General features: G+C 42.7%; 31 protein-coding genes and 1 pseudogene. 17 read left to right on the top strand and 15 right to left on the bottom strand.

Annotation, left to right across the window (positions count from 1 at the left end; genetic code table 11):
* The 5 genes from Q4533_RS17020 to hemC all read right to left on the bottom strand — a co-directional run.
* Positions 1-3397: retention module-containing protein (locus Q4533_RS17020; RefSeq protein ID WP_303503473.1), on the bottom strand; the 3397-nt coding region annotated here is incomplete at its 3' end.
* Between the two features lie 430 nt (positions 3398-3827).
* Positions 3828-5000: a heme biosynthesis HemY N-terminal domain-containing protein gene (locus tag Q4533_RS17025; protein WP_102440239.1), complete on the bottom strand. Its 1173-nt coding sequence runs from the start codon at positions 4998-5000 to the stop codon at positions 3828-3830.
* On the bottom strand, positions 4997-6202 hold the full coding sequence (locus tag Q4533_RS17030; RefSeq protein ID WP_157936125.1) for a uroporphyrinogen-III C-methyltransferase: 1206 nt from the start codon (positions 6200-6202) through the stop codon (positions 4997-4999). Before Q4533_RS17030 ends, Q4533_RS17025 begins: the two co-directional genes overlap by 4 nt.
* 133 nt (positions 6203-6335) lie before the next feature.
* Entirely contained in the window at positions 6336-7052 is a 717-nt protein-coding gene (locus Q4533_RS17035) for a uroporphyrinogen-III synthase (RefSeq protein ID WP_102440237.1), read from the bottom strand.
* A 5-nt stretch (positions 7053-7057) separates the two neighbouring features.
* The gene (gene hemC, locus Q4533_RS17040; protein WP_102440236.1) at positions 7058-7987 is read right to left on the bottom strand and encodes a hydroxymethylbilane synthase; all 930 of its coding nucleotides are present in this window, start codon (positions 7985-7987) and stop codon (positions 7058-7060) included.
* Positions 7988-8244: 257 nt separating this feature from the next.
* Here hemC and Q4533_RS17045 point away from each other — a divergent pair, with 257 nt between their 5' ends.
* Positions 8245-10674 carry a class I adenylate cyclase gene (locus Q4533_RS17045; RefSeq protein ID WP_303503475.1) on the top strand — a complete coding sequence of 810 codons (2430 nt, stop codon included), beginning with the start codon at positions 8245-8247 and terminating at the stop codon, positions 10672-10674.
* Positions 10675-10741: 67 nt separating this feature from the next.
* On the opposite strand, the gene cyaY is transcribed toward Q4533_RS17045, so the two are convergent.
* Positions 10742-11071, bottom strand: coding sequence for an iron donor protein CyaY (cyaY, locus tag Q4533_RS17050; RefSeq protein ID WP_076539407.1), 330 nt, complete (start codon positions 11069-11071; stop codon positions 10742-10744).
* Between the two features lie 81 nt (positions 11072-11152).
* On the opposite strand from cyaY, the gene Q4533_RS17055 reads away from it, so the two are divergent.
* The 6 genes from Q4533_RS17055 to Q4533_RS17080 all read left to right on the top strand — a co-directional run bounded on the left by Q4533_RS17055 (position 11153) and on the right by Q4533_RS17080 (position 15922).
* Complete coding sequence (locus Q4533_RS17055) at positions 11153-11341, top strand: lipoprotein (RefSeq protein WP_241901024.1); 189 nt, start codon at positions 11153-11155, stop codon at positions 11339-11341.
* Positions 11342-11394: 53 nt separating this feature from the next.
* Positions 11395-12639 (top strand): diaminopimelate decarboxylase, encoded by a 1245-nt coding sequence (gene lysA / locus Q4533_RS17060; protein WP_102476048.1) that lies wholly within the window; start codon positions 11395-11397, stop codon positions 12637-12639.
* A gap of 45 nt (positions 12640-12684) precedes the next feature.
* A complete protein-coding gene (gene dapF / locus Q4533_RS17065) occupies positions 12685-13512 on the top strand; it encodes a diaminopimelate epimerase (RefSeq protein WP_102440233.1) in 828 nt (275 codons plus the stop codon).
* Between the two features lie 74 nt (positions 13513-13586).
* A complete protein-coding gene (locus Q4533_RS17070) occupies positions 13587-14219 on the top strand; it encodes a DUF484 family protein (protein WP_102440240.1) in 633 nt (210 codons plus the stop codon).
* 69 nt (positions 14220-14288) lie between these two features.
* Complete coding sequence (gene xerC, locus Q4533_RS17075) at positions 14289-15209, top strand: tyrosine recombinase XerC (protein WP_102476047.1); 921 nt, start codon at positions 14289-14291, stop codon at positions 15207-15209.
* Positions 15209-15922: an HAD-IA family hydrolase gene (locus Q4533_RS17080; protein WP_102440231.1), complete on the top strand. Its 714-nt coding sequence runs from the start codon at positions 15209-15211 to the stop codon at positions 15920-15922. Before xerC ends, Q4533_RS17080 begins: the two co-directional genes overlap by 1 nt.
* Positions 15923-16146: 224 nt before the next feature.
* Here Q4533_RS17080 and Q4533_RS17085 read toward each other — a convergent pair.
* Positions 16147-16638, bottom strand: a pseudogene (locus Q4533_RS17085) (hemerythrin domain-containing protein); the annotation flags it as partial.
* Between the two features lie 148 nt (positions 16639-16786).
* Positions 16787-17947, bottom strand: a complete 1161-nt coding sequence (locus Q4533_RS17090; RefSeq protein ID WP_102531501.1) for a kelch repeat-containing protein — start codon at positions 17945-17947, stop codon at positions 16787-16789.
* Between the two features lie 322 nt (positions 17948-18269).
* On the opposite strand from Q4533_RS17090, the gene Q4533_RS17095 reads away from it, so the two are divergent.
* Both Q4533_RS17095 and Q4533_RS17100 read left to right on the top strand, forming a co-directional pair.
* On the top strand, positions 18270-18923 hold the full coding sequence (locus Q4533_RS17095) for a peptidase (RefSeq protein WP_102440228.1): 654 nt from the start codon (positions 18270-18272) through the stop codon (positions 18921-18923).
* On the top strand, positions 18920-19717 hold the full coding sequence (locus Q4533_RS17100; RefSeq protein WP_102440227.1) for a PepSY domain-containing protein: 798 nt from the start codon (positions 18920-18922) through the stop codon (positions 19715-19717). The genes Q4533_RS17095 and Q4533_RS17100 overlap by 4 nt, the downstream gene beginning before the upstream one ends.
* 121 nt (positions 19718-19838) lie before the next feature.
* Here the strand turns inward: Q4533_RS17100 and Q4533_RS17105 are convergent, their stop codons facing one another.
* A complete protein-coding gene (locus Q4533_RS17105; RefSeq protein ID WP_303503478.1) occupies positions 19839-24815 on the bottom strand; it encodes a S8 family serine peptidase in 4977 nt (1658 codons plus the stop codon).
* A gap of 537 nt (positions 24816-25352) precedes the next feature.
* On the opposite strand from Q4533_RS17105, the gene Q4533_RS17110 reads away from it, so the two are divergent.
* The 4 genes from Q4533_RS17110 (at position 25353) to Q4533_RS17125 (ending at position 33343) form a co-directional block, all read left to right on the top strand.
* Positions 25353-26306: a LysR family transcriptional regulator gene (locus Q4533_RS17110; protein WP_102437025.1), complete on the top strand. Its 954-nt coding sequence runs from the start codon at positions 25353-25355 to the stop codon at positions 26304-26306.
* Positions 26307-26470: 164 nt separating this feature from the next.
* On the top strand, positions 26471-27673 hold the full coding sequence (locus tag Q4533_RS17115; protein ID WP_303503481.1) for an ABC transporter substrate-binding protein: 1203 nt from the start codon (positions 26471-26473) through the stop codon (positions 27671-27673).
* A gap of 21 nt (positions 27674-27694) precedes the next feature.
* Positions 27695-30094: an ATP-binding protein gene (locus Q4533_RS17120; RefSeq protein ID WP_102437021.1), complete on the top strand. Its 2400-nt coding sequence runs from the start codon at positions 27695-27697 to the stop codon at positions 30092-30094.
* A gap of 198 nt (positions 30095-30292) precedes the next feature.
* Positions 30293-33343 carry a UvrD-helicase domain-containing protein gene (locus tag Q4533_RS17125; RefSeq protein WP_303503483.1) on the top strand — a complete coding sequence of 1017 codons (3051 nt, stop codon included), beginning with the start codon at positions 30293-30295 and terminating at the stop codon, positions 33341-33343.
* Positions 33344-33392: 49 nt separating this feature from the next.
* On the opposite strand, the gene ftsZ is transcribed toward Q4533_RS17125, so the two are convergent.
* The 5 genes from ftsZ to prmA all read right to left on the bottom strand — a co-directional run bounded on the left by ftsZ (position 33393) and on the right by prmA (position 38225).
* Entirely contained in the window at positions 33393-34550 is a 1158-nt protein-coding gene (gene ftsZ, locus Q4533_RS17130; RefSeq protein WP_102476033.1) for a cell division protein FtsZ, read from the bottom strand.
* 53 nt (positions 34551-34603) lie between these two features.
* Positions 34604-35611 (bottom strand): YafY family protein, encoded by a 1008-nt coding sequence (locus Q4533_RS17135; protein ID WP_102437015.1) that lies wholly within the window; start codon positions 35609-35611, stop codon positions 34604-34606.
* A 266-nt stretch (positions 35612-35877) separates the two neighbouring features.
* The gene (gene fis, locus Q4533_RS17140; RefSeq protein ID WP_011494902.1) at positions 35878-36183 is read right to left on the bottom strand and encodes a DNA-binding transcriptional regulator Fis; all 306 of its coding nucleotides are present in this window, start codon (positions 36181-36183) and stop codon (positions 35878-35880) included.
* 18 nt (positions 36184-36201) lie between these two features.
* Positions 36202-37170, bottom strand: a complete 969-nt coding sequence (gene dusB, locus Q4533_RS17145; protein ID WP_102437013.1) for a tRNA dihydrouridine synthase DusB — start codon at positions 37168-37170, stop codon at positions 36202-36204.
* 173 nt (positions 37171-37343) lie between these two features.
* The gene (prmA, locus tag Q4533_RS17150; protein WP_303503486.1) at positions 37344-38225 is read right to left on the bottom strand and encodes a 50S ribosomal protein L11 methyltransferase; all 882 of its coding nucleotides are present in this window, start codon (positions 38223-38225) and stop codon (positions 37344-37346) included.
* Between the two features lie 317 nt (positions 38226-38542).
* Between prmA and Q4533_RS17155 the strand changes: the two genes are divergently transcribed.
* From Q4533_RS17155 to Q4533_RS17170, 4 genes are all read left to right on the top strand, one after another.
* Positions 38543-39448, top strand: coding sequence for a LysR family transcriptional regulator (locus Q4533_RS17155; RefSeq protein WP_102437009.1), 906 nt, complete (start codon positions 38543-38545; stop codon positions 39446-39448).
* A 212-nt stretch (positions 39449-39660) separates the two neighbouring features.
* Positions 39661-40401 carry a fumarate reductase cytochrome b subunit gene (locus Q4533_RS17160; protein ID WP_102437007.1) on the top strand — a complete coding sequence of 247 codons (741 nt, stop codon included), beginning with the start codon at positions 39661-39663 and terminating at the stop codon, positions 40399-40401.
* An 84-nt stretch (positions 40402-40485) separates the two neighbouring features.
* The gene (locus Q4533_RS17165; RefSeq protein WP_303503488.1) at positions 40486-42477 is read left to right on the top strand and encodes a fumarate reductase flavoprotein subunit; all 1992 of its coding nucleotides are present in this window, start codon (positions 40486-40488) and stop codon (positions 42475-42477) included.
* Positions 42477-43214 (top strand): fumarate reductase iron-sulfur subunit, encoded by a 738-nt coding sequence (locus Q4533_RS17170; RefSeq protein WP_102437003.1) that lies wholly within the window; start codon positions 42477-42479, stop codon positions 43212-43214. Before Q4533_RS17165 ends, Q4533_RS17170 begins: the two co-directional genes overlap by 1 nt.
* 1029 nt (positions 43215-44243) lie before the next feature.
* On the opposite strand, the gene Q4533_RS17175 is transcribed toward Q4533_RS17170, so the two are convergent.
* Complete coding sequence (locus Q4533_RS17175; protein WP_303503490.1) at positions 44244-45203, bottom strand: integron integrase; 960 nt, start codon at positions 45201-45203, stop codon at positions 44244-44246.
* Positions 45204-45602: the final 399 nt, after the last annotated feature.

Consider the following 45602-nt stretch of genomic DNA (forward strand, 5'->3'; position numbering starts at 1 on the left):
CAATATCACCATTATCTTCAGCAGTGGCAGTATTACCAGACGGATCAGTCACTTCTGCGACAGCGGTATAATCGCCTTCTGCTAGAGGATCGATAACATCGACTTCGTAACTACCATCAGGATTTACCGTTGTTTCCAGTGTTTGTTCATTGCCAGCACTGTCGGTAACAATAATGGTGATCACTGAGCCAGGCTCTGCATCAGTAGTACCAGTAATTGTGGGGGTGTCATCGTTGCTGCTGTCTGGGGCAATGACTGAAATTACAGGTAGTGTTGTATCTATAACTGCGCTATCAGAGCCTTCAGGGCTAATATTACCAGCACTATCAACGATGGTGGCGACTACTTCAATAGAGTCACCTTCTTCTGGAGCAGGTAGTGTTATATCAACAGATCCATTATCAATATCTACTTGTGTAAGAATGATTTCTTGACCATTAACGACTAATGTGTCACCGGGTTGAGCCCCGGTATCAGTTAGGTCGATGGTGACAGATACTTCAGTATTATTAGCTAATTCCTCTTCACTGATGATGCCATCATTATTAGCGTCGGTGTTGATGATTACGCCAGGAGCACCATCAGTAACAGGAGTCACTTCAATCGTCAATGTAGCTGTATTGTTGGTACTAGTGGTGTATGAAATAACGGGAAGAATACCGTTCCAATTAGTATTGGGGGTGAAAGAATATGATCCATCAGTATTTAATAACAGTTCACCTTCATCAAGTGTCACAGTTGTTCCAGCTGTGTATGTCACGCCATTAATTTCAAAGCTAACTACAGTGAGAACGTCATCGGTATCGGTATCATTATCTAGAACATTACCTGCAGCGATAGTGTCTTCTGCAACAATAATGCTGTCATTTTCTGCCACAGTAGGGATATCATAATCTTCGTTAGCTGTTGCTGTTCCCTTTGCCCCATCAGCTCCGTATCCATAAACAATACCATCAATTACTGTGTCTTCATCGTTTACAAGATCAGTAGCATTGACGTCAACGGAGAATGTACCGTCAGATTGCATAATTGCTTGGTATTCCTGACCATTAATAGTCAGCATGATAATACCTGTTGTGATGGATGCATCTGCAGTAACGGTACCTGTAATGGTAACCATACCAGTGCTTTCATCTGGAGTAAGTAAGTTATCGCCAGTGACGGGATCAATATCTAAAGTAATGGTTGTATTATCAGGAAGATCATTATCATAAATACGTAACGTCGCCTGAGTATCACCTAGTACAGCATTGGTTGGATTAGATAAGTTTATTAGCGCAAATTCAGGGCTACCTTCTACGATTAAATCATCTGTAATAGGGACGCTAATATAAGCTGTAGTTTCACCAGGGAGGAAAGTCACAGTGCCACTTACATTAGTGAAATCTTCACCGAATAAAGCGGTTAGCTCTTCTGAGCTATAATCAAGGGTAATGGTTTCTGTGCTTGGTTCACTTAACGTCAGCGTGAATAATGCAAACTCCATTCCTTCTACAACAACGGCGTAGTCAATATCGACAACAGGTAAGTCTGAACCGTTACCGTCGTTATCAAAAATGGCAAATTCTAGTTCTTCATCATAAACATTTTCACCAGTAACTATGGCATTGAAATATTCAGTTGGTTCAATAATGGCATCATCAAAAATAGGCACGCGAATTAGGATGCTATTGTTACCTGCTTCAAGGTTGAAGCTAAATATAGGTCTAGCAAGAACATCACTTGAATCAATCCCTCCTACAGTCATGGTCTGCCACGTTAGGCCACCATCATTCGAGTATTCAAGAGGAACTAAATAATCATCAGCATATTCGGCAATTGGGTAACCGAGTTGCTCACTGAGTAATTCACTGGTGAAAGTGATGAACAGTTCTTGATCGGTTTCAAATGTGAGTTCACTATTTAAAGTGAATTGATTAAAACCAACATCTTCAAAAACATCTGGAATATTAGCAGATAGATGTGATTTATATTGATCTTGGGTCGCTGAAGTGACGTCTCTGAAGACGGTCCAATCTTCTACACGGTAATCAATACTTAGGCCTTCAAGATCGTATTGGGTAATACCTTCATTTAAGATAATGACAAAATTGCCATCACCTAAATCTTGTAAAGTCCCAATGTCCTCAAAAGCTGCGCTGAGTCTAACATTGCTAACCAATAAGTTTTGGTCGATAACCTGTTGGCCTACAGCACCTTCTAGTAAATCGTTGGCTGAGAAAGTAATTTGACCATCTAATTCATTATAGTTGTAGGTAATTAACCCACCGGGTACGTCAAGGATATCTACGGTACGTTCGTCATGTTCATCAGGGGTTCTATCGCCTGCAATGTCATCAATGGTATCTGCAACATGCTCCATCGCAATGGTTTCAAATACATTTTGGCCATCTTCTTGTCTTTCGGTATCACGGGTAAAAATAATACCTAATTCAGCAAGTACTTGAGAGATCATCTCTTTACCTGCTGTTGCTATATTTAATGGTTGGCCCGTGGTGGGATCAATATAATTGGCTAATGCTTCGTGAACGGATAATAAGATATTGATATTAGTGCTGTAGCTGTCATCAATATTAACCAGACTATTGGTATTTAAAATACCGTCATCAATACCGTCGGATAAATCGTTATCCAAGGCTTGAAGGAAAATAGCCATGTTCTCAACATAATCCATGTTGGTATCAGACAGCAAAGTGCCAGCAATATCCTGTAGGAATAAAATATCCCCTTGAATAACATCGGCGCTAAAAGTAGCAATAGTGACGCCACCGACCATGAAAGTAATAGTGTCGCCAGGAAGGTAAGCAAATGATCCCGGTGAACCCAAATCACCGGTAAAACCTGATAATCCAGAAGAGGTGGTAAAGGATACGCCATTGACAAAATTATCGGTAAACTGAGCTACATTAAAGTTGTTATTTAGCGCATCAACGCCATCATCACCTAATGAAAGACTCGCGGTTAAAATATCTGGTGCATCAAAAGAGGTATCAAAGCCTGCTGTAGCAATAGTTTCCGAGCCTTCACGAGCTAATGAAGCGAAATCACTACCACCTTGATTTGTTGCTGTCTCACCTGCTGCGGTTTCAGGTAGTTCAGCGGTTGGATCTTCACCGGATTCAATTAATGCCTGTAGGGCTTCAATCTCAGTGAGCTCATCTGTGGTCATATCTATGATAGTTTCGGCCGATAAGTTTTCAGCTATGTTGTCACCATTGAGAATAGTGCCATCGTCAAAGGTCACCACAAACGCAATGCCATCGGCTACTTGGAGTTCTGCCCCTGCAGGAATAGTATCTCCTGGAAGAATGTTTTTTGTTTCATTGTTCAATGTGAGAGTAATCTCTCCATTAGTTGAATTTAAAACACCATTTTTTGTCGTTACAACAGAACTCATGACCTTAGCTCCAATAACCCGCATTTAACCTGATATTCATAGTGTTAGCATAACTATGCATATCGAGGCATTTGCTGTTATAAGTTTGAAAGTTAAATTAACCGCAAGTTAACAATTTTAGCAGTAGCCTTACTATAGGTCAATTTTTTGACCATCTAGTTCTTCGTAATAAACTAATGAATTTAAGAGGGAAATAGAAAAGTCTTGTAAATCAGTACAACTAAGTGATTACAGGCAAATGTTAAATTTTTAATACATTAGCATTAGGTGATGTTGGTAGGCTATTCATGAGATATTTGTTGCTAGATTAGCTTGTTTCACGTAGAAAAAAGCGATAAAAAAACCTGCCAAATGGCAGGCTTTAGTGTCTAACTGATTATAGGAAGCGATTAATTCATTATGAAATTATTGCTTAACATTTGCATAAGTTTTACTCGCTAGCATTAGCCGCTTTTCGATAACTTTGTAGTGCAGCGGTATTTTCACCGAGTTGCTCTTGCACTTGTGCTAATGCCAACCAATGCTGTCGTAATGGTGATACGTCACATACTTTTGTCCAGTGCTCTTTTGCGACTTTAGTATCACGTTTTTGCATGGCTAACTTGGCTAAACACACTTGATATCCAGCATCATGCTCATGGGTTTGCTGGTAACGTTGCAGTAGTTTTCTTATTTCATCATCGTCAGCATCTAGTATGTGGGGCAAGGCCGATAAAATGCTGTTACTGGGTTCGACTTTCAAACTCTTAGAAAGCAGCTTTAAGGCATCTTTTTTACGTTCATACTGGCATAAGCCGCGAGCATAAATGGCGATGAGAGTCGGTTGACTGCGCTCTGTTTTACTAAGCCAGTGCCAACACTTCTCAAGATCTTGTTCGTTAGATTCAGTTGCAGCAGTCAATAGGGCAATATTAGTTTGTTGCTCTATATTATTAAATATCTCATCAGTAACGATTTGACGTTTTTTAATAGCAGGTAAAAGTAACTTTAATGCTTGCCAGTCACCCTGTAACTGATATAAATCCAAGGCTAATTTTAGCACTGGGGTTTTACTTTTACTGGTTGGATTGAGTAATTGTAGCTCTATTCTCGCCTCAGCTAATTGACCCTGTTGGATAAGGTAGCGAGTTTTTGAGGTTCTGGCTGCGGTTTGTGCTAGCGGATCTTCTGCCGCTTGAGCTAAATATTGATCACGGGCTTGGCTATTGTGTTGATGATGAGCAGCGCGGGCGGCGGCAAATAAATTCAAAGCCGGCAGTTCGCCTTTTGCTGCGCCTTTAGACATGGCTTTTTCAGCACTAGGCCAGTCTTCTTCTGCCAGTGCTAAGGCCCCTTGTAAGGTATGTTTTTTAGCGGCTTGTTTGCGCCAGCGATCAGGTAAATAGCGGCTATGAATAATGATATTCAGTAGGAAAATAATCAGCCATTCAACTATCTGTAGCGCTGCATAAAATAAAATTAACCCCAGTAAACCAAAGACTAAACTGGTTTCTATTTGATAATCGCCCGCCGCAATATAAATATAGCCTGTGTTGCCGATGATAAATGGGCTGATACAAAAACCGATTAAAATGATAATCACATATGCAAGAGTTTTAATCATGACTGTGGTTCCTCTGCTGGAACCAACTCACCGTAAGTAATGAGCTGCTGAAGTAATCGGGTAGACTCAAATTTTTGCTGGTTTATTTCTTCAATGGTGACCGTCATTAGTGCATCTAAAGCCCGCAGCGCTTCTTGGGTTTTATCTTCGTCTAAATCAAAGTATTGCTGGATCCACGTTCGCGCAAAGCCAACCGATTGGCGATAATTAACTTGATCATGTTGATACAGGGCTAACTGAGCTTGGAGTAATTTATTGCGGATATTTTCAACCAGATACCATTGCTGATCTGGGGCTAGTAGCGGCTCAAGATCTGTAGTGCGCTTACGAATAGTGATAAAACCATCCGTTACTGAATGCCAAGTCTTGGCTAAATTACTTTGCCAGTCATCTACTGAATCTGAGATGGCATTTTGCTCCGCCAAGTCTTCTGCTGCTTGGGCTTTGGCGCGATTTAACGGCAAAGTATCTAACTGGTTAAGTATGCCATCAATAGCGTAAATGGTGCCTGCCACATCAGTGGTTTTGATGGAATTAGTTCGGGCGAGATCATTGGCAAGTGCGCGGCGTATCGGCAATAAGGTGGGATCTTTCATTGCTTCAATACGCTCATCAGCAGATGTTAATAAACTTGCTGCTGTTTTAGGGTCGTTTTCAAGAGCCAGTTTTCTAGCTGCCATACGGACTAAGTATTCAGCTTCAGATGCCATCCAGTTATTTGGATTACGCTGAGCCAGTGTAGCGACCCGTTGCTGTAATTGCTGTTGTGATTTAGCTAACTGCGCTTGTTGCTGATAAGCCTGTGAATTTTGCTGTTGCTGGGCTTCTAATACTGCAATGCGTTTATTGGGTTCTACCAGCGCTTGCGTGACTTGACTACCTATTACGCTGGTTTGTTGGTTTTGAGTTTGCAGCTGCTGTTTTTGCTCTTGCAGTTCCATCCATAGCAGATAGCTTAGGCCTATTCCGCCAATGGCAATGATCAGGCAAATAAGAATACTGAAACGCACCCACCATGAACTTTTACTACGGTGTTTTTTTTCTGGGCTAGCCTCAGAGTTTGTGGCTTGCTTTTGTGTGGTTGATGAGGGATTTTCTGACTCAGGTTCGCTCACTTTATCTGCTTCGATAACAGGAGTTGATTCAATCACATCATTGTCTGAATGAGCTTGTTGATTAGGATCTTGTTTGTTGTGTTCCATGAGCTGTCCTTGAGTACCTAGTTTGATCATCCACAGTGCGACCAAATCATTAATGCGAGCAAAAACACGATAAGGCAAAGTTACAGTTTGGCAGGATTAAACATTATCGCAAATACAAATGACTAGCTAATGATTAAACAGATAATGCAGCTAAAACAGCTTGAGTATTCGCGCCACTTGCATTGGTGACGTGAGTTAACCCGACTATTTTTGCTCTTTGCTCCACTCGATTACTGGGGACTATGATATGACATGATTGCAACCATGCAAATAACTCTTTTGGAACAAGTTTAATTAGATTCTCTAGCACATCGCCACTGGTGACGATTATGGTATCAATGCCGAATTGCTGCCACTGACTGCAAACCAAGGCTGAATCTAGCTTTGGCAGACTGCGTTGGTAGACTTCCCAGTAGCAAACATTGGCCTGTCTGAGAGTCAGTTGCTCAGCGATAGTTTCGCGGCCGCCAATACCTCTTACGATAACAATGTGTTGATTTTTAATATCGCTTAATGATGTCAGTGATAATAAGCCTTCACTGTCCTGGCTGTCTTCAGGGGCAATTTCAGGAGTGATGTTATATTGCGACAGGGCATCAGCGGTGGCTTGGCCAACGGCGTAATAGCGACAATCTGGAAATTTATCATTAAGGCTAATGGCTGCAAACTTTACCGCATTAGTGCTAATAAAAATTAAGCTGTCAGCTTGGGTGAGGGTGTTGGGGTTAATCCGGTTGTGAGTAGGTACCACAGCTAATAAAGGAGTGACCATGAAGTCGACTCCTTTCGCTTTAAGCTTATCTGCCATAGCTTGATTGCGCCCCTCAGGGCGCGACAGTAAGACTTTCATCTCGATTACTGGTTGTAAACAGCGTCTAGAATGGTTTTAGCACCGCGGCTAAGTAAATCTTCAGCCAGTTGCTCACCTAATGCAACCGCATCAGTTTTTAAACCAGTCACATTACCTTCAATGATTTGGCTGCCATCAGGGTTACCCACTAGGCCACGAAGATGTAAGCTATCGCCATCAATTTCAGCATAAGCACCGATTGGTACCTGACAGCCACCTTCTAAGCGCATATTCATCGCTCTTTCGGCAAAAACACGGTAACGAGTTTCTAAATGCTCAAGTGGCGCAAGCAATGCTTTAACGCGTTCGTCATTCATGCGGCACTCAATGCCGACAGCGCCTTGGCCATTTGCAGGTAGTGAGTCTTCAGCTGAAATAAAGCTGGCAATACGCTCATCAAGTTTTAGGCGGATAAGACCTGCAGCAGCAAGGATAATCGCATCGTAATCGCCGCTATCTAATTTAGCTAAGCGAGTACCGACATTGCCACGTAAGTCTTTAATGACGAGATCTGGGCGAGCCGCACGGATTTGACATTGACGACGAAGACTTGAAGTACCCACAACAGCGCCTTGTGGTAATTCTTCAATGGTTTTGTAAGTGTTTGATACGAATGCATCACGTGGATCTTCACGCTCACAAATCACTTGTAAACCTAGACCTTCAGGGAAGTCTACCGGTACATCTTTCATTGAATGCACCGCGATATCAGCGCGATTTTCAAGCATGGCAACTTCAAGTTCTTTAACAAAAAGACCTTTACCGCCAACTTTAGCCAGAGGCGTATCTAAAATAACGTCTCCTTTTGTGCTCATTGGTAATAGCTCTACGGTTAAATCTGAATGAATACGTTCAAGTTCTGCTTTTACGAATTCTGCTTGCCACATTGCAAGTGGGCTTTTACGTGTAGCGATACGAATAACATTTTGAGACATGCCAAAGAGTTCCATCAATAGACTTAATTGCAATAATGCTAACATTGCCAGAAAGCAGATGTAACAAATCGATAGCGATTGTTTGAACTATGCACGTAGTTTTTTTGTGATGCAGATCTCATTTGCTGGTGTATTTAAATAAAAGTGCTAACATGATCACGTTTCTACTAATTTATTTAACGCTAATCAACATGGTTTTTAACTGCGCTGCAGTATGTTGATAATTAGTAACTTAGTGCTAGTAACAGGATGATACTTTGAATCAAAAGGTTTATCGCTCCATCGAGATAGCTAATCAACTCAATCTTGTTCGATATGAACGGGTTAAATCCTTATTGTCGCCAATTCAGCAACAGCTTTTCGATATCATTCCTTATTTGATCCATCATCATAATGTGCAACTGCCCGGCAGTAACTCCGCTTTAACGCCTTTTGGGATCAGCCAATTTGACATGACACCTGCTATGGAACAGGCGCGTCACAGTCTGCATTTACCCAGTTTAGATCTGCAAGCAGCCCAGCCCAGTGCGTTCGAAGGAGTGTATTCCATGGGCAGCACCGCAAGTTTTGGCCAAAACCCTAAAAGTGATGTTGATGTGTGGTTGGTTTACAAATCAAGCTTAAGTCATGCTGATTTAGCATTAGTTACTGAAAAAACAGACCAATTGACTCAGTGGTTTGCAAGTTTTGATTTTGAAGTGAATTTTTATCTGGTACACCCATTACAGTTTAGAGAATGCAGCGCATTTGATAATTGTTACAGCTCCCTTGGCGAAGAGCACAGTGGCAGCACCCAGCATTGGTTATTATTAGAAGAATTTTATCGCTCCCATATTCGTTTGTCTGGTAAAGCGGCGGGGTGGTGGCCGGGTGCTGACGCTGATAACGAAGTGTTGTTTTTAGGCGATGTGCAATCCATGCCGGCAACTGAATATTTTGGCGCCTCATTATGGCAACTCTATAAGGGGCTCAATAAACCCCATAAAGCCTTGCTTAAGGTATTGCTGCTGGAAACCTATGCCGCAGAGTACCCGCAAGCAAATTTTATTACCCAGCAGATTTGGCAACAGTGCCTGCAAGGGGATTTTACTGAATCCAATGATGCCTATTTAATTTTATATCAGCGTATTGAAGCATATCTACTCGGGCGACGGGACACGCGCCGCCTCGAAATTGTCCGCCGTTGTTTTTATCTTAAGTGTGGGGTCAATTTAACAAATCGCTGCGTGGCCAGAGATTGGCGCAGAGATAAAATGCAGCAATTGGTTGAGGACTGGGGTTGGCCCCATAGTTTGTTAGAAACACTGGATAACAGCCAGCACTGGCATTCAGGGCAACTGAAATGGTTTAACAAGCAGCTTAATGAATTGCTACTAATCAGTTATCGCACCTTATTGGACTTTGCCTCAAAACAAGCATTAAGCGATCGCTTTAGAGTGGAAGAGTTAGGGATCCTTGCCCGTAAACTTCATACTTATTTCAGTGACGATGAGCATCAATTATTACCTTTAAACAAGCTGTGGAGCAGCTCAATAATCGAGCCTCATTTAACCATTATCCATAGCCTTAAAGAGTCACGATTTTATTTATATCGCCAGCCGCATAATTCTGGGCAGCTATTGGGTGAGTCAGCCATTATTAAAGCCGACACACCCACAGCATTGATTGCGTGGGCGGTGATGAATGATATTTCTACTGCGGACACTCAGTGGCAAGAGTATGGCCGCAGTAAACACCGTAAAGCCCGCTTGACTCAATTGGCATTAAGCCTTAATCCGTTGATGACGGCGACAAGCAAAGTCTCCAAAGCTGAATTGTGTCAGCCATTTTTTTATAAAAAAATTATTGTTGTGGCCAATCTTGATAAAGACCCAACCATCAAGTGGCAAGGGCAAGAGATCATGATTGATTACATGAACTCCAATGTTTTTTCCTTAGGCAAAAAACAGCAAAATATGTTGTCTACCATTGATATCATTTGTCTCAATAGTTGGGGCGAGTGGCAGTGTCATCGTTTTAAAGGTCCATTGGGATTATTAGAGGCGCTGTCTTTTGTTGCTATAGGCTTAAAATGTAAACCTGAGCAAGTAGAAATTAATATTGTCGCCTGTGCCCAGCGGCTGAAAAAACAATTACATGATGCGCTGCAGGGGATTTTTTCTCAATGCGTCAAATACTGTTATGAGGCGCGCACTTTCTCAGGGTTAATGCATCCGTTACAGCTTGGCGGCCATCGTTATGGTTTATATTTTAATCCCATGGGTTTGGTGTATAACCTCTTGGGTGATGACGCGGTTAAAGCTGGGCCGATAAAAGTGCAGCGTTTTAAAAAGCCGCAGCTGAATGCGCCAGCTGCCATCATCAAAGCTGATCCCTACGGCGGTATCCCCAATGTGATTAAGTTGTATATTTCCAAAGGGGCAAAGCAATACTTTTTACGCCAGCGACCTGATGTTTTAGATGTGTTTATTATTGATGAAGCAAACGAGCTTAAACATCAATTATATGAAAATATGTCGATGCAGGAGTTGGTGGAAAAAGAAAGCCACAGTTTTGCATTTGAGCAGGGGGTATCATCACAGCATTATTTTAATATGCCGCAATTTTTTAAATTAGAAAGAATAAACGGTGAGTTAAACGTGGTGCCATTTGGGGTGATGATAAATGAATTGAGTTCAGACTTCTAAACCCAATTCAGTTTTGCTGACATTATCACTTTAGATATCGACAATTTGAGCTAGTACACCTGAGGGATTAAATCGCCAGCGAAATACCGCTTTGCTTTTTAATTGACTCAATCACAAACGGCATGAATATATTGTCATTACGCTCATCAAACCACTTTCCATCAACTAACGCAAAGTGATAACCACCAAAGCGAGTCGCAATCCAGAGCTCATGTAACGGCTCTTGTTTATTGATGACGATTTGCGAACCATCTTCAAACTCAAGCTGTAAAACATTACCACTGGCATTGATGTCTACATCGGCATCTTGCTCGTCAATAGCAGCTTCAATGGCATTTTCTATCTTGCTGAACATCTCATCTGCCAATTGATGAAACTCTGTATCTGTCATAGCCATGCATTTCAATCCTTGTGCTTTCTAGGTTATGAATGCGATTATAAGGCTATAACTCCCCAGATGCATAGAATGTTGAGAAAAATGAGACTGTTTTTATTCGTAATGCTTGCTAGCCTATCCATTATAGGCTGCGGACAAAAAGGCCCTTTATATAAAACTCCTGACGCAGAAACCAATCAGGAACAGCGAAAACCGCCAGAGTCTACCCTTGAGGAAAACCAAGTTAAACCTCAGACTCAGTCTCAACAATTGCCTCAAAAGCTAGGTTAAAGCCGCCTTTATCGCATAAAAGTATTACAGAATAATAAACAAGGAATCGCATAGTGGATCATTTTATTTATCAACAAGACAGCTTATTTGCTGAAGGCTGCTCAGTAGAGCAATTGGCTCGTGAGCATGGTACGCCGCTATATATTTATTCGCGCGCAACCTTAGAGCGCCATTGGCATGCCTTTGATAATGCCGTGGCAACGCACCCTCATTTAATTTGTTATGCCGTTAAAGCTAACTCTAACCTTGCGGTGCTGAACGTATTAGCACGTTTAGGCAGTGGCTTTGATATTGTTTCTGGCGGTGAATTAGCCCGGGTTATTACCGCTGGCGGCGACCCTAAAAAAGTGGTTTTTTCTGGGGTTGGTAAAACAACGGCGGAAATGGAACAAGCACTGAATATTGGTATTTATTGCTTTAATGTTGAATCAAGCGCTGAGCTTGAGCAACTTAATGAGGTAGCTGGCCGTTTAGGTAAAGTGGCCCCAATATCATTGCGAGTTAACCCAGATGTGGATGCCGGCACTCACCCGTATATTTCTACCGGGCTTAAAGAAAACAAATTTGGTATCGCCATGGATGAAGCTGAGCAAGTGTTCGCTCGCGCCCATAGTTTGCCTAATCTAGATGTTAAAGGGGTTGATTGTCATATTGGCTCACAGTTAACTGAAATGCGCCCGTTTTTAGATGCCATGGACCGAATGCTAGCGCTAATTGACCGCTTAGCAGTGCAGGGCATTGAAATTAAGCATTTCGATGTCGGTGGTGGCTTAGGGGTGACTTATGATGGTGAAACTCCGCCGCATCCTGATGTGTACGCCGCCGCCTTACTTGAGCGCTTGGGCGATCGACCACTAAAATTGATATTTGAACCCGGGCGCGCCATTGCAGCTAACGCCGGCATTTTTGTCACTCAAGTGTTGTCATTAAAAGAAAACAGCGATAAGCGCTTTGCTATTGTGGATGGCGCCATGAACGATCTCATTCGTCCGTCGTTGTATTCAGCTTGGCAAAACATTATCCCTGTTAACCAAACTGCGGCGCAAACCTTTGCTTATGATGTGGTCGGCCCAGTCTGTGAAACCGGTGACTTTTTAGGTAAAGACCGTCAGTTAAATGTGGCAGCAGGTGACTTTTTAGCTGTACGTTCAAGTGGGGCATATGGCTTTGTGATGGCATCTAACTATAACTCTCGTCCACGTGTGGCAGAGGTCATGGTCGATAAAGATCAAAATCAAGTGATCCGTGAGCGTGAAAAGATTGAACAATTGTGGCAAGGTGAACATATACTGCCGTAATAGTTTATCAATACGTTCATAATAGTTCGATAAAGGAAGACACTTTTGATCCAATTCACCAAGATGCATGGTCTAGGTAATGATTTTATGGTGGTTGATGGCGTAACACAGAATGTGTTTTTTTCGCCAGATCAAATTCGCCGATTAGCCGATCGTAACTTCGGGATCGGTTTTGATCAGCTGCTATTAGTCGAGCCGCCTTACGACCCAGATTTAGATTTTCATTACCGCATATTTAATGCAGATGGTAGTGAAGTTGAGCAGTGTGGCAATGGCGCCCGCTGCTTTGCGCGTTTTGTGCGTAACAAAGGGTTAGTCAATAAATACAAAATCCGCGTTAGCACCAGCTCAGGTAAAATGACCCTGCGCTTAGAGCGTGATGGCAGCGTTACCGTGAATATGGGCGTGCCTATCACAGAGCCCAGTAAAATCCCATTTCGGGCCAAACGCAGCGAAAAAACCTATTTATTAACAAGCCCCAAGCAAACGTTTCTTTGTGGTGCCATTTCTATGGGCAACCCCCATTGTGTATTAGATGTGGATGATGTTGCCACTGCAGAGGTGGAAGAAATTGGCGCTATGCTGACCCGTCATGAGCGTTTCCCTAAAGGGGTTAACGTTGGCTTTATGCAAGTGGTTAATCGTGGCCATATTAAGCTTAGAGTCTATGAGCGCGGCGCAGGTGAAACATTGGCTTGTGGTACCGGCGCTTGTGCTGCAGTGGCCATTGGGATTTTGCAAAATAAGTTAGATAACCAAGTTAAAGTTGACTTACCCGGTGGTAGTTTAAACATTAACTGGGAAGGTGAGGGCAAGCCGTTATGGATGACTGGACCTGCTGAACATGTATTTGATGGACAAATCCAGTTATGACCGATGTAATTAATACCAAAAAAATGCTCGCCCAAAATGCCAAAGCAGCAGCTGATTTGGGCGCTGACTTAAGCATGCCGACATTATCGATGGAGGATTTAGCCATCGATGAGCACCTGATCCGCGAGTATTTGCTGCAAAATCCAGAGTTCTTTAATCGTTACCCTGAATTATTGCTGGCGATGCGTTTATCTCATCACGAACGCGGCGCAGTGTCATTGGTCGAGCGCAGGCAAGAAATGCTGCGCACCCGAGTTACCCAGCTTGAAGAAGAAATTACCTCATTAATGAAGATAGCCACCGAGAACGAGAAAATTTTTCGCTTTAATCGGCAGTTATCCTTAGACATTCTAAAGTGTGAAGATTTAGGCCAATTAAGACAGTTGGTGTCACAAAGCCTTAAGCAAGAGTTCGGCTTTACCCATGTAAGGCTGATAACCGTGCATGATATTGACAGCGAATTGGCTAAGATTTGGCGTCAGCGTATTCAGCAAGGTTATTATTTTGGCCGCTTAACCCAATCAGAGTCTAAGCGTTTATTTGGTGGCGAAGTCGGCTCAGTAGCATTGACCAAGCTGTCAGATGAAAATGGTCAGGTGATTTTTGGGGTTGCATCAGCTGATGCGGCGCATTTTCATCCGGATATGGATAATTTGTTTTTTGAACAAATACGCGATTTACTCGACCATATGCTGCCGAAATTTTAAATGTCACAACTTTTTTAAGCTTTAACATTACTGTTTTAGCTTTATCATGATCTGCTTGGAGGTAGTGTTATGAGTCAGCTAAGTTGGTTAGCCTCATTTGAACGCTACCTTATTTCAGAGCGACAATTATCCCCCTATAGTGTGCGCAACTATTTGTATGAAATTAATCGTGCCAGCAAAATAATATTTACTCACAATGAGTTAACCGAGAATGATGATTCATGGTTAGCGGTAAGCCGTGAGCAATTACAAGCCGTTCTCGCCAAACTTCACCGTCAAGGCTTAAGCCCGCGTTCTTTATCACTGTGTTTATCTTCCCTTAAGCAATTTTTTGAATTTTTAGTGCGTGAGCAAGTGATTGATGCCAATCCAGCTAAAAACCTCAATGCCCCCAAGCAAGCTAAGCCTTTACCAAAAAATATGGACCTAGATGCGGTTACGCATTTATTGGATATTGATGCTAGCGACCCCTTAAGTAAACGAGATAAAGCCATTATGGAGCTGTTTTATTCCAGCGGCTTACGTTTAGCAGAGCTTGCGAGTTTAAATATTCACGATATTGATTTTCAGCAACAGGAAGTCAAAGTCATGGGTAAAGGCAGTAAACAGCGGATTGTGCCTGTGGGTAAAATCGCCCTTAGCGCATTACAAACTTGGCTTGATTCGCGGGCTGAAATGCCATCAGCTGACGCGGGTGATGCGCTATTTATCAGCCAACAGGGAAAACGTTTATCACACCGTAGTATTCAACTGCGGATGAATAAATGGGGTCAGCAGCAAGCATTATCTGCAAAAGTTCACCCGCATAAATTGCGCCATTCCTTTGCAACGCATATGCTTGAATCAAGTGCTGATTTAAGAGCGGTGCAAGAATTGCTGGGTCATGCCAATCTGTCAACGACCCAAATCTACACCAGCCTTGATTTTCAGCACTTAGCGAAAGTGTATGATGGCGCTCACCCTAGAGCGAAAAAAGCCAAGGGGAAATAATGAAACAATACCTAAGACTGAAACCGTTTAAAGCCATTAGTTTTGATTTGGATGACACCTTGTACGACAACGTGTCGCACATTATTAAAGCGGAAGCTGAAATATCGCATTTTATGCAAGATAACTTTAAAGCGCCGTTAAATTGGGGGATCTCCCAGTGGCGCTTGTTGAAATCTCAGGTGATTGCAGAGCACCAAGAGTTGGCCCATGACACCACCGCCGCCCGTTATGAAGTGTTACGCCAAGGCTTACTGCAATGGGGTTATAGTGAAGCACAAGCTAGCCAAGGTGCCCAACAAGGGATGCAATGTTTTAGCTTTCATCGTAGCGATTTTAAGGTAACGGAGGAGGTATTGAGTTGCCTTGCCAACTTAGGAAAGCACTTTCCGTTAGTGGGTATTACTAATGGTAATGTGGATGCAACGCGCATTGGTCTTGATGACGTATTGCAATTTGTGCTGCATCCTGGACACGGGGTTAGGATGAAGCCCTACAGTGACTTATTTGATCTCAGTTGCCGCCATTTAGCCATCAAGCCCAGTGAGTTACTGCATATTGGCGATCATACAATCAGTGATGTGTTAGGTGCCAGAAAAGCGGGTTGTCAAAGTGTGTGGTTAAATCATCAAGCGAGTGACAACAGGCAAGCTAAATATATTTTACCCCATATTGAAATCCATCAATTAGATGATCTTACAAGCTTGTTTGGCTAATATTTTTAGCAATATCTATTTGTAAAAGAGTTTATTTTAACTCCCTTACTTTGAACTGTGTTTTTCAAATTATAAGTGCCTTAACGGGCATTTTTTGGCTGCTTTTGGCGAAAAATAGCCAAAAAAAAATGGTTCTGCTGGGGAGCAAGAACCATTAAACATGATGAATGTTAAATTGGAGCGAAAACAATGATGAAACTGGGATAAAACAAATCTGGCTCTATTTACAGTGCTAATGCCGCTGGAAATAACAGGTTATTTTCAATATTAATATGGGTCTGTAAGTCTGCATCAAACTCAGCAAGTGTCTTGTAACACTTCTGCCAAGTACTACAAGCGCCTTCAGGAGCTTGATAGTTTTGGGTTAATTCTCGTAATTGTTGCAAGATGGTGCCAGCATGGTCATGCTCGTGTTCCATGGCATTGATTGGGTTACCGATATGACCAAAGCACCCGTTCACTTCCAAGCCATCACCTAAACGTCTCATGGCAGGAAACAAAATTTGTTCTTCCTTCATAAGATGTGGCATTAAGTCTGAAACCAAGGCCTGTACAAGGTTAGCTAAAGGCTGAATTTCTGCATGGTCGCTAGCATGTGCTTGCACCATTCTTTGGGTGTATTCCACCAGTAAAGGCGCCGTTTCACGTACATATTGATGATGAGTCACTTCAATATAATCAATGAGTGATGCGAGGGGCAGTGCCTGTAATTGCTCAAAGCTTGAAGCTGTGGTCATGAATATTCCAAAGATGCATATAATTTACATGCATATTATATGCATCTTTAAGTTGCTCAATACAAGCACCATAAAAGTGTTATCTGGATCACGTTTTATGGCGCAATATGTCTCTTTATGAGTACTGCTATTGAGTGCAACCTTGATCAGTTTTTAGCGGTGAGCTCAACACAAGATTACTGACTTTTTGCTCGCTCACCATGCCGCCAATTCTTAGCAGCTTATCTTGATGACAAATGAGGCCGCGATGATCCATTGAGGGTGTTGCAAGCCTTATTGGGGTAAGCCAGCTGTTGCTAGCAAAGTCGAAGCTATATTGATATTGCTGTGGGGTACTGGGAGCGCCGTTATAACCGATACCACTATAATTGTATGGGTTGTCACTGCCACCAATAAAGATGGCGTAGCCTGCTTTGTTATTGTCTCTATCACTGTCTTTATTGCTATTTTTATTAGAGCCTACACCTGTTGCCGCCATTCTATAATGCGCAATAGCAGGCTTGTTCATGTCACTTTTTGCCGTCTTAGCAACAGAATAATGTGGCAGTAATTGCCAACTAATTCTTAAATGATTCTCTGGGTTCAGTTCACCATATAAACACACGGGTGATGATGCATAGCTGCGACGTTTACCTATATTAGCCTGAACTTTCACACCATCGCACAAGACAATTTTATTGTTAACCATGGCCACCGCTTGACCAAACACCGCCGGGGCAGGTATCGGACTTGCCTGAGACCAAGTATCGGTTTGAGTGTCATACACTTGCACTAAATTAACATTGCCGTCGTTGTGCCAACCACCAAATAAATATACATAGCGTTGTTGGTAAACACTGGCAGCCGTGTCATCAACAGCGACGGGCATGTCGGCAATACGTTGGTACTCATTAGCGCTGATGTCGAAACGGTAATTATCGACAGTGCTAATTTCTTCATGATTTTTAGCCACAGTGTAGCCACCAAAAACATAAGCTTGATCATCAACACCCACAGCTATAGAAGCTAATCTTCCAGCCAAAGGCGCGACAAAAGGAACATCTTTAATGGGCTGCCATTGGTTATTGGGACTCGATAAATCAAGCGCCCACGCTTTATTATGCACCGCGAGATAATCTTTTGCTTCAGCAAGCCCGGTAAAACTCAGTAAATACTGGGCATTATCTGTAGTGACTTTGGCGATGGCATTATTTGAAACTGACTCAGGCAAGGGCGCATAGGTTGCAAAAGCAATCGGTGCAGAAATGATTAATAAGATAGCCGAGTTGAGTTTTAAAGGCAGTTTCATGTAAATCCTTTTGTGGGTTAGCACTGTATTTATTAGTGTAGCGAGCAGTGTAATTATTCGTATGGTAAGCAGTATTTTTTTCGGTATATGCAAGCATACTTTACACAAAATAAAGTATCGAGCGAAGCCTTGATAAGAAACTATCACAATTAAATTTCTATGAAAATTAAGGTGTTTCAGGTAATTTAGACGCTTATTATTTAGTGAAAATTAACTGTATTCGCACCATAAATTAAAATAATAACAAGGGTAACGACAAATTTTGATTATCCATAAATTATATAGAAAAATATTCTCAGCCCACTTTCTCCATCGGTGGCTAATGCTGGTGCTGGCGATTCCCATCATCATATGGAGCGTGACCGGTAGCTACTTTGTGTTGATGGATATTGGCTTTATTCGCAGTGATCATGTGGTTAGCAAAGTAGAAGTTATTGACCCTTCTCAAGTGCAATACTCGGTAGGTAACGTCTATCAAAATTACCCTAAAGCCCAGCAAATATCCCTTAAAAGCGTGCTTAGTAAAGCGGTTTATCAAGTCAATTTAACAGATGATAAGCTGCTCATCGATGCGCAAACGGGTCAGGTACTTGAACGCTTTAATGAGCAACAGGCACGTCAAATCGCAGCTTTATATTTACCATCGGTTTCAGCGACCCAATTAAGCTCCATTAGCCTTATTGAACACAATGCACCAGCTGAGTTATCTGCAAGGCATCTACCTGTGTGGCGAGCTGAGTTTGATGATATTGGCATGACAACCCTCTATATATCCGCTAAAAGTGGCGATGTGGTAACCCGCCGACATGAATACTGGCGCTTGTTTGACTTGTTTTGGAAGTGGCACATCATGGATTATAACGACGGTGAAGCCATTGATAATCAGTTACTCTTTTATACTTCAATAAGCGCATTTATCGCTGTTTTTTCTGGCCTGGTGTTAGTGTGGCAACGCCGAAAGAGGTATGTGAAATGAGTGCTAAATCGAGCGTGAGAACAAGTAAAATACCAGGCAAGAAAGCCAAGCGGTTACAGCATTTGATCCGAGTCTGGCATTACTGGGTAGGCGCGTTAGTTAGCCTACAATTTTTGATTTGGCTAGGGACTGGTATTTACTTTAATATCACCCCACACGAGGCGCTAAAAGGCATGGCATATAGTCATCATGCTGCCCATGAAGACTATAATTTCAATGCTGCAGAACTAATAACGGCAAAGCAAGTACTGACAAACCATCCGAATCAACAGCAATTAGCACTCATATCATTGGACAGCAATCCCGTGTATTTACTGACTGAAACCGCAATGCGTTATAAACATGAGTGTCAGCAGCAAACCTTAGTGAATGCCTATAGCGGTGAAGTGATTCATATTGACCTATCGTTAGCAACCACGCTGGCCATCGACAGTTATAGGGGGCCTGGCAGCGTTATCAGTGCTAATAAACTTAAGCCGCCGATTAGCGAGTGGCCTAAAGAATGCAATCCCTTATGGCAAATCAACATGGATGATGATCTTGAGACACGAATATACATCAATGCCATTAATGGCCAGTTAATTGGCCACAAAAATAGCGACACTGAACTGGCAGATTTGATGTTCAAATTACATTTTATGGATTACTTACATCAAGGCAGTTTCAATAATCCTTTCAGTTGGTTTTTTGGCTTAATGGGCTTGTTTTTATCACTGTCAGGTTTGTATTGGGTGGGAGAGAACTTAGTGAATAAGCGTTATAAATTAACGCGGTTCTTAAAGGTTAAAAGCTGAGTTTAAGTGTAGTTATTTTCATGGTTTAATAAAATCAAACTAAAAAGAAGGCCCTCATCAGAGGGCCTTTCTCATAGGTATTGTTTGCTTAACATGCCTATATAATCGTGAAGCTTAATATTTAGTGAAGCTTACGGCGACGACCAGCGAATAAACCTAGTACACCTAATGCTAAGAAGCCTAAGCTACCACCGCTTGATTTTTTCTCTTCAACAACAGGAACTTCAGGTGCTGGCGCTACAGGCTCTACGCCATCAGAGTTAACCGTTAGCTTAAAGCTGGTGGTTGCTTGATCAGACGGGTAAGCCATATCATGCACAGTTACAGATACCATGGTTTCACCAAACCAGTCAGCATCAGGGGTAATCGTGATGCTATCACCTTCAACTTTAGCAGTGATGTTATCACCTGCCACCATAATGCCATTGACTGTGCCTTTAAGGTCAGCATAGACAACATTCATTGTAAGAGAGCTATTCTCTTCAATTACTTGGTCTGTAAAACCTGCAACTTGAATATTACTTGCTGATGAAACCGTATGGGATACCGTCACTAACTCTGAATCAGCGTATTGACTGCTAACCTTTACTGCATTATCCATTCCAACAGCTGCAGCTGATACACGGGCAGAGAAGCTAACCGTTAATGCTGAGCTTTCAGGGCCTTGATAATCAGCACAAACTAGCATGCCTTCAGCCACTTTTTCATCAACGTTATTGTAGGCAAAACCGTCATTGTACCAACCACCGACAGGCTGGTAGGTGCCACGCTCACCGTAATAACCATGTAGACCAATTGAACCAAAATGATCGTTAGCCGTTTGCAGCGCTTGATAACCAAACATGATTTCATGGGCACCAGGGGCAAAATCTAACTTAGTTGAGATAATGGTTTCAACATCAAAGTAAGCTGATGCATCTGGGTTACGGTTACCGGTAAAGCGGTTATCAATTTCTGCACCACCTTTCCACTGGAACACATAATAATCATCAACCACAGCACCATATACTAGGTTAGTGACTGCGCCGATATCTTCACGGAATGCCACTTCTGGCATAATCACATCACCACGCCACAATGGGGCAACCATAGTGTCAGGGAAGCTTTGGAACACATCATTAAACTCATAATGGTAATTATAGAAATCTGGCATTTCGTCAAATTTCACATAACCAAATGGTGAGATTTCAAGTAAGTCATGCAGCATGTCTTGCTCTGCACCGTATAAAGGTACGTGAGGTAAATCATTCGCTGACATTGGAATACTCAAATATTGGTTAGAGTTGCCAGTAATGCCTAAATCAGAGAAACCAAACTCACTTGGTACATCCACAAAGGTGTCACTCGCGCCCTGCATTTGCGCAGGAATACGACACGTCGCATCCTCTAGACTCGTGGTAAACACATAGTGACGTGGGGTATCTAATGACGAAGGTTGCACAGTATTAAAGGCAATGGTATTACCATCAATTGTCATGTCTTCAGTGTATTGTGGTAAGCCAGAAACCTGAACGCTGTCTTCAATTAACTGGAAGCCTGAAGCGAGTTCAGTACTTAAGGTTAACTGACGCTCACCACCTAACAAGTTAGGCGCTAGGCTGACTTCAAACTCAACAATATCACCGGCCTTGGCACTGGTATGGCTTGCTTCAATTTCGGTGTCGCTACCGTCATGAATAAGCTGTACTGGGATATAACCTAAGTTATCATCGTTATAGCTGTCGCTACCAATTCCCACATAACCATAATAAACATCGCCCTCTACAGCATCAGCTAAATCATAGTTTAACTGTACACGGTAAGGGTCCATGCCATTTGATGAATCTGGGCCAACGGCAGTCAGATTAGCGTCATCTTGATCACCGATGATAGCTAAAGCGAAGATCATATTATCAGCAAGGTTAGCTGCATCTTCATAATCATACTTATAGTTAGAGCCATAAGCCCAGTAAGTCCCTGGAGTTGGATTATTAATGGCGCAGTAATCGTTGTTATCAATACGAGAATAACAAATGGCTTCTTCATTCCACTGGATTTCACCGTCGTTATTGACATCCATACCGATATCGATTGATGCATAAGCATTATAGTCAGCTTTAACCACTTCCCACACAATACGCTTAGTGCCTTCTGGTACGTCAAAGAAGTTAACCACTTGGCCATCATCAATACGTGATTGCGCGGTATTGTCTAAGTCGCGCACATCACTGCGCTGCATTTGCACATCAAAAATTTCAGCTTTAACTAAGCCATTAACGCGGCTATTAAAGGTTTGAATTTCTTCAGTGGTGATTTCAGGGGTTAAAATATGCCCTTGTTGGCGGTGGATATTACCGACCACATTTTCAGGCATACTGGTACCACTGTAGCGAATGCTAACCGGTAAATGTTGCATTGGCATATCCGTGCTTGCAGAGGTAATAGTCACATCACCTAGTAAGCGTAGAGATGATGAATCTGCACCCGGTGCTTGAACTTCTAACACTGTTGCTGTGAGCATGATGGCTTGAGTTTCGCCTTTGCTAAGGCTAAATGTCTTAGGCGACACTTCAAGCGACAGCATATCTGCGCCATCCATTGCCAGCGACTCAGCATCCACAGTCCAACTGCCATCAGCTGTCGCGGTAAATGTCCGCATCATGGTACAAGTGCCACTGCAGCTTTCATTGTAAAAATATGGCACGTTTAGGGTGTTAACTGTGCCGCCATTTTTAGGGTTAGCCGCGCGGTAGTTATCACCGGTTTCATCCATGATTAAACCCGCTTTAAATGCGCGAGCAACGTTAATCACGCCACTACCTGCATCACTAAAGCCTGCTGGCTCTAAATCAACAAAGGGGTAAGTTTCAACCGTGCGAGTCACTTCAGCTAAATTCGAAGTCATCATTAATGCTGACTGAATTTGTGCTGGTGTCCAACTTGGTTGTGCTTGCTTTAATAATGCCATTGCACCTGCAACATGGGGCGCTGCCATTGAAGTACCACTAATGGTGTTGTAGTCACCAGGTACACCTACACCAGAAAACGGCATTTCATCAGCCCATGCCGCATAAATATCAACACCAGGAGCGGCAAGGTTTGGTGACATGACTTCAGGGTTATCAAAGTTATGTCCACGAGATGAGAAGTCAGCTAACGCATTAGGCACACGTTCAGTCGTCACCACATTTGAAGCCGTGATGGTTAACTGATGATCACTGCCTTTAGATAACCAGCTTGATAAACCAAACCAGTTAGTTGAAGCATCACCATAATAACCACTATAAGGCAAGTGAATACCGGGGATCACATAAGGGTCGTTATTAACCGACTCTGTAGAGCTGGCGTTACGTAAAATAAAACCACCTGCACCGCCTTCGGCTACGTTAATGGCTTTTTGTACACGAGCGATATCACCACGCTTACAAACTACAATTGGCGCAGTGTCATATGGAATGCCTTCAGGAGAGTTATCAAAAAAGCCTGCTGGGAAGGCTTCATTACATTTTTCATATTCCCAGCCGTAGGCTGTTGCTTCAACCACAGGGCCTGTATAACCTTCGGTAATCCCGCCGCCAACAAGTTCTGGTAGCTCTTGCTCGCCGCCAGTTGCGCCAGTAAGCATTTTACCTTCAACACTAAACTCACGTGTATGAGTGGTTGCTGCAACAGAGGTCACCCAAGGGGATAAGTGATCAATTGCGCCGCGGCGTACATTTGCTTCAGAAGGGTCAAAAGAGTTACCCGCTGAGGCTGATACCGAAATACCGGCTTCTCGTGCTGCTAAAAAGGCCATCTCCATTGGGTCTTCCCATGGGAATGCGCCATAAGCAGTACCAATTGAGTAGTTAATCACATCTACGCCATCGGCGACTGCATCTTCAATACCCGCAAGTAATGCAGAACCAGGGCAGCCTGTGTAATTATTAAAGCTGCCGTCACCTGGGTGACATACTTGGTACATAATGACGTTAGCGTGCGGCGCGACACCTGAAATACGCGGTAACATTAAGTCCGTTGGCTTGCCGTCACTGGTTACGCCAACATCAGGTACCATATAGGTACTATCTAATATGATATTACCGGCAGCGGTTGAAGCAGTATGTGAACCATGGCCGTTGTAATCTTCGCCATTAGCAGGTCTTAATGGGCCTTCGATTTCCCACCAGCCTTTATCAGGTTGAAAACTTTCATCGCTATAAGTGTCGGTAATCACAGGGTAAGAGCGCACACCAATAAGCTTGTCATTACACATGCCGGCAAACTCTTCAAGCTCACAGTCGCCTAAATAGCCAGCATAACGCGACGGTAATTGATGTACATAGCCATCATCGCCTTGTGCTGCAAACGATTCATGGTCGGTGTTAATCCCGGTATCGAGCACGCCTACAACAATACCTTTACCGGTAAACGCTTCACCAGTAACTTCACCGGTCCAAAACTTGTCAGCGCCGATATGCTGTGGACCCACATCAGTTTGTAATTGGTAGATGATTTCACGGGTCACACTGACAACACCAGATAAGCCGGCAACGCTTGCTGCTTGATCTTGAGTCATACGCATCGACATACCGTTAAAGGCAAGCTGATAGTTAGCGATAGTTTTAGTGTTACCTACCAAGCTGGTAATTTGCGAGCTTACGCTAGCTTGTTTTTCACTAAGGTAACTACGATATGATTGTACATCGGTACTATTGATATCAACTTTATCATGCAGCTGTGGGCTTAATGCCGCCGGGATTTTACTGGTTCGAGGAGTCGTAGCATTTAATCCAGCAACACCGCCTTGATATAATGAAACTGGCTTGTCAGATAACTGAATAATATAAGTTTGCTCACCTTCAACATCATCTTCATAAACAAAGGGAACTTTTTGATCAACACTTGAAATAGCACGATGAACATTACGTCCATTACTATTTCGAGTTTGTGTCACTACCTCTCCAGATAAACGATCTTTATTTTTATTGTCGTTATATTGCTTAATTGCATCGGTAATAACTATAGGCTTAATATTGGCCGAGTATGCACCATCAGCATTGGCGCTATCAGCACTCGCTCCGGCAGCACCCGCATAAATGGCCGCTAGGGTCATTATATGAACTTTGTTCAGTTTCATTGTCGTTTCTTCCGTTATTATTTGTGAATGCAAATTTTTTAACAAATTTGTCACATGAATATTTAACGTGTATTTGCGTTAGCGGCCAATGCATTTTATGAATCAACTGATAGTTTTTGTGAAAAACAATAAAGGCTAGCGATCAAATCATAAAATAAATAAGCTTAAAAACCAATGGTTTGACTTTTTTTAGATAAAAATATCAGCTATATAAGAGATTAAATGGAGTGAATTGAGTTTACTTGGCGCCTATGGTGATACAAAGTGAAACAGTCACTACAGGGTGATTGTTGTGATTATTAGGCTAATTGAACTATCGCCATTAGCTTTACTAAAAAAATAATAACAATGGTACATTTTTACTGCTAAATAGCGTTAAGTATCTTTATAGCTAGAGATAATAATTTATTTAATAGTTGGCTTAATAGTTAGTGTTTTATGTTATTTGATAAAGATTAGTTGGTGAACATTATTTTATAAATTTTAGCACGGAAATATTAATTTAAATAATTCAGTTTAAATATAAGTAGGATTGATATGGAATTACGTCACATTAAATACTTTGTTGTATTGGCTGAATTAAAACACTTTCATAAAGCTGCCGCAGAGTTAAATATTACTCAGCCGTCACTATCCAAAAGCTTGCAAAAACTCGAATTATTAGTTGGTGGTAAGCTATTTCAGCGCGACTCTAAAAATATGACGCTAACCCCTTTGGGGGAAATGGTATTAGCTCATTGCCAAAACATTGTAAAGCAGCACGATAAACTAAAACGCGATATCGCCAGCTTTCATGGTGAAAATGAGCATGAAATTAGCATTGGCGCCAGCCCTATTCCATCAAACTGTTTAGTGGGCCCTATATTGGGGCAGTTTATTCAGGCTTGTCCCAAAATGACCATTGATTTTAAAGTGGATCATTGGCAATCATTAACAGAGCTGTTACTTCAAGGAAAGTTGGATTTGTTTGTTGCGGAAGCCAAAGTGACTGAGCTTGAAGATAACCCATTACTTCACTTACAAGCGCTGCCACCATTTCCGGTGATATTTTGTTGTCGTCCTGATCACCCGCTTACTAAGCTGCCGAGATTATATTTAGCGACATTTAGAGATTATCCTTTGGCGATCCCATTGAAATTGCCCATTACCATCGCCAATCAATTTGAAGACTTATTTCAATTACAAAGAGATGATTTTGCCGGTTTAATTCGTTTTGATCAGCTTCACTCAATTAAAGACGCTATTTTTCATTCAGATTTAGTAGTGCTAACTCCAGAAATAGCAGTACGTGATGAATTATTAGCGGGCACCTTGGTGCAGCTTAGCCCGCAATTGATGCCGAAACTGAATGCTAAGTTCAGTATTGTTAGCCTAGCAGAAAACCAACAAAGCCAATCGATTAAGGTGTTTAGCGAGTTTATTGTGCAGCGAGCTAACTCAGTTAAGGACTCAGTTAATGAGCTTGAAAACTTAGATATACAAATTGCGTAAGGCTGAAAAGTAGGGCAAACCTAACGAGTATCAAACTAACTTAGCTTGGCATGACTGCGTTACTGGCACAAATAGCATCACAATTTATATGGTTATTTTCAGAGGGTAGGCTATAACTAAGATGCTTGACTAAAATTGCCGCATGCCAACCAAGGATTGTCAGTATGCTTAAAATTGTATTTTTGCTTCTATTATTTAGTTATTCCCTCGAGATACTCGCCTCTCCTAAGTTTTTTAAAGTTTACTTTGATGCCGATAGAACGGGTCATATTGAATCGTCATTAGCAATTGAACAGGGTTTTAAAGTCGCATTTGAACAGGCAGATAATAAACTTGGTGGCCTTGGTGTGGAATTTGTCACCTTAGATCATCGAGGTAATGTCGGCAGAAGCAAAAAGAATATGGACCGTTTTTTGAAAGATCCTAATGGGATAGTGTTTATAGGCGGTCTGCATTCCCCGCCATTAATAAAATATCGAGATTTTATTAATGAGTCACAATTGCTCACCCTTGTCCCTTGGGCTGCTGGTGGACCAATTACTCGATACCCCTCAAAAGATAATTTTGTTTTTCGGCTTTCGGTAGATGATCAAAAAGTTGGCAAGCACTTAGTTGATTTTGCGATGCAAAAACAATGTAAAAAACCACACATGATGCTCGAAAATACCGCTTGGGGTAAATCTAATTATCGCAGTATGACTTCTGCCCTTGAGGCTTATGGCATGACTGAAGTGGGGGAAACTTGGTTTGCTTGGGGGATAAACCCAGCGCAAGCAAGATTATTATTAGCAACCGCCCAAAAAGAACAAGTTGACTGCTTATTTATGGTCGCAGGGGCCACAGAAGGGGCGTTAATCGTAACCGCTGTGGCTGAGCTGGGTTTGGATATTTCAATATACAGTCACTGGGGGATTACCGGTGGGGATTTTGCCACTGTGGTGCCATTTGAGATCCGCAATAAAGCAAATTTACACTTCATACAATCATGCTTTAATTTTTATAGCTCAGAGGTAACTGATTTTAATCAGCAGGTTTTTAATGATGCTAAAGCTATGTTTCCAGAGCAGTTTGTTGATAAAAACATCAAATCGCCGGCAGGCTTTGTTCATGGTTATGATCTCGGTAAAATTTTTATCGCAGCCGCCAATAATGTCAGTTTTACTGACAATATAGTCACTAATCGCATCGCAATGAAGCAGGCACTGGAGTCGATGACAGCGCCGGTTGACGGATTAATAAAACAATATCAGGCACCATTTAGTGTATTTAGCCATAGCGCCCCAGATGCCCATGAGGCGCTAGATGGAAACGATTTATGTATGGCGATATACGATGATATTAATGCGGTTAAATTGATTGAGCAGTAAGCCTAAGGCGTCGAATTTATTATGTGGTTTGATAAAAAAAATGGAATGCATTTATTTTCGCTGTTTATTTTGTTGGGGGCCATTACCTTTATGGCGTCCAGTTATATTTTTGTGTCCAATCAGGCCGCTGAAACTGCAAAACTCATCAATGAAGAGAATTTAAAAGGTAAATTTTCTGCAATTGAACAATACGTTGCCGAGTTCATCGGCGCCCATGAAAGGGATGTTAATAAAATATCCACTTACCCTGATGTTATCAGCGCGACGCTAGAAGGTGTTGATGATAAACATACCTTACATGACCAACTATCACTGATAAAACCACATGATGTAGATACTTTTGTGAACCTGTATGACTTTGCTGGCGAGGGCATTTATCTTGAATTTGAGCTTGGGGAGCAACTAAGACATTACCTGGTTGAGGGGATTAATGATGAGTCAATTCTTAATGATAACAACTATATCTTTTTTAACGAGCGTGGCCAAGATTACTTATTAATCACTGAGCCGATACGATATCACGCATTAGCTGAGGGCTTGACTGCTTATATTATCCAGTTAAATGACTCGCAATTAATAGGTCGATTAATTGCAGATAAAAATCATTGGTTTGGGATCAGACAAGACAGGTTTAACTGGGCTATGTCTCCCCAGGGTGGCTGGCAGACTCAAGCGAAAATGATCCCCCAATTTGATATTTATCTTCTGTATGCATCATCGCCACAATTTGTTGAAAAAATAGAGTCAGACTTCTTACGAAGCTTATTTCTTAGAATGCTGCTTGCTACCAGTATGACCATTTTACTCTTGTATTTTTTGGGTAGAAAAATCTTAGTATCCCCCTTTCAGTCATTAGCTCGCTCACAGCAATTACTTGAGCAACAGGCGGAAAATTTAAAAAATAAAGAGGCTGAATCAACTCGACTTGCGCGGGTTGTCAAATATATGCGAGATGCGGTGGTATTTACCGATCCTGATATCAAAATAATTTGGGTCAATGGTGCATTTGAGAAGATGACAGGCTATAAAAAACATGAAGTGTTGGGCATGAAACCCGCAGATTTACTGCAAGGGCCAAAGACTAGCAAAGTAACGGCTCGTAAAATTGGTGAGCTAATAAAAAATAGAGGCTTTGGTACTTTTGAGATAATTAACTACACCAAGAGTAACGAAGCCTATTGGTTAGAGGTGCAAATTGGGCCGCTGTATGATGATTCAGGTGAGCTAGAAGGTTTTATGGCGGTTGAGCGTGATATTACTGAGCGCAAAGAATTGGAAGACTCGTTAAAACTCACTGCCAAAAAAGCCGATGCCGCAAATATCTCAAAATCGCAGTTTTTAGCATCAATGAGTCATGAGCTTCGCACTCCAATGAATGGCGTGTTAGGTATGACAGAACTGATTAAAGACACTTCTCTTAATGTTGAACAAGAAGAGATGGTCAATACCTTATTGAGATCAGGAAAGCACATGCTATCTGTGCTCAATGATATTTTGGATTTTTCAAAAATTGAAGCGGGGAAATTAACCTTAAATTTAACCCGTTTTACCATCAACGAACTCAAGTCGGAAGTTGAACCGATTTATAAAGCCTTGTGCGATGAAAAAGGCTTGGCATTTAGCTTTGAGTCGGCTGGCGAGCAAGATAAAGTTTGTGTCGCTGATAAGATCCGAATTCAACAAATACTACAAAACTTGCTCAATAATGCGTGGAAGTTTACCCCTCAAGGCCATATTGCCGCGTCAATTAACGTCATCAATAATGAGGCTGAGCCGTTATTAGAAATTATTGTGTCTGATAGCGGTATTGGTATTAATAAAGATAAACAAGATTATGTTTTTCAGGCATTCTCTCAAGCTGAAGCGGATACCACCCGTCGGTTTGGCGGCACTGGGCTAGGGCTGGCGATTATCTCTGAGCTGGTGAATGTTATGGGAGGTAGCATAGAACTCAATAGTGAGCTGGGGGTAGGTAGCCAGTTTAGAGTGAGTATACCGATTAAATTAGATGCCAAACCGCAACAGGTCACAGGTCATCATAGCTCTATGTTTGATGGCTCAGGTTTAAAAGTGCTTATTGTTGAAGATAATAAAATCAATGTAAAAGTGATGAAGATGTTCCTCAACAAACGCGGCTTTGATTGTGAGGTCGCTGAAAACGGTCAAATTGGTGTCGATAAAGTGCAAGCAACACACTTTGACTTGGTGATCATGGATAATCATATGCCGGTGATGGACGGCATTGCCGCGACCAAGGCAATTAAAGCGTTAAACTTGGCTAATGAGCCGTTAATTATTGGCTGTACCGCAGATGCTTTTGAGCAAACCCGTATCGATATGATCAGCATGGGGTGTACTGAGGTTGTCACTAAGCCTATTCATAGCTCTAAATTAGACGAGATCTTAATCGCTATCTTTTGAGCTTACTCATAGCGATAGCCCGCAAGCCTGCTTACATAAAACGCCTGTCTATCTCATTAACCCCAGTTGCGGTTAACTCAATTGCCCATCGCTAAATCATTAGCAGATAAAGATCATGCTTAGGCGCTTAAGATTAAGCTATAGTGACGCCTAAATATCAATAGTTTGCTGTTCAGCCATTAAGTCGTAGGTTGTAAATTGTTACCAGAAAAATTTAAAAAATCAGAAAAAACGATCAAGCATAGTTGGTTTGGGCGCCTGTATTTAGGCGCTGCAGATGCCATTAAATTATCGGCTAATGGCATTGAGTTTCGTGCTCAGCAAGGTCGTTTATTTAGGCATTGGTTTACAGCAAAACCTGTACCTCAGCTGCAACAATTTACTTGGCAGCAACTGGCTGCGCCAGCCGAGTTTACCCCAAGCTTTTTAGGCAGTTTGCTTCGATTTCAAGCCCAAGGCCAGTTTTATCAGGTGCCATTTCTGGGCTACTTTTCTAAAGCCAAATTCAAACAAGAGATTGAACAATATTGGGCGCAAGCTCATGAGCAGCAGCTGTGTGAGTTAGTTGCCCGCATTGAGCATACCTTAGCGAATAAGTATTTACGTCAGTCGTTACTTGGGCAAATGCAGCCTCGCATTAAACGTGAATATCGCCGCTGGTTTCCATGGTGTAAATCGGCGGGGTTATCGGTAACGCTTAACGCTGCGTTAGTGAAATTATCTGGCTTTTATCATTGGAATAACGCCAAGATAGCGCAAATTCGTTCGGCTTATGTTGACAGGCAATTAGTCAAATATGCAGACTTTTTTGATAATGTTGAATCAAAGCCATTAACCGATAAACAGCGCCGCGCTTGCGTTATAGATGATGATAACAATTTATTACTGGCAGGGGCTGGCACCGGTAAAACCAGTGTAATGGTGGGGCGTGCAGGCTATTTAGTTGCCAGCGGTCAAGCGCAAGCAGCGGATATTTTATTGTTAGCTTACGGCCGCAAAGCCGCTGATGAAATGGATGACCGCATCAAACAAAAACTGGCCACAGATGCAATAAAAGCCAGCACCTTTCACAGCCTTGGTTTAAGGATTATTGCAGCAGTGGAAGGCAAGCAGCCCAGTTTGTCACCATTGGCAGAAGATGACCAAGCCAAAGAGAAATGGTTACAACTCCAGCTTGATTACTTGCTTAAAGATGAGGTTTACCGCAAACGGCTGTGTGAGTTTTTTAGCCAATATTATTATGTGGAAAAAAGCCCATTTGATTTTGAATCCGAAGGCGAGTACTTCCAATACTTAACTGACAATGATATTCGCACGCTTAAAGGCGAGCGGGTTAAGAGTTTCGGCGAACTGTATATTGCTAACTGGCTATTTAAAAACGGCATTGAATATCGCTATGAAGCCAAGTATGAGCATGATGTTAGTAGTGTTGATTTTCGCCAGTACCAGCCTGATTTTTACCTGCCAGAATATGATGTTTATATTGAATATTACGGCATTGATGAGGCTAATAATACCGCCAGTTATATCGATAATCAGGCTTATCTTGAGTCGATACAGTGGAAACGCGAGTTACATCAACAGCATGATACTGCCTGTATTGAGCTATTTTACTATCAGCATAAAAAGGGCCAGTTAACGGCAGAATTGCAACAGGCATTAACGGCATTTGAACTGCAATATGCGCCGCTGCCCGATGACGCGATACTGGCAACCCTTAATGAGCTTGGGCGGGTGACTGAATTAGCCAAATTATTTAGTCAGCTTATTGGTTTATACAAAGCGGCTTGCCTTGATAATAAAGGCCTAGACAAGCTATTTAATCAAGCTACTGATCCCAAGCAAAGCCGTAAGGCATTTGAATTGCTCCAGCCCATATTAACCGCTTACCAACAGCAGTTAGCTGCAAATGGCGATATCGATTTTGAAGACATGATTGCCAAGGCGCTTAACTATATACAAACAGGGCAATTCATTAGCCCGTGGCGTTATATTATGGTGGATGAATTTCAAGATATCTCCGAGCCTAGAGCGCGTTTAGTTAAAGCATTAACACAGGCTTACTCAGCACAGAGTAAAACCACAGCCTCATTATTTTGTGTTGGCGATGACTGGCAGGCTATTTATCGTTTTAGTGGTGCAGATGTCAGCCTAACGACCCATTTTAGTGACTATTTTGGCGCAGCTGCGACAAGCTATCTTGACCAAACATTTAGATTTAATAGCAGCATTGGCGATGTTGCTACCCAGTTTGTCACTCAAAATCCGGCGCAGCTTAAAAAACAGATTCGCTCCAACGTGACAGTGAGCCAAGCGGCGGTATCAGTGATTAAGCGCGGCGAAAATGAAGCCGCCACAGGTGACAACCCAAGCCCTAATGCGGTAGCACAAGCATTGTCGGCGATTAGTGCTAGGGTCAATAAGCTTAAAGCTGGTACAAAACAACCGACAGTGTACTTACTGGCTCGGTTTTGGTTTCAGCTGCCAGATAGTAACGCCCTAAGACTACTGAATCAGCAATACTCCAATATAACCATTGAGTGTCAGTCCTTTCATGGCGCTAAAGGTAAAGAGGCTGACTATGTGGTGATCATCGGGATGAAAACCGGCCTGCATGGCTTTCCATCAAATAAAATCATCCCGCCTTTGTTAGATGCCTTTTTAGCAAAAGAAGAAGACTTTAAGTACGCTGAAGAGCGACGGTTATTTTATGTGGCGTTAACCCGTGCTAAGCATCGCGCCTATGTGCTGGCCGATATGACCGACGTCAGCCCGTTTGTCACAGAGCTTATTCAAGATGGTTATGCCATTGAGCAAGCAGAATTTACGACCTCTATAGTGCAAAGGCTGTTTGAAGATATTAACTGTGTTCGCTGCACCACAGGAGTATTAAAGCAAAGAACCGGTAACTTTAAATCATTCTATTCCTGTTGCCACTTTCCTTTGTGCGACCACAAAGAAGCAGGCTGCGAGCTTTGTGCAAGCCCCATGACCCGTAAACGCTTTGCAGGCTTTAAAGTCTGTCTTAATGATCAATGCGCCCATACCACACCGTTATGCAGCGTTTGCGGCGCTGATATGGTGCTAAGAAAAAGCGCTCGGGGGGAATTCTGGGGCTGTAAAAATTATCGTGGTAGTCATCGTCAAAGTAGCAAGGCTAACAGCAGGCAAAGTTGCACCCATGCAGTTGATAAAGCCAAGTTAGTACTGCCGAAGTCGATCGACTTGAAAGGAGTGAGCCTTCTCTGATGCTATCAAAGATATAGCAGCAGCTAGCGGCTCACCCTAGGGGCCGATATTATTGCCCTGCTGTTTTTTGATTTAAGTTACGGGTATAAGTCGGGACATCGAGCTCAGCTAAGCAATGATTATCATCGTTACTGCCTACAGACTTTTCTTTTAGAAAATCGTGAAGATTAAGCAGCTCTACTGATGCAAAGCGGTCTGTTGAAGGCGGTACTTTAGCATCATCCATAATGATTACTGATTGGTCGGTTGTGGCTTGAATACCGGTGGCAATCACCATCAATTCCAGCTCGCAATCCAGCTCAGGCACTATGGTTAATCCAATTATCACCAATGCACTAGGGTCGAGTTGCTGCTGCAGGGTTTCGCCAATCATATTATATTGGCTGAGCTCAATATTTTCAGATGCCATCACACTGACAATCGCTCCTTTGGCATGAGTCAGCTCAACGTCTTCCAGTAATGGATTTTTAAGGGCGCTATTAATCGTCACTTGGATATCTGCACCTGGCATTTGCTTCGCCACTCCCATAGCGGCTCGTCCATGGTGATTTACCACCGCAATGAAATCATTGAGATCGATATTAATCAAACCTGATTGGCTAATGGTGGTGGTTAACCCCAGCAATACATCTTGCAAAATACGGTTACTTTCAAAAAAGGCGTTAACTAGGCTGACTTTCTTATCCAGAGTTTTAGCCAGTTTGTCATTAGGTAACACGATTACAGCATTGGCGTGCTGCATTAATTTATCGACGCCTTTATTGGCCAGAAGATTCCTTTGCTGGCCTTCAAAACTAAAAGGGGTGGTAACCACGGCAATTAATGGTTTATTTAGCGCTGCGGCGACTGAAGCCATGAACGGGATGGCGCCAGTGCCAGTGCCGCCGCCCATACCGCCAGTAATAAAAATGATGTCGGCGAGTTCAATAAGCTCTTTTATTTGTGCTTCAGACTCCTGCGCAGCAGCTTGACCTTTTTCGGGCTTAGCGCCCGCACCTAATCCTTTAGTGGCTTCAATGCCAATTTGTAATCGAGTGCTAGATTGAGAGGCCTGCAGTGATTGTGCATCAGTATTGACGGCAATCAGCAGGACGTTGTCATTGAATGGCGATTGGCTAAGTTGATTTATGGTATTGCAGCCGCAGCCTCCCACACCGAAAACGGCAATGCGAGGTGATGGGCTGTTTTGCGTCAGTAAGTCAAACATCGATTCATCTCCTTGAAGTTACGCTAAACAGCGTAACTTAAGGGTGCGACAGCCTAAGACGCAGCAATTTGATAGCGCGCATTGACCTTGCTAATTAATCGAGTGAAATGGGCTCTTAATTTGGCTGGTGCCAGCACTTCGACATTGTCAGCCATGCTCCACAACAATGTTCTTAATCCTGAGGTGTCTTCAACGGTTGCTTCAACCAGATAGCGTTTATCTTCTAACTGCTTAACAGTTTGATTGTCACTGAGCTTGGCATTGCGCATGATAAAGTTTGCTGATGCAGAAAAAAGCAATTCAATATCAATCAACTCCGCTTGGTTTTCCATTTTTCTACGGGCAATATTAGCTTCACTTCGAGTAATGGAAGGGGTGTCCAGCACTCGCACATTACGTAGTAAGTCGATGGATTTGGCAAAAAGTTTTGGCTCAACCGTGCCAATGGTAAAGGTCAGTAGTGCGACACCATCTGATATTTGTATACCTTCAGGATTAATGGGCGTGTAATCAAGCCAATAGCTTTTCCCTTGGATCACTCGCTTTATTTGGCAGGCAATCTGGCGCTTGTTAAGCAGTGCCGATTGCACAGCTTCAAATATTTGTGGATCTTGCTGCTCAATTATAAAAGGAAAAGGTTTAGGTAACTGCGCCACGCGGCAGGCCCAGTAAAGCCAAGGGTTATCAGGATCATTTCCTAATATTTGATCTGCACGGTCAAAATAAGGGGTCAACTGCTTAAGGCTTTGGGGAGGCAGCAGTTGGCTAGCACTGTGCTTTAGGGTGTAAAATGCCAATGCCATGTGATTATCCATCAAGGTCAAGTTAAGACCACGCCAACAGGCGGCAATCGACCAGCCAAAAGGCTTGCTTCTGTCATCGAGCACTATGCCAAACAGCCCCATGTCGTACATGGCTTTTAATTCCCGCTGCACGGTTCTTAATCCAATATCAAAATCACGACTTTGCAGTCTTGCAGTGATGTCATTAGCGGTAATGCGCCTTGGATGAGCAGGTATTTGTTCCAGCATGGCAATTTGGCGTTGGATATTGATTTGCATCGATGTTCTCCCGATTATCTATGCCATGAGCATAATACTACCCTGCGACATAATCTGACGCACTAAGCATTTTTTGTATCATTATCTGATATTTAACCATGAGTAAAAGTTAAAGTTTTAGCTTGGGAATTACGTTGAAGGAAAGCGGAATCGAATACAGGAAGGGGCAACAAAACAACGGGGGTACATATGGGGGACATATCAACAAAAACGGGCTTTCCATTGCTGGAAAGCCCGTTTCAATACAACAGCTTAAGAATTGCTTCTTAGTTCATGCCGTATTTTTTTAATTTTTTGCGTAAAGTGCCACGGTTAATACCTAGCATGTTCGCTGCACGTGTTTGGTTGCCACGTGTGTGTTGCATGATGATGTCTAGTAAAGGTGCTTCAACTTCACTTAATACCATTTCATATACTTCAGACGCTTCTTGACCGTCTAACTGAGAGAAGAAGTTTGTTACTGCGCGCTTAACTGCGTCACGTAATAATTGTGGCTTGATTGTACCGTTAGCGGTTTCAATCTTACCTACGGTTAGCTGGTGAACTTCTGTGTTAGTTGTCTGATCAAACATTCTATTCTGCTCTTTATATTAAAAATTAACTAATTCATCAAAGTAACATTCCACAAGGGAATATTGCTGTTCAGCGGTTTCAAGCCTATTGAAGTCAGCACGAAATTGACGCTGCTCTTCTTGGTTTAGGTACCATCCCATGTGCTTTCTAGCAAATCGGACACCTTTGTACTCGCCGTACAATTCGTACAAAGCGTTAAGGTGTTCGAGCATGATTTCTCGTTGCTCGCTTGCCTCAACTGGCGGTAATTTGTTACCTGTTTCCAAGTAGTGGTGAATTTCTCTAAAAATCCACGGTCTGCCTTGGGCTCCTCGTCCTACCATTACAGCATCGGCGCCAGTGTAGTCTAAGACGAACTTAGCTTTTTCTGGACTGTCGATATCTCCATTGGCAACAACAGGGATTGAGACATTTTGTTTTATTGCTTTAATCGTGTCGTATTCGGCAAAGCCTTTATACATACACTGCCTAGTGCGGCCGTGAACGGCTAAGGAGGCAATGCCACAATCTTCGGCAATATGAGCAATTTCAACACCATTACGGTGTTCAGGTTGCCACCCTGTGCGAATCTTTAGCGTTACCGGTACATCAACTGCACTAACAACAGCCTGTAAAATCGCTTTTACTAGCTGGGGATCTTGCATTAATGCTGATCCAGCAAGCTTCTTATTCACTTTTTTGGCAGGGCAGCCCATATTGATGTCAATGATGTGAGCGCCTTGTTCAACGTTGAACTGGGCGGCCGCAGCCATTAAATCAGGATCTGCACCTGCAATTTGTACTGAACGAATACCTTCTTCACCAGAATGCATCATGCGCTGGCGGCTTTTATCGGTATCCCAAACTTCGGGATTAGATGAAAGCATCTCTGAAACCGCTAGGCCTGCGCCATAACGTAAACAAAGATTTCGAAAAGCGCGATCGGTGACACCTGCCATTGGTGCCACGATCAGCTGATTTTTCAGTTGATAGGGGCCAATTTGCATTGAGTTATTCACCATGCTCGTCAAAGGGGCGCTATATTAGCCCTTTTTTACCGTCCTGAAAAGGTCAATAAATGAACTAAAGATAACTTTTTTGCTTGACTTTTAGTTGTGGAGTCGTCAGCGCCCCTTTTGGCGTAAAACTAGCTGTCATAAGGGGTGTGCTGCCTTTACCGTTATTTGCGGGTGCCTGTCAAGCAGCTCCAGTCTTCTTTGTGAGCCGCTTCATCCATGATGAACCATTGGCTGTAGAATTGTGATACTTCTTCTGCTTGCTCTTGTAGTAAGCCTGAAAGGGCTAACTTACCACCTGTTTTGACTTTCTCTGCAATCAATGGGGCAAGCTCGCGCAGTGGGCCGGCTAAGATGTTAGCGACTAAGATATCAGCCTGTAAATTTTCTGGTTGGTTTTCGGGTAAATACAGTGACAACTGCTCGACAACACCGTTGCGCTCGGCATTGGCTGTCGATGCATCAATGGCTTGATAGTCAATATCAACCCCGGTGACCTTCTTCGCGCCAAGCTTTAATGCAGCAATGGCTAAGATGCCTGAGCCACAACCAAAGTCGATAACTTCTTTATCTGACAAATCTAAGCTGTCTAACCACTCTAAACATAATGCGGTGGTTGGGTGAGTACCAGTACCGAAGGCTAAACCTGGATCAAGAATAACATTTACTGCGTCTGGTTCAGGGATGTCACGCCAGCTTGGGCAAATCCATAAACGCTGACCAAATTTGATGGGGTGGAAGCTGTCCATCCATTCACGAACCCAGTCTTTATCTTCTACTTGTTCAATTTTATGGTTAAAGCCTTTACCTAAGCAGGGAACTGACTCTAATAACTCTATGGTCGGTGCTAAATCAGTGCCAGCATCAAATAAGGCCATTAATATGGTGTCTTGCCATAAAGGTGTTTCACCTAGTTTAGGCTCGAAAATTGGCTCATCTTGGCCGTCTTCGTAGGTGATAGACACAGAACCTTGATCCATCAATAAGTCGCCTAGCATGTCTGCATGATCGCGATGAGTGTGAATTCGTAATTGGATCCAAGGCATGGGATTTTCCTAACTGATAATAAAATTAAACATGAATTGGCGGCTATTATAGCTGATGCCATAACGAGGTGGCAGATATTCCTTTGGGTTTATCGGCCAAAAAGCAAAAACGCGCCAAATGATAACTATTTAACGGCTGATATTTGTTGTGAAACATTGGCTTTTACACTTCAGAAGTGGACAGATTGTGGGACTATTTCACCGCGATGAGTGTATTTGAGTCAAATTGACTATGATGATTTAGAGGGTAATATTTGTATCGTTATCAAAATTATTTTAGTAATGAATGATTAAGATGTGAGATTAAGGTCCAGACAATGCAGATAAATGATTTACACCTGTTTGTGCGAGTGGCTGATTGCGGCAGTATTGGCGCTGCTGCAGTTGAGCTAGATATTTCAGCTGCTGCGGCAAGTGCAGCATTAAAACGATTAGAGAAACAGTTAAATAGCGTACTGTTTATTCGCACCACTCGTAGTTTGCGTCTGACCGCCGAAGGTGAGCATTATCTGATCCATTGTCGCGAGGCGCTGGCGCAATTGCAATTAGGCCAGCAAGCCTTGTTAACCGAAAAAGGTCAAATCTCAGGTCAGCTCAATATCTCAGTCTCTTCTGACTTTGGCCGGAATGTATTCTTACCTTGGTTAGATAGTTTTCTACTGCAGTATCCAGATTTAACCATTCAACTGCATATAGGCGATAGCCTTAGCCATTTTCAGCACGATAAAATTGATATGGCGTTACGTTATGGCATACCGCCTGATTCAAGCCAAGTGGCGTTTAATATTTGTCATACTCAACGGGTGTTATGTGCCTCTTCTGCTTATATTCAGCATCATGGCGAACCTAAAAGCCCAGCTGAATTAGCGCAGCACAATTGTCTAATTTATAAGGTTGATGAACGTAATTATGATTTGTGGACGTTAATTAACGAGCAGCAGAGCTTTAAAATACGGGTGAGTGGTGATCGAAGTAGCAATGATGCTGATGTCACTCGTCGGTGGGCAGTATCAGGCCAAGGCATTGTATTTAAATCGGCTTTAGATGTTGTAGATGATTTAAATAGCGGTCGACTGCAACAGATATTGCCTGGATTTACCAGTGAGGCGATGCCGTTGAATCTCATTTGTGCAGGGCGACAGCATGTCAGCCCTGCCATGTTGTTAATGCGTGATAAACTGCGGCAACATTGCCTGCAATTACAACAAGCTGTGGCTATTTAGTCTTATGTTTAGAGGGTTTGATATCAAGTTCAAATCTTTATCTCAAAGCGCAGTGGCTTGCTAACATCTCACGATTCGCGTTGGTGTGATCTGCGTCTGACTCTTGCCTTGCGGTGAGTGATCTGGGTCACTTGCTGGTTTTTGGTTATTGCTACCGTTTGTGAACTTGATATGGTCATAAGTCATATTGAATTTACAGGACGTGCAAATTTATGGCTGATCAACCCGCTCTTGAAGCGCTAACCTCTGCAGCAAAAAAGACCAGCGGATTCTCTCATCCTGTATGGGCCGCTCGGGCCGATATGCTTCAAAGTGCAACTGGCCTGTTACTTGGCATATTCATCATTATGCATCTGCATTTTGAGTCGAGTATTTTGATCAGTAAAGAAGCCTTTTATCATGTAGGCCACTTCTTAGAAGGGGGCATGTTCAGTGAAACTGGCCATGGCTTTCCTGTTCTGACTAAATTCATTTCGGCATTTATGCTGATAGTCTTATTAATCCACGCTGTATTTGCCTTACGTCGCTTTCCTGCACAAATAAAGCAATGGCGGGCACTTAGAAGTCAAATGACCATTATGCCTCACCAAGATACTAAAATTTGGTTTTGGCAGTTAATTACGGGTTTTTTACTGTTCTTTCTCGCCCCCGTTCACTTGTTTGACATGATCACCAATCCTGAAATCGGCCCGCATTTATCGGCTGAGCGTGTTTACCACCAAGATGTGTGGATGCTGTATGTCTTGCTATTACCTGCTGTGGTATTGCATGCCATGTTTGGTCTCTATCGCCTAGCGGTAAAGTGGGGCGTGACCACAAAGCGTATGGCGGCGCTTAAGCTTGCCAAAATAATGGTGGTTTACTTAATGATTATTGGTATCGCAAGTTTATTGACCTACATCTTTATTGGGCAATCGTTGGAGTTACCCGTAACGCCTTTTGTACCGAGTTAAAGACACAGTGACTGTGCACAGTCATGCACCATTGAGTTTATCGCTTAGAAATACAAAGCCTAATACCGTATTAAAGGAATGCCAGTGAAAATTATTTATACAGATTCATTAGTTGTCGGCGCCGGTCTTGCTGGTTTACGTGTGGCAATCGCCTCCAAAGAGCGTGGTTTAGATACCGTGGTGCTGTCATTAATACCTGCCAAACGTTCCCATTCTGCTGCAGCCCAAGGCGGTATGCAAGCCAGCCTTGGTAATACAGTTAAAGGCATGGGTGACGATGAAGACGTCCACTTTCAAGACACAGTAAAAGGCTCTGACTGGGGCTGCGATCAAGATGTGGCGCGCATGTTTGCCCATTGCGCACCTAAAGCGGTGCGAGAACTTGCTAATTGGGGCGTGCCTTGGTCACGTATTAGTGCTGGCGATCGTGAAGTGGTGGTGAACGCCGAAAAGGTCACCATTACTGAAGCCGAGCAAGCCCACGGATTAATTAATGCCCGTGACTTTGGCGGGACTAAAAAATGGCGTACTTGCTATACCGCCGACGGCACCGGCCACTCACTACTGTATGCCGTTGACAACAAAGCCATTGAAATGGATATTCCTGTCCATGAACGCATTGAAGCATTATCGCTTATTCATGATGGCAAACGTTGTCACGGCGTCATTGCCCGTTGTCTCATTACGGGTGAATTACGTGCCTATATTGGTAAATCAACGACGATTGCAACAGGCGGCTATGGCCGTATTTATGAAGTCTCTACCAATGCCATTATCTGTGAAGGCATTGGCCAAGCATTGGCGTTAGATACTGGCGTTGCCACATTAGGCAATATGGAAGCGGTGCAATTTCACCCAACAGCGATTGTACCAGTGGGGATCTTAACCACGGAAGGTTGCCGAGGTGATGGCGGCTTACTGCGAGATAAAGACGGTCATCGTTTCATGCCAGATTATGAGCCTGAAAAGAAAGAGCTCGCCTCTCGAGATGTGGTCTCACGGCGCATGACTGAACATATGCGTAAAGATAAAGGCGTTGATAGCCCTTATGGGCCGCATTTATGGCTTGATATCACTTTGCTTGGGCGCAAACACGTTGAAACCAACCTTAGAGAAGTGAAAGAGATTTGTGAAAATTTCTTGGGCATAGATCCTGCCAAAGACTGGATCCCAGTGCGTCCGACTCAGCATTACTCAATGGGCGGTATTCGTACTAATGCTACCGGTGAAAGCCCGCAATTAGCAGGCTTATTTAGCGTGGGTGAGGCTGCGTGTTGGGATATGCATGGCTTTAACCGTTTAGGTGGAAATTCTCTGGCTGAAACTGTAGTTGGCGGTATGATCATCGGTAAGTACGTGGCTGATTTTTGTGAAAAGAACACCCTTGAAATCAATACAGCCGAAATTGAAGCCAGCATGGCTAAGATGCAGCAAGAAATCAACGGCTTGTTAGTCGGTAAGGGCACTGAAAATGTGTTTGATATCAAACTGGAAATGCAGCGCATCATGATGGATTACGTAGGTATTTTCCGCAATGGTCCTGAGCTTGAAAAAGCCATTGCTGAATTAAAAGAATTACTGGTTCGCAGTAAAAGTATTGGCCTTAAATGTAAAAAACGTCATGGGAACCCTGAGCTGGTGGAAGCGTTACGTGTGCCGCGTATGCTGCGGGTTGCCTTAACGGTTGCGTGCGGCGCCAATGCCCGTACAGAAAGCCGCGGTGCCCATGCTCGTGAAGATTACCCGCAACGTAATGATAAAGAATGGCTCAACCGCACTTTAACAACTTGGCCAGACGAAAACGCCCTTGAGCCCAAGCTAACTTACGAGCAACTTGATGTGATGAAGATGGAGTTGCCGCCAGGTTATCGTGGTTATGGTAACGACAATGCCATTGCGCATCCTGATACTGCTGCCCGTGAAGTTGAAATTGAAAAAATCCTCGCTGAGCTGGGTGACGATGCAGACCGCGTTGAAAAACAAGCAGCCGTTATGCCATTTGATTTACCAGAAAGCTTGCGTCCGCGTAATGAAAGATTAAGTGACACCTTTTTGGCGTCAGGAGAAAAGAGCTAATGACCAGCCCACGAACTATCAGTTTTAATATCTTTCGTTACGATCCACAAGATCCAAGCGATAAACCTAAAATGGTCACATATGAGCTCACTGAAGCGCCTGGAATGACAGTATTTATTGCGCTTAATATGCTGCGTGAGCAACAAGATCCTTCACTGCAGTTTGATTTTGTCTGCCGCGCAGGGATCTGTGGCAGTTGCGCTATGGTGATTAATGGCAAACCTACATTGGCTTGTAGAACCTTAACCGCTAATTTCCCTGACGGTAACATTACCCTAATGCCGTTACCGGGTTTTGAGTTAATTGGTGACTTGTCAGTGAACACGGGTAAATTCATGCGCGAGCTAGCTGAGCGACTGCAGTTATGGTTGCAACCTGATGCCAACGATATTGATATTCATCGCTTAGAAACGCCAATGGACCCTGCTGAGGCGGCTAAGTTATATGAGCTTGAACGCTGCGTTGAATGTGGTGTTTGTGTGTCTGCATGTGCCACTAAGCAAATGAAAGACAGTTTTGTTGGCGCTGTGGGGATGATGAAAATCGCCCGCTTTGAAATGGATAGCCGTGATATTCGCAGCGCAGAAGATTTCTATCATGTGATAGGTAATCAAGATGGCGTATTTGGCTGTATGACCTTACTTGGTTGTCAAGATGCCTGTCCTAAAGATCTGCCGCACATGCAACAGATTGCTTATTTACGCCGTAAGATGGCACAAACCATAGTGAGCTGTTAATTTATTCAGCTTAATATTAAAAGCCGCTTATCAATTAAGGTAAGCGGCTTTTTTGTCGATGGGTTTAGCTGTTAACTAGATGCTTAACTAATAGTTGGAATATGAAATAAGCTTTGCCCCATTCCTTGTTTGTCATTTTGATCAAATCAATGTCGTGGCGCTTAGTTCACACCTGATTTAGACCGTAAGTTTCCTTTCTGTATTTCCAAACTCCGTTTGAATCTAAGTCGTGGCGCTTAGTTCACACCTGATTTAGACCGTAAGTTTCCTTTCTGCATTTCCAAACTCCGTTTGAGTCAAAGTCGTGGCGCTTAGTTCACACCTGATTTAGACCGTAAGTTTCCTTTCTGTATTTCCAAACTCCGTTTGGATTAAGATCGTGGGTTTTCCACCCACACCCGACCAAAAGGGGAAAAGCGCTTGTTCCCCTTTTGGATATCCCCCAGCGCCCCGACGAAAAATGCTGAAAAGCGCATGATTTTCGATGGGGATTGATCCAGCTTTTGACTTCGTTTGTAGCCTTCCTCGGTCTTATTCGAAAATGCTAACGCCTCAGATGCGCCATCCATGGCTTAACTGAGGCTATGTTGGCATCCATGCCAACCTCACGCTATTTTCTTTAACGTCCTCAATTCAAATTGAGCCTTTTAGATTTTTATATTTAGATATTTTTATGCTTATCATTACCACAAATACAGTCAAATCGAAGAGACAATAATCCCAGTGTAGATGCGTTCAAGACCTTCGAAAACATGGATGTTTTCGCAGAGCCCACAGGGATGTGTTCACGGCGTGTCTTGGATGCATCTGCACATTAGCCTGCGGCAGGCAATGGATTAAATTGAAGTAATGGACTACTAAAAAAGAGCCAATATAAACGAAGTATAACGTTGGTGGTCGTAACACGTTTTTGCCCCATTATCATTTAGAACAATGACTCATTCTAATTTTGTGTTTCTGTGTTTGCCTTATATTTACTAATGCAGAAAGCAAAAGATATGGCTTTAGTAGCTAGCCTTGTTGTATGCCTTAAAGACTATCGAGAGGACTTATGACCCCAGTATGATGGCCACCAACCACATGGGTATATATTTCGGTTGTTTTGACATCACTGTGTCCCAATAACTCCTGGATGGTACGAATGTCATGGCCTTTGAGTAATAAAGATGTTGCAAACGAATGGCGGAAAGTATGGGCGGTAACGCGCTTATCTATACCACTGTTAGTGGTAGCTTGCCTTAATGCTCGCGAAAAAGCCGTTGGATGAATATGGTGTCTGCACACGTAGTTGTCACTTGGGTGCATACAACGGCGGCTAGCAGGAAAGATATATTGCCAATGAAACTTAGAAGCATTACTGCGATATTTTCTGATGAGAGAGATGGGCAATGAAGCAAGTCCAAAGCCATCTGACAAATCCGTCTCGTGGAGCTTTTTTACCAGTTTCATTTGTGACTTTAGAGTATCAATCAATCCGTTAGGAAGCATACAAACTCGATCTTTTTGCCCTTTACCTCGGTACACAAAGATAGATTTAGTGGTTAGATCAATATCTTTTACCCTAAGTTTTAGGGCTTCCTTTAATCTTAGGCCTGAGCCAAATAGGATGGCACCAATTAAATAGTGGTAGCCTGAAAAATTGTTGATGATCAGTTTTGCTTCTTCGTTAGACAATACCTGCGGTATTCGTTTAGGGGCTTTTGCATAGGGAAATTGTAACTCATTGGACTCAACTTTTAACACATGGCGACAAGCAAATACAATGGCACATAGGGCCTGTTTCTGGGTGCTCGCCGACACTTTACACTCGACTGCTAAAAAGCAGAGAAATTGTTCAATCAAAGCGGGGCTTATATCAGCGCCATGACGAATATTACAATGTCGAATGAAATAACGGTTCCAATAGAGGTAGGATTTTTCTGTTTGATAGCTGTAATGGCGTACCCTGATCTCTGCCCGTATAGCCTCCAAAAATGTTAATTGCCCCATAACCGTCGCCTCACCAGTGAACTGTATATATATACAGTTATAGTTCAAGTTAAGATAATTACTATGAAAAAGATGCATAAATCGTTTGATTGGCGCATCGATAATACTAACTTTTAAAAATTAACTCATTATTATCAATTGTTTGTAATATTTATAAAAGTGTTATGCAGACCTCGTAAACATCTATGCATCTTTTTTATCTTCTAAATTGTCATATTTCTTCTGTATTTTTTGTTAAAAAATATATTTACAACAAATACTTACAAGTGATAGTTTGAAGAAAAGACTTACAAGAAAGCAGGAGGTTATCCTGCTGCTAATCAATAAGCTGTTCTTGACCTGCGGTAGACGATTTTTAGCAAAAAAGAAGTGATATTTAAGTCTAACCGAAGGAATAGA

It is taken from the genome of Shewanella sp. 6_MG-2023, assembly GCF_030547195.1.
Classification (GTDB): domain Bacteria; phylum Pseudomonadota; class Gammaproteobacteria; order Enterobacterales; family Shewanellaceae; genus Shewanella.

Excerpts from the sequence above, each read along its gene's own strand:
- Q4533_RS17025 (WP_102440239.1), bottom strand. The coding sequence starts at position 5,000 with ATGATTAAAACTCTTGCATATGTGATTATCATTTTAATCGGTTTTTGT.
- Q4533_RS17030 (WP_157936125.1), bottom strand. The coding sequence starts at position 6,202 with ATGGAACACAACAAACAAGATCCTAATCAACAAGCTCATTCAGACAAT.
- Q4533_RS17035 (WP_102440237.1), bottom strand. The coding sequence starts at position 7,052 with ATGAAAGTCTTACTGTCGCGCCCTGAGGGGCGCAATCAAGCTATGGCA.
- hemC (WP_102440236.1), bottom strand. The coding sequence starts at position 7,987 with ATGTCTCAAAATGTTATTCGTATCGCTACACGTAAAAGCCCACTTGCA.
- cyaY (WP_076539407.1), bottom strand. The coding sequence starts at position 11,071 with ATGGCTATGACAGATACAGAGTTTCATCAATTGGCAGATGAGATGTTC.
- Q4533_RS17055 (WP_241901024.1), top strand. The coding sequence starts at position 11,153 with ATGAGACTGTTTTTATTCGTAATGCTTGCTAGCCTATCCATTATAGGC.
- Q4533_RS17070 (WP_102440240.1), top strand. The coding sequence starts at position 13,587 with ATGCCGACATTATCGATGGAGGATTTAGCCATCGATGAGCACCTGATC.
- xerC (WP_102476047.1), top strand. The coding sequence starts at position 14,289 with ATGAGTCAGCTAAGTTGGTTAGCCTCATTTGAACGCTACCTTATTTCA.
- Q4533_RS17080 (WP_102440231.1), top strand. The coding sequence starts at position 15,209 with ATGAAACAATACCTAAGACTGAAACCGTTTAAAGCCATTAGTTTTGAT.
- Q4533_RS17090 (WP_102531501.1), bottom strand. The coding sequence starts at position 17,947 with ATGAAACTGCCTTTAAAACTCAACTCGGCTATCTTATTAATCATTTCT.
- Q4533_RS17095 (WP_102440228.1), top strand. The coding sequence starts at position 18,270 with ATGCTGGTGCTGGCGATTCCCATCATCATATGGAGCGTGACCGGTAGC.
- Q4533_RS17100 (WP_102440227.1), top strand. The coding sequence starts at position 18,920 with ATGAGTGCTAAATCGAGCGTGAGAACAAGTAAAATACCAGGCAAGAAA.
- Q4533_RS17105 (WP_303503478.1), bottom strand. The coding sequence starts at position 24,815 with ATGAAACTGAACAAAGTTCATATAATGACCCTAGCGGCCATTTATGCG.
- Q4533_RS17110 (WP_102437025.1), top strand. The coding sequence starts at position 25,353 with ATGGAATTACGTCACATTAAATACTTTGTTGTATTGGCTGAATTAAAA.
- Q4533_RS17115 (WP_303503481.1), top strand. The coding sequence starts at position 26,471 with ATGCTTAAAATTGTATTTTTGCTTCTATTATTTAGTTATTCCCTCGAG.
- Q4533_RS17120 (WP_102437021.1), top strand. The coding sequence starts at position 27,695 with ATGTGGTTTGATAAAAAAAATGGAATGCATTTATTTTCGCTGTTTATT.
- ftsZ (WP_102476033.1), bottom strand. The coding sequence starts at position 34,550 with ATGTTTGACTTACTGACGCAAAACAGCCCATCACCTCGCATTGCCGTT.
- Q4533_RS17135 (WP_102437015.1), bottom strand. The coding sequence starts at position 35,611 with ATGCAAATCAATATCCAACGCCAAATTGCCATGCTGGAACAAATACCT.
- fis (WP_011494902.1), bottom strand. The coding sequence starts at position 36,183 with ATGTTTGATCAGACAACTAACACAGAAGTTCACCAGCTAACCGTAGGT.
- dusB (WP_102437013.1), bottom strand. The coding sequence starts at position 37,170 with ATGCAAATTGGCCCCTATCAACTGAAAAATCAGCTGATCGTGGCACCA.
- prmA (WP_303503486.1), bottom strand. The coding sequence starts at position 38,225 with ATGCCTTGGATCCAATTACGAATTCACACTCATCGCGATCATGCAGAC.
- Q4533_RS17155 (WP_102437009.1), top strand. The coding sequence starts at position 38,543 with ATGCAGATAAATGATTTACACCTGTTTGTGCGAGTGGCTGATTGCGGC.
- Q4533_RS17160 (WP_102437007.1), top strand. The coding sequence starts at position 39,661 with ATGGCTGATCAACCCGCTCTTGAAGCGCTAACCTCTGCAGCAAAAAAG.
- Q4533_RS17170 (WP_102437003.1), top strand. The coding sequence starts at position 42,477 with ATGACCAGCCCACGAACTATCAGTTTTAATATCTTTCGTTACGATCCA.
- Q4533_RS17175 (WP_303503490.1), bottom strand. The coding sequence starts at position 45,203 with ATGGGGCAATTAACATTTTTGGAGGCTATACGGGCAGAGATCAGGGTA.